This is a genomic window from Pseudarthrobacter enclensis (assembly GCF_030811655.1).
GTDB lineage: Bacteria > Actinomycetota > Actinomycetes > Actinomycetales > Micrococcaceae > Arthrobacter > Arthrobacter enclensis_A.
In genome coordinates this window covers 1-57296 of the sequence record NZ_JAUSRE010000015.1, presented here as the reverse complement: position 1 = coordinate 57296, position 57296 = coordinate 1, and the positions used below count along the sequence as shown (strand labels likewise).

The 57296-nt window shown below is 66.1% G+C and carries 48 protein-coding genes and 3 tRNA genes (1 of these 51 running past the window's edge); 29 read left to right on the top strand and 22 right to left on the bottom strand.

The window, feature by feature from the left end; genetic code table 11:
* The 3 genes in view from J2X98_RS14540 to J2X98_RS14530 are tightly spaced (at most 15 nt apart) and all read right to left on the bottom strand, a layout consistent with a single transcriptional unit that may run on beyond the window.
* Positions 1-247, bottom strand: the 5' portion of a protein-coding gene (locus J2X98_RS14540; RefSeq protein ID WP_141943731.1) for an RrF2 family transcriptional regulator. It extends 203 nt beyond the left edge of the window; 247 of the gene's 450 nt are visible here — the first part of the coding sequence; it begins with the start codon at positions 245-247; the stop codon falls past the left edge of the window.
* A gap of 15 nt (positions 248-262) precedes the next feature.
* Entirely contained in the window at positions 263-760 is a 498-nt protein-coding gene (locus J2X98_RS14535; RefSeq protein ID WP_307309427.1) for a hypothetical protein, read from the bottom strand.
* Between the two features lie 6 nt (positions 761-766).
* Entirely contained in the window at positions 767-2185 is a 1419-nt protein-coding gene (locus J2X98_RS14530; RefSeq protein ID WP_141943727.1) for a phosphomannomutase/phosphoglucomutase, read from the bottom strand.
* Positions 2186-2335: 150 nt separating this feature from the next.
* Between J2X98_RS14530 and J2X98_RS14525 the strand changes: the two genes are divergently transcribed.
* A complete protein-coding gene (locus tag J2X98_RS14525) occupies positions 2336-4537 on the top strand; it encodes a RecQ family ATP-dependent DNA helicase (RefSeq protein ID WP_307309424.1) in 2202 nt (733 codons plus the stop codon).
* Here the strand turns inward: J2X98_RS14525 and J2X98_RS14520 are convergent.
* The 3 genes from J2X98_RS14520 to J2X98_RS14510 form a co-directional block, all read right to left on the bottom strand.
* Entirely contained in the window at positions 4461-5987 is a 1527-nt protein-coding gene (locus J2X98_RS14520; RefSeq protein WP_307309421.1) for an MFS transporter, read from the bottom strand. The genes J2X98_RS14525 and J2X98_RS14520 overlap by 77 nt on opposite strands.
* 116 nt (positions 5988-6103) lie before the next feature.
* Positions 6104-6192, bottom strand: a tRNA-Ser gene (locus tag J2X98_RS14515).
* A gap of 115 nt (positions 6193-6307) precedes the next feature.
* Positions 6308-8575, bottom strand: a complete 2268-nt coding sequence (locus J2X98_RS14510; RefSeq protein WP_307309419.1) for a prolyl oligopeptidase family serine peptidase — start codon at positions 8573-8575, stop codon at positions 6308-6310.
* An 85-nt stretch (positions 8576-8660) separates the two neighbouring features.
* On the opposite strand from J2X98_RS14510, the gene J2X98_RS14505 reads away from it, so the two are divergent.
* On the top strand, positions 8661-10592 hold the full coding sequence (locus tag J2X98_RS14505; protein WP_307309417.1) for an FAD/NAD(P)-binding protein: 1932 nt from the start codon (positions 8661-8663) through the stop codon (positions 10590-10592).
* 125 nt (positions 10593-10717) lie between these two features.
* Here J2X98_RS14505 and J2X98_RS14500 read toward each other — a convergent pair.
* A tRNA-Ser gene (locus tag J2X98_RS14500) sits at positions 10718-10805 on the bottom strand.
* A 109-nt stretch (positions 10806-10914) separates the two neighbouring features.
* Here J2X98_RS14500 and J2X98_RS14495 point away from each other — a divergent pair.
* From J2X98_RS14495 to J2X98_RS14465, 7 genes are all read left to right on the top strand, one after another.
* Complete coding sequence (locus J2X98_RS14495) at positions 10915-11898, top strand: NAD(P)H-quinone oxidoreductase (RefSeq protein ID WP_307309412.1); 984 nt, start codon at positions 10915-10917, stop codon at positions 11896-11898.
* Between the two features lie 122 nt (positions 11899-12020).
* On the top strand, positions 12021-12626 hold the full coding sequence (locus J2X98_RS14490) for a PadR family transcriptional regulator (RefSeq protein ID WP_307309409.1): 606 nt from the start codon (positions 12021-12023) through the stop codon (positions 12624-12626).
* A 408-nt stretch (positions 12627-13034) separates the two neighbouring features.
* Positions 13035-15332 (top strand): carbon starvation CstA family protein, encoded by a 2298-nt coding sequence (locus J2X98_RS14485; RefSeq protein WP_307309406.1) that lies wholly within the window; start codon positions 13035-13037, stop codon positions 15330-15332.
* On the top strand, positions 15332-15535 hold the full coding sequence (locus J2X98_RS14480) for a YbdD/YjiX family protein (protein WP_307309404.1): 204 nt from the start codon (positions 15332-15334) through the stop codon (positions 15533-15535). The genes J2X98_RS14485 and J2X98_RS14480 overlap by 1 nt, the downstream gene beginning before the upstream one ends.
* A gap of 80 nt (positions 15536-15615) precedes the next feature.
* Positions 15616-16242, top strand: coding sequence for a bacterial proteasome activator family protein (locus J2X98_RS14475; RefSeq protein ID WP_141943708.1), 627 nt, complete (start codon positions 15616-15618; stop codon positions 16240-16242).
* A gap of 7 nt (positions 16243-16249) precedes the next feature.
* Positions 16250-16702 carry a hypothetical protein gene (locus J2X98_RS14470; RefSeq protein ID WP_141943706.1) on the top strand — a complete coding sequence of 151 codons (453 nt, stop codon included), beginning with the start codon at positions 16250-16252 and terminating at the stop codon, positions 16700-16702.
* Between the two features lie 107 nt (positions 16703-16809).
* The gene (locus J2X98_RS14465) at positions 16810-17655 is read left to right on the top strand and encodes an aldo/keto reductase (RefSeq protein WP_307309399.1); all 846 of its coding nucleotides are present in this window, start codon (positions 16810-16812) and stop codon (positions 17653-17655) included.
* A 138-nt stretch (positions 17656-17793) separates the two neighbouring features.
* On the opposite strand, the gene J2X98_RS14460 is transcribed toward J2X98_RS14465, so the two are convergent.
* The 3 genes from J2X98_RS14460 to J2X98_RS14450 all read right to left on the bottom strand — a co-directional run bounded on the left by J2X98_RS14460 (position 17794) and on the right by J2X98_RS14450 (position 20236).
* The gene (locus tag J2X98_RS14460) at positions 17794-17979 is read right to left on the bottom strand and encodes a hypothetical protein (RefSeq protein ID WP_141943703.1); all 186 of its coding nucleotides are present in this window, start codon (positions 17977-17979) and stop codon (positions 17794-17796) included.
* An 81-nt stretch (positions 17980-18060) separates the two neighbouring features.
* On the bottom strand, positions 18061-19155 hold the full coding sequence (locus J2X98_RS14455) for a hypothetical protein (protein ID WP_307309397.1): 1095 nt from the start codon (positions 19153-19155) through the stop codon (positions 18061-18063).
* A gap of 64 nt (positions 19156-19219) precedes the next feature.
* Positions 19220-20236, bottom strand: a complete 1017-nt coding sequence (locus tag J2X98_RS14450; protein WP_307309396.1) for a hypothetical protein — start codon at positions 20234-20236, stop codon at positions 19220-19222.
* 127 nt (positions 20237-20363) lie between these two features.
* Between J2X98_RS14450 and J2X98_RS14445 the strand changes: the two genes are divergently transcribed.
* The gene (locus J2X98_RS14445; RefSeq protein ID WP_307309394.1) at positions 20364-21605 is read left to right on the top strand and encodes an NAD(P)/FAD-dependent oxidoreductase; all 1242 of its coding nucleotides are present in this window, start codon (positions 20364-20366) and stop codon (positions 21603-21605) included.
* A gap of 52 nt (positions 21606-21657) precedes the next feature.
* Here J2X98_RS14445 and J2X98_RS14440 read toward each other — a convergent pair whose 3' ends face one another.
* Positions 21658-22296, bottom strand: a complete 639-nt coding sequence (locus tag J2X98_RS14440) for a hypothetical protein (protein ID WP_307309391.1) — start codon at positions 22294-22296, stop codon at positions 21658-21660.
* A gap of 122 nt (positions 22297-22418) precedes the next feature.
* Complete coding sequence (locus J2X98_RS14435) at positions 22419-23405, bottom strand: polysaccharide deacetylase family protein (protein ID WP_307309388.1); 987 nt, start codon at positions 23403-23405, stop codon at positions 22419-22421.
* Positions 23406-23845: 440 nt separating this feature from the next.
* Here J2X98_RS14435 and J2X98_RS14430 point away from each other — a divergent pair, with 440 nt between their 5' ends.
* Complete coding sequence (locus J2X98_RS14430) at positions 23846-24058, top strand: hypothetical protein (RefSeq protein WP_141943691.1); 213 nt, start codon at positions 23846-23848, stop codon at positions 24056-24058.
* A gap of 480 nt (positions 24059-24538) precedes the next feature.
* Positions 24539-25474, top strand: coding sequence for an FUSC family protein (locus tag J2X98_RS14425; protein ID WP_307309385.1), 936 nt, complete (start codon positions 24539-24541; stop codon positions 25472-25474).
* Positions 25475-25566: 92 nt separating this feature from the next.
* Here the strand turns inward: J2X98_RS14425 and J2X98_RS14420 are convergent, their stop codons facing one another.
* Positions 25567-25875 (bottom strand): hypothetical protein, encoded by a 309-nt coding sequence (locus tag J2X98_RS14420; protein WP_141943688.1) that lies wholly within the window; start codon positions 25873-25875, stop codon positions 25567-25569.
* Positions 25876-26010: 135 nt separating this feature from the next.
* Positions 26011-26184 carry a CsbD family protein gene (locus tag J2X98_RS14415; protein ID WP_141943686.1) on the bottom strand — a complete coding sequence of 58 codons (174 nt, stop codon included), beginning with the start codon at positions 26182-26184 and terminating at the stop codon, positions 26011-26013.
* A gap of 284 nt (positions 26185-26468) precedes the next feature.
* Here J2X98_RS14415 and J2X98_RS14410 point away from each other — a divergent pair, with 284 nt between their 5' ends.
* On the top strand, positions 26469-27695 hold the full coding sequence (locus J2X98_RS14410) for a transglycosylase (RefSeq protein ID WP_307309376.1): 1227 nt from the start codon (positions 26469-26471) through the stop codon (positions 27693-27695).
* 271 nt (positions 27696-27966) lie between these two features.
* Here J2X98_RS14410 and J2X98_RS14405 read toward each other — a convergent pair.
* The 4 genes from J2X98_RS14405 to tmk all read right to left on the bottom strand — a co-directional run bounded on the left by J2X98_RS14405 (position 27967) and on the right by tmk (position 31578).
* A tRNA-Thr gene (locus tag J2X98_RS14405) sits at positions 27967-28039 on the bottom strand.
* A gap of 106 nt (positions 28040-28145) precedes the next feature.
* Positions 28146-29714, bottom strand: a complete 1569-nt coding sequence (locus J2X98_RS14400) for an alpha/beta hydrolase (protein ID WP_307309374.1) — start codon at positions 29712-29714, stop codon at positions 28146-28148.
* Positions 29711-30874, bottom strand: a complete 1164-nt coding sequence (locus J2X98_RS14395) for a DNA polymerase III subunit delta' (protein WP_307309371.1) — start codon at positions 30872-30874, stop codon at positions 29711-29713. Before J2X98_RS14395 ends, J2X98_RS14400 begins: the two co-directional genes overlap by 4 nt.
* Positions 30871-31578 carry a dTMP kinase gene (tmk, locus tag J2X98_RS14390; protein ID WP_141943678.1) on the bottom strand — a complete coding sequence of 236 codons (708 nt, stop codon included), beginning with the start codon at positions 31576-31578 and terminating at the stop codon, positions 30871-30873. The genes J2X98_RS14395 and tmk overlap by 4 nt, the downstream gene beginning before the upstream one ends.
* 133 nt (positions 31579-31711) lie before the next feature.
* Between tmk and J2X98_RS14385 the strand changes: the two genes are divergently transcribed.
* Complete coding sequence (locus tag J2X98_RS14385; RefSeq protein ID WP_307309368.1) at positions 31712-32902, top strand: trans-sulfuration enzyme family protein; 1191 nt, start codon at positions 31712-31714, stop codon at positions 32900-32902.
* Between the two features lie 9 nt (positions 32903-32911).
* Positions 32912-33265 carry a DUF2516 family protein gene (locus J2X98_RS14380; RefSeq protein WP_307309365.1) on the top strand — a complete coding sequence of 118 codons (354 nt, stop codon included), beginning with the start codon at positions 32912-32914 and terminating at the stop codon, positions 33263-33265.
* 67 nt (positions 33266-33332) lie between these two features.
* Here J2X98_RS14380 and J2X98_RS14375 read toward each other — a convergent pair whose 3' ends face one another.
* Complete coding sequence (locus J2X98_RS14375; RefSeq protein WP_307309362.1) at positions 33333-34178, bottom strand: class I SAM-dependent methyltransferase; 846 nt, start codon at positions 34176-34178, stop codon at positions 33333-33335.
* Positions 34179-34289: 111 nt separating this feature from the next.
* On the opposite strand from J2X98_RS14375, the gene J2X98_RS14370 reads away from it, so the two are divergent.
* Positions 34290-35036 carry a phosphoglyceromutase gene (locus J2X98_RS14370; RefSeq protein WP_307309360.1) on the top strand — a complete coding sequence of 249 codons (747 nt, stop codon included), beginning with the start codon at positions 34290-34292 and terminating at the stop codon, positions 35034-35036.
* 146 nt (positions 35037-35182) lie between these two features.
* Here J2X98_RS14370 and phoU read toward each other — a convergent pair whose 3' ends face one another.
* Complete coding sequence (phoU, locus tag J2X98_RS14365; RefSeq protein WP_141943667.1) at positions 35183-35845, bottom strand: phosphate signaling complex protein PhoU; 663 nt, start codon at positions 35843-35845, stop codon at positions 35183-35185.
* Positions 35846-36050: 205 nt separating this feature from the next.
* Between phoU and J2X98_RS14360 the strand changes: the two genes are divergently transcribed.
* The gene (locus J2X98_RS14360; RefSeq protein WP_307309533.1) at positions 36051-37313 is read left to right on the top strand and encodes a sensor histidine kinase; all 1263 of its coding nucleotides are present in this window, start codon (positions 36051-36053) and stop codon (positions 37311-37313) included.
* Entirely contained in the window at positions 37310-37990 is a 681-nt protein-coding gene (locus tag J2X98_RS14355; protein ID WP_141943665.1) for a response regulator transcription factor, read from the top strand. Before J2X98_RS14360 ends, J2X98_RS14355 begins: the two co-directional genes overlap by 4 nt.
* Before the next feature lie 85 nt (positions 37991-38075).
* On the opposite strand, the gene J2X98_RS14350 is transcribed toward J2X98_RS14355, so the two are convergent.
* Positions 38076-38651, bottom strand: a complete 576-nt coding sequence (locus J2X98_RS14350; protein ID WP_307309530.1) for a hypothetical protein — start codon at positions 38649-38651, stop codon at positions 38076-38078.
* A 271-nt stretch (positions 38652-38922) separates the two neighbouring features.
* On the opposite strand from J2X98_RS14350, the gene J2X98_RS14345 reads away from it, so the two are divergent.
* The 8 genes from J2X98_RS14345 (at position 38923) to J2X98_RS14310 (ending at position 46423) form a co-directional block, all read left to right on the top strand.
* Positions 38923-39405, top strand: a complete 483-nt coding sequence (locus J2X98_RS14345) for a CarD family transcriptional regulator (RefSeq protein ID WP_011690592.1) — start codon at positions 38923-38925, stop codon at positions 39403-39405.
* A 120-nt stretch (positions 39406-39525) separates the two neighbouring features.
* The gene (gene ispD, locus J2X98_RS14340; RefSeq protein WP_141943663.1) at positions 39526-40308 is read left to right on the top strand and encodes a 2-C-methyl-D-erythritol 4-phosphate cytidylyltransferase; all 783 of its coding nucleotides are present in this window, start codon (positions 39526-39528) and stop codon (positions 40306-40308) included.
* 8 nt (positions 40309-40316) lie between these two features.
* Complete coding sequence (gene ispF / locus J2X98_RS14335; protein ID WP_373460895.1) at positions 40317-40805, top strand: 2-C-methyl-D-erythritol 2,4-cyclodiphosphate synthase; 489 nt, start codon at positions 40317-40319, stop codon at positions 40803-40805.
* Positions 40806-40826: 21 nt separating this feature from the next.
* Positions 40827-42293, top strand: a complete 1467-nt coding sequence (cysS, locus tag J2X98_RS14330) for a cysteine--tRNA ligase (RefSeq protein ID WP_307309354.1) — start codon at positions 40827-40829, stop codon at positions 42291-42293.
* Positions 42294-42383: 90 nt separating this feature from the next.
* Entirely contained in the window at positions 42384-43373 is a 990-nt protein-coding gene (rlmB, locus tag J2X98_RS14325) for a 23S rRNA (guanosine(2251)-2'-O)-methyltransferase RlmB (protein ID WP_141943657.1), read from the top strand.
* 93 nt (positions 43374-43466) lie between these two features.
* On the top strand, positions 43467-45572 hold the full coding sequence (gene glgX / locus J2X98_RS14320; RefSeq protein WP_307309349.1) for a glycogen debranching protein GlgX: 2106 nt from the start codon (positions 43467-43469) through the stop codon (positions 45570-45572).
* The gene (locus J2X98_RS14315; protein WP_141943653.1) at positions 45573-46061 is read left to right on the top strand and encodes a ribonuclease domain-containing protein; all 489 of its coding nucleotides are present in this window, start codon (positions 45573-45575) and stop codon (positions 46059-46061) included.
* A 5-nt stretch (positions 46062-46066) separates the two neighbouring features.
* Complete coding sequence (locus J2X98_RS14310; protein ID WP_307309345.1) at positions 46067-46423, top strand: barstar family protein; 357 nt, start codon at positions 46067-46069, stop codon at positions 46421-46423.
* 129 nt (positions 46424-46552) lie between these two features.
* Here J2X98_RS14310 and glgP read toward each other — a convergent pair whose 3' ends face one another.
* Positions 46553-49171 carry an alpha-glucan family phosphorylase gene (gene glgP, locus J2X98_RS14305; RefSeq protein WP_186338486.1) on the bottom strand — a complete coding sequence of 873 codons (2619 nt, stop codon included), beginning with the start codon at positions 49169-49171 and terminating at the stop codon, positions 46553-46555.
* A 191-nt stretch (positions 49172-49362) separates the two neighbouring features.
* On the opposite strand from glgP, the gene J2X98_RS14300 reads away from it, so the two are divergent.
* From J2X98_RS14300 to J2X98_RS14290, 3 genes are read left to right on the top strand one after another with little or no spacing between them, the layout of a single operon-like run.
* Positions 49363-51405, top strand: a complete 2043-nt coding sequence (locus J2X98_RS14300; RefSeq protein ID WP_307309527.1) for an alpha-1,4-glucan--maltose-1-phosphate maltosyltransferase — start codon at positions 49363-49365, stop codon at positions 51403-51405.
* Positions 51402-53195 (top strand): maltose alpha-D-glucosyltransferase, encoded by a 1794-nt coding sequence (treS, locus tag J2X98_RS14295; protein ID WP_307309342.1) that lies wholly within the window; start codon positions 51402-51404, stop codon positions 53193-53195. The genes J2X98_RS14300 and treS overlap by 4 nt, the downstream gene beginning before the upstream one ends.
* Position 53196: 1 nt before the next feature.
* Positions 53197-56925 carry a 1,4-alpha-glucan branching enzyme gene (locus J2X98_RS14290; RefSeq protein WP_307309339.1) on the top strand — a complete coding sequence of 1243 codons (3729 nt, stop codon included), beginning with the start codon at positions 53197-53199 and terminating at the stop codon, positions 56923-56925.
* Positions 56926-57296: the final 371 nt, after the last annotated feature.

Genomic DNA, 57296 nt, shown 5'->3' with positions numbered 1-57296 from the left:
GCTGGCGGAGGATCTGACCTACCGTTGCGATCCGTCCTGCATGGCTGAGCCGGGAGCCGCCGGAGCGGCCGCGGACCACCTCAATCAGGCCCATGCTCCGCAGCTTGGCCATGGCCTTGCTGACGTGGTTGTACGGTGTCCCCACGGAGTCTGCGATGCTCTGCGTGGTAAGCAGGGTGCCGTCCGGAACGGCTGCGAGCACCATGAGGGCGCGCAGGCTGACGTCGGCAAAGGCATTGATCTTCATGGCAGCAGGTCCGGTCTAGTCCACCCAGATGGCGGGCTCGCTGGCATCGGCCCCCAGCTCGCCGAATTCCCAGGACTGGGTGGTGGCGTTGGCCGAATAGGGGAGCACCGCGGCGAAGAGGGAACCGTCGCGGTGTTCCGCTGCCACATGGATGGCGTCCGAGTCATCCTCCACCAGCAGGATGTCGCACACTACGGCGGCTGCCCGGAAATCGTCCCGGTTCTGGCGGAGGAGGGCCTGCAGGTCGCTGATCATGGCGTCGGCGTCGAAGTCCCCGTCGCTGCCCTCGCCGGCATCCGCCGGGGAGACGGCAACCAGCCGCACCTCGCCGTCGTTCTGCACGGTCAGTGCGAAGGGCAGGAAGCCGCCGTTGCGCTGGAGCTGCTCCTGGGCCGCGCTGACGCCCGTGCCCAGGAGGTTTTCCAGGTCAGTTGCCGTGGCTTCGGAGACGGAATCGCGCCAGCTGTCCTGCCCGCCGATTCCGTCCGCTGCCTGACCGGTATGTCCAGCCATCCGGTGCTAGGCCCGCACCAGGGACAGGACGCGGTCGCGGACGCGTTCCATCGTTGCCCGGTCCGTGGCCTCGGCGTTGAGCCGCAGGAACGGCTCGGTGTTGGACGGGCGAAGGTTGAACCAGTAGCTGCCGTCGTTGGCCGTGAACGTGCTGCCGTCCAGGGTGTCGATGGTGAGGTCCTCGTCCGCGAAGGCCTGGCGGACGCGCTCGACCGCTGCCGGCTTGTCCTCCACCTCGGAGTTGATTTCACCGGAGCTGACGTACGGCTCGTATTCGCGGGCCAGTTCGGAGAGGGGGCCTTCCTGTTCGCCCAGCGCTGCCAGGACATGCATGGCCGCCAGCATGCCGGTGTCCGCGTTCCAGAAGTCGCGGAAGTAGAAGTGCGCGGAGTGCTCGCCGCCGAACACCGCGCCTTCCTTGGCCATGACTGCCTTGATGAAGGAGTGGCCGACACGCGTGCGGACGGCGCGTCCGCCGTCGTGCTCCACCAACTCCGCCACGGCGCGGGAGGTGAGCAGGTTGTGGATGATCGTTGGCGTCTCTTCACCCTGGGCCTTGGCCCGGGCGATTTCGCGGCGGGCCACCATTCCGGTGATGGCCGACGGCGATACGGGCTCGCCCTTTTCATCGATCACGAAGCAGCGGTCGGCGTCGCCGTCGAAGGCAAGGCCGATGTCCGCGCCGTGTTCGATGACGGCTGCCTGCAGGTCTCGCAGGTTTTCCGGCTCCAGCGGGTTGGCGGGGTGGTTGGGGAAGGACCCGTCCAGTTCGAAGTACAGCGGAACGATGTCGAAGGGCAGCTTGGGCAGCAGGGTGTCACCCAGTACTGCCGGGGTGGTCAGGCCTGCCATGCCGTTCCCTGCGTCCACCACCACCTTCAGCGGGCGGGAGGCGGAAAGGTCAACAAGCTTGCGAAGGTACTCGGAGTAGTCCTTGAGCACGTCCCGGACGCTGATCAGGCCCCGGGTGCCGGCCGCGGGGATGGAACCGGCGTTAAGGTACTGCTCCGCGAGGGCCTGGATCTCCTTGAGCCCGGTTTCGGAGGAGATGGGGACGGCGCCTGCCTTCGCCATCTTGATGCCGTTGTACTCGGCCGGGTTGTGGCTGGCGGTGAAGGTGGCTCCGGCGCGGTTGAGGAATCCGCAGGCAAAGTACAGCTCGTCGGTGGAGATCAGGTCCAGCAGCTCCACACTTGCCCCCCGTGCTGCCGCCCCGTTGGCGAACGCTTTGGAGAACTCGGGGGAGGAGGGACGCATGTCGCCGCCCACCACGATGGTCTGGCCTTCGAGCTGCAGGACATCCACGAACGCGGCCCCCACGGCTTCGACGATTTCGGCGGTGATCGACTCGCCCACAATCCCACGGACGTCGTAGGCCTTGAAGGATGCCGAGAGATCAAATGTCGTTGTCTGTTCGCTAGTCACGGGCTTTATCTTACGTGTGCGGCGCATGTGGCCAAGGGGGCTTTATGGGAACTTGCGCAACAGCGCGGCTTTGTGTCCCTTGTTGGGGCTGTTTCCACATAGCAGCCCCGCCCTGTCCGGGCTGTCGGAGGGTGCTGGGATACTGAATCAATGGCCAATAACCAGTACGCTTCCACAGTTTCCACCGCAGATGCAGGCGCCGGAGGTCCGGATACGCCGGGCACCGCCACCCACGCCGAGGCCCTGGACGTCCTGCGCGGCCTGGTGGGGAACCCAGGCGCCGTGTTCCATGATGGGCAGTTTGAAGCCATCGAGGCGCTGGTCGACGGCGGCCGGCGGGCTTTGGTGGTCCAGCGAACCGGCTGGGGCAAGTCTGCCGTGTACTTCGTGGCTTCCCTGCTGCTGCGGCGCCGGGGAGCGGGCCCCACGCTGATCGTTTCGCCCCTCCTTGCTTTGATGCGGGACCAGGTGGGCGCCGCCGCGCGCGCAGGGGTACGCGCGGTCGCCATCAACTCAGCCAACCAGCTGGAATGGGACACGGTCCGTGAGCAGTTGGCAACCGATGAGGTTGACGTCCTCCTGGTCTCCCCGGAGCGGTTGACCAATCCGGCGTTCCGGGAAACCCAGCTGCCCGAACTCCTGCGGCGTACCGGGCTGCTGGTCATTGACGAGGCCCACTGTATCTCGGACTGGGGCCATGACTTCCGTCCCGATTACCGCCGCATCGCAGACCTCATCACCCGTTTGCCGGACTCGGTACCGGTTCTGGCCACCACCGCCACCGCCAACTCGCGGGTAGTGCACGATATCGAGGAACAGCTCGGCGCCGGGGTCCTGACCATCCGTGGTTCCCTTGGCCGTGACTCGCTGCGGCTGGGAGTCCTGTCGCTGCCCGATTCCAAGGCGCGCCTGGGCTGGCTGCTGACGCACCTGGCAGATCTCCCCGGCAGCGGCATCATTTACACCCTGACCGTTTCCGCGGCGGAGGACACCGCCAGGCTGCTGTCCGAAGCGGGACACAATGTGCTTGCCTACACGGGGCGGACCGACCCGGCGGACCGGGAGCGGGCAGAGCAGCTGTTGAAGGACAACCAGGTCAAGGCGCTGGTGGCCACGTCGGCGCTCGGCATGGGCTTCGACAAGCCCGATCTTGGCTTCGTGGTCCACCTGGGGGCACCGTCCTCCCCGGTGGCGTACTACCAGCAGGTGGGCCGTGCCGGCCGTGGCGCTGCGAACGCGGACGTCCTGCTGCTGCCCGGGTCCGAAGACCGCTACATCTGGCAGTATTTCGCCACCGCGTCCATGCCTTCAGAGGAGAAGGCAGCGGCCGTGCTGACGGCATTGGCCGACGCCGGAACGGCGTTGTCCACGGTGGCGCTGGAAGCGAGGGTTGATCTTCGCCGCACGCCGCTCGAGCTGCTGTTGAAGGTTTTGTCAGTGGACGGCGCCGTGGAACGGGTTGGCGGCGGATGGCGGTCCACCGGCCAGCCGTGGGTGTACGACGCGGAGCGCTACAGCCGTATCGCCGAAGCCCGGGTGGATGAACAGGACTCGATGGTGATCTACCAGGACACGGCAGGCTGCCGGATGGAGTACATCACCTCGGTGCTGGATGATGAGACAGCCCGTCCCTGCGGGCGGTGCGACAACTGTGCGGGACGATGGTTCCCGGTGGACGTGGCAGCCGGCGCCACGGAAGCGGCCGGGCAGACGCTGAGCCGGGCGGGCGGCGTCCTGGAACCGCGGCTTCAGTGGCCCAGCGGCATGGACCGCCTGGGGGTGCCGGTGAAAGGGAAACTCAAGCCGGGCGAAGGCGTCTCGGAGGGCCGTGTCCTCGCCCGCCTCACGGACCTTGGCTGGGGCGGAGCCCTGCGGGAGCTGTTTGCCGCCGGTGCGGAGGACCGGCCGGTGGACCCTGGAATGCTGCAGGCCTGTGTGCAGGTCCTGCGTGAATGGGGCTCCGGAGACAACCGGAATCCGGGGTGGAGCGGGGCGGGCAGGCCGGCCGCCATTGTGAACATCCCCTCCCGCAGCAAGCCTCTGCTGGTCGGGTCACTCGCCAGGGGGATTTCCGAGATCGGACGCATCCCCTACCTCGGCGAGCTGCAGTTGGCCCACGGCGGCCCCACAGGAAGCCGCGGCGGTAACAGCGCGTACCGGCTGGCCGGCGTCTGGGACCGGCTGCTGGTGGGCCCGGAGCTCGAAGCCGCGCTCCAGCCGGTTCAGGGCCAGAGCGTGATGCTGATCGATGACCTGACGGACAGCAGGTGGACGGTTACCGTCGCGGGGCGGGCCCTTCGGCAGGGCGGGGCGGGTGCGGTGCTTCCCCTGGTTCTGGCTCAGGCGGGCTGACGCCGGGCTTGGCTGGTTGATCCTGCCTGTGACCGCGCTGGCTCACTGCCGCCCCCGCGTGCCGGGGGAGCAGCAGGCTGTCTGCCGTGCTGGCGAGCATCAGGACAGCCATTGCCAGGAAGGCGCCGCGGAAGGGCCGGGCCGGGTCGTGGATCACCACGTCCTGCGCGCCGAAGATCCGGATCAGCAATGCTGCGATGGCGATGCCCGAGCCCGTGCCGAGCTGCACCATCGTGGCGGAAACAGTGTTGGCGGACGTGAGCTGCGCCGGTGGGATGTCCGAGTACTGAACCGAGGCGTAGGCCGAAAAGCCGATGGAGCGGAACGCGCCGCTGCACACCAGCAGCACGAACATCAGGGCTTCCGGGGTCTCCGGCGTCAGGAGCGCGAACAGGGCGAAGGTGCTGGCTGACGCCAGCGAGGCGAACACCAGCACCGCCTTGAAGCCGAACTTCCTGATCAAGGGGGTGGTGGCCGGCTTGATACCGATGTTGCCTACGAACACCGCCGCCACCATGGCGCCGGCCTGCAGGGGGGACCACCCGAATCCCGTCTGGAACATCAGCGGCAGCAGGAACGGCACCGAACTGATGGTTACCCGGTACACGAATCCGCCGGTGGCCATGGCCCGGAACGTCCGTGTGCGGAAGACCTGCAGGTTGAACAGGGGATGGGGAGCGCGGCGCATCCAGGCCACCGCACCTATCAGGGCCGCAACCCCTGCCACGGCACTGATTCCGGCCCAGGGCAGCTCCGGGTGGCTGCTGGCCAGTTCCAGCCCTGCTACGAGCGCGCCCACCCCGACGGTGGTCAGCACCATCCCGGGCCAATCAAGGCGCCGCCGGGGATCGCCGGCCGCAACCGGAACCAGGCGCAGGGCGGCAGTGAACGCGGCTGCGCCGAGGGGAATGTTGACCAGGAAGATCCAGTGCCATGACAGGTAGGTGGTGAGCGCCCCGCCCACCAGCGGCGCAAGGACAGGCGCCAGGAGTCCGGGCCACACCAGGAAAGCGGTGGCCCGCAACAGTTCGGACTTCGGAGTGCCGCGCAGGACCACCAGGGTTCCCACCGGAACCATCATGGCCCCGCCGGCGCCCTGGGCGATCCGGCTCAGGGTAAGGGCGGCCAGATCCTGGCTGAGGGCACAGGCAAGGGAGGCCAGGGTGAATACTGCGATCGCTGAGCAGAAGATGCGCCGGGCACCGAACCGTTCCGCCAGCCAGCCACTGATGGGAATTCCCACGGCCACCGTCAGCAGGTAGGCCGTCATTGTGATGTTGACGTCGGCGGCAGGGATGGCGAAGTCGGCCGCAATGCTGGGAATGGCCGTGGTCAGGACCGTACCGTCCAGGAACTCCATGAAGAAGGTGGCCGCCACCAGCAGCGCCAGCCGCGGGTTCCAGCCCGAACGGGTGCTGTCCGGTTGGTCTGGGTGGGTGCGTGCCGCCATGCGCTAATCCTGCCACTGCGGCACCGGTGGCGCCCGCCGCGTCCGTTGGTCGGACAGCGCGTTCCACAAGTCTCCGGGAACGCAAAAGGCCCCGGTCCGAGGACCGGGGCCAAACGCGGAGACGGGGGGATTTGAACCCCCGGTCGAGTTTAACCCCGACCCTTCATTAGCAGTGAAGTCCATTCGGCCGCTCTGGCACGTCTCCAATTGCTATTCCTAGCCCACCAAGGATACGCAGATCCGGCCACGCAGTGCAAAACCGTCCCCGCCAAGGGCTTCAGGCCCAACGACATAGAGCCGCGGAGGGGTTTCCAAAGGGTTCAGCCCGCAAGTGCCTTCCACAGGAAGTGCTGGCTCCGGGCCTGCAGCGCGGCCGCCTGCCGGTTGTCGGAGGCGCCGGCGTGCCCGCCCTCCAGGGCCTCGTGGAACCAGACATTGGGAATCCCCATGGCCAGCATCCGGGCTGCCATCTTGCGGGCCTGGACGGGTCCCACCCGGTCGTCCGAGGTTGCGGTCCAGATAAACGTTTCGGGATACTCCACGGCGTCCTTGAGCAGATGGTAGGGCGAGAACGTCCGGATGTAATCCCACTGTTCGGGAACATCCGGGTCCCCGTATTCGGCAATCCAGGAATGCCCGGCAGAGAGCCTGGTGTAGCGGCGCATGTCCAGCAGGGGCACCCCACAGGAGACTGCCCTGAACAGTTCCGGATACCGGGTGAGCATGTTCCCCACCAGGAGGCCGCCGTTGGAGCCGCCCACGCAGCCCAGCCGCCGCGGCGAGGTAACGCCGCGTGAGATCAGGTCGCGGGCCACGGCTGCAAAGTCCTCGTAGGCACGGTGCCGGTTTTCCTTCAGTGCCGCCCGGTGCCAGGCCGGTCCGTATTCGCCGCCGCCGCGGATGTTGGCCACCACGTATACGCCGCCCCGGGAGTGCGGAGCCTTGCCGTCGCTTCCGTCGGAGAGCGTGGTCCGCCGCTCCAGCCATGCCCGGCCCACCGTGCCGCTGTAGGCCGGGGTCCGGGACACTTCGAACCCGCCGTAGCCGGAGAGCTGGGTGGGGTTTTGCCCGTCCAGCGGCAGGCTGCGCGGAGCTATTTGGAAGTACGGGACCCGGGTGCCGTCGTCGGACACGGCGAAGTGCTGCTCCACCTCGTAGTCGCCGTCGTCAAAGAACGACGGCGAGGCCTTGACTGCCGCGTGCCGGCTCACCACGCCGGACGTCCCGGCACCCTCCGGCTTGGCGCGTTCCAGCGTGCCGCGCATCAGGGTGGTGGGGGTGGTGAAGCCGGTCGCGATGAGCCAGAAGTCGTCCCCGGCGCCGCCATCGGCAGGTTCTTCGTCCTCGTCGTCCACCGCGTACGCGTTCACGTCATGCAGCGGCGGGCAGGCATCCAGGACCGTTGCCGCCCAGCCGCCGTCACCGTTGCCGGTGGGACGGGACGGGTCCAGCACCCGGATTTCGGATGACACGTCCTTGAGCAGGTTGAGCAGCAGGAAGTTCCGCGTCCAGCTCCAGGACTGCAGGGAGGTGCGGGCGTCAGGAGTGAACAGGACGGTTGGCTGCCGGCCCCCGGCCAGATAGCCCTCAAAATTGGCTGCCAGCAGGGAGCCGGACGGGTAGGTGGTGCCGTCCAGCACCCAGTCCTGCTGCGGGCGGAAGAGCAGCCATTCCCGGTGGGCGCTGACGTTGACGTCCGTGGGTACGTCGATCCGGACCCAGTCGCCGTCCCGCAGCACGAAGTTGGTGCGGTTGAAGAAGTCGATGTAGTCCACGGCGAAGGTACGCTCAAAGCCGGGTGTGGCGTCGTGCGCGGCCACGGCCATCATGTGGTCTTCGGGCACCTCGAAGAGCCTTGGGGCCGAGTCCAGGGCCTGGCCGCGCGTGAGGGTCACCGCGGTGCGCGCATAGGAGGAGGCCGTTTTCGGCAGGCCGTCCGCTGTGGAAGCCACCAGGAGCGTGTCCGCATCCAGCCAGGACACGTTGCCCTTCGCCGTCGGCAGGTCGAACCCGCCCTGGGCGGGATCGACAAAGCCGCGTGCCTCGACGTCGAACTCCCGGTAGCGGTTGGCGTCGCCGCCGTCGGGGGAAAGCGCGAGCAGCGCCAGCCGGTAGGGCTCGCCGGCTGCCGGGCGCAGGAACGTTGCACCGTGGAACACCCATTCTTCGCCTTCGGTGCGGGACAGCCGGTCCACATCCAGCAGGACGTCCCATTCCGGGGAATCGGTGCAGTAGCTCTCCCAGGTGGTTCGCCGCCACAGGCCTTTAGGGTTCTGCTGGTCGCGCCAGAAGTTGTAGTACCAGTCCCCACGCTTGCCCACCATGGCGATCCGGTCCGTGGAGTCAAGGACTTCCAGGATGCTGGCCTCCAGCCCGGCGTAGTCTGCGTCTTCCAAAAGGTCCTCGGTACGGGAGTTCTGCTCCCTCACCCAGGCCAGCTGTTCCTCGCCGTAAATGTCCTCCAGCCACACATTTTCGTCGACGGGTTCCGGCGCCTTGTCCAGTAAGGCCGTCTCCAGGGAGGCGGTGCCGGAGGTGTGCCGGCCGGAACCGGGAACGGACTCTTGATCAGCTGCTGTGGTGGTCATGCGCCCCATCCAAACAACTGGGCCACATGCTGGCAAGTCAAGCGTTCCGGAGCGCAACCCTGTTTCAGCCCGTACGCTGGATGCCGTGGAAAAATCGCAGAGCATCCGGGCTGTCATCATCGGCGGCGGCCCCCGCGGCACCAGCGTGCTGGAGCGGCTGCTCGCCCACGCTGCTGCCGCGGGACGCTCCGTACGGCTCCACATCGACGTCGTGGACCCCTTTCCTGCAGGTCCCGGACACGTATGGCAGCCGGACCAGTCCCGGTTGTTCCTCATGAACACCCAGTCCTTCTATCCCACGCTGATTCCCCAGGACCCGTCACTTCCCGCGCCGGTTGCCGGCACCACCTTCGACCAGTGGCGCCTGAAGCAGCGTCGGGACCCGCTGCCCGCGCTCAGCGCCGGGGAACTGGCGGAACTGGCGGTCCTGGAGGCCACTGACTTCCCCAGCCGCGCCCTCTACGGACGCTACCTGCGCAGCACCCTTGACGAACTGCTGGGCAAGGCGCCCGGCGGTATCACGGTCGACTTCCACGAAACGTCGGCGCTGTCCGTGCGCCCTGCGGGGGACGGAAGGTTCGACGTCGGCCTTGCCACCGGAGCAGCCATCCACGCCAACTCCGTGGTGCTGGCTCTGGGACACATTCCGTCCAGGCTCAACCCCGAGCAGCGCGGACTCCAGGCCTCAGCCGCCCAGCTGGGGCTGCAGTACCTTCCCCCTGCCGTGCCAGCGGACGTCGACTGGTCCCGCATCCCGGCCGGCGAACCGGTCCTGGTCCGCGGGATGGGACTCAACTTCTTCGACACCATGGGACAGCTCACCGAAGGCCGCGGGGGTAAATTCGTGTCCAACGGCAGCCGGCTCGACTACGAACCGTCCGGCCAGGAACCGCTGATCATCGCCGCATCCCGGCGCGGAACGCCTTACCGGGCAAAGGCGGCACTCAACGGCTACTACGCCTCGTCCATCACCCTGCGCTACCTCACCGAGGGAGCCATCGAGCGGCTGGCCAAAACAGGAATCCGTCCGTCCTTCGACCATGATCTCTGGCCGCTGCTGCACCGGGACGCCCTGTGGGCCTACTACTCCACACTGGTGCGCTCGCAGCCCGGCGCCGTGCCCGACGCTGCGGCATTCCTTGCAGCGCTGGAGGAGGCCCTCCAGCCGCACGCGCACAGCGCCGTTAATTGGGAAGACAGCGTGGAAAGCGTGCTGGCCGTCCACGTTGGCCCCCGCCACCGGCTTGACCTGCCGGGACTGGCGGCTCCACTGGCGGGCCGATCCTTCGCCTCCCGCCGCGAGCACGACGCCGCCGTGGTGGAGTTCCTGCTTGACGATGCACGCCGCTCCGCGCTGGGTGAGGACGATCCCGTCAAGATGGCCATTGGGGCGCTGCATCACGGACGTGCGGTCCTTAAAACAGCAGTGGCCGACGGCGGCATCACCGATGAGTCATGGGTCGCCGGGCTGCGTGGCTGGTTTGAGTCCTTTGTGGAGGGCCTGGCCAGCGGGCCGCCGGCGCTGCGTGCCGAACAGCTCGCCGCGCTGGCCAGGGCCGGGGTGGTGAGTTTCGTGGGGCCGGACCCGAAGTTTGGGGTGGACCGTAAAGCGGGGGTATTTACCGCTGCTTCGCCGTGGGTTTCCGGTCCGCCCGCCATGGCGCGGACCATGGTGGAGGCCCTGGCTCCCGGGAACCGGGTCTCGGCCAACGATTCGCCCGTGCTGGCGCAGTTGCTGTCTGAGGGTTTGGTGCGGCCCAGGCTCATGATGACCCCCGAAGGCGCCCCCATCGAGTCCACCGGCCTGGATGTGGAGCCGCACCCGTACCGTCCGGTGGCCGCCAACGGCTCCGTGACCGAAGGTCTCTTCGTGCTGGGGCTGCAGTTGTCTTCCGCCCAGTGGGGAACTGCGATCGCTGCTGAGGCGGTCCAGGACGGCAGCCCCGCTTACCGCAGCGGCCAGCGCACCTTGCGCGATGCCGACGAGATCGCCGCCGCCATCCTCAGCAGGTTCTAACAAAAGGGCTCCACGGGCAGTGCAGGCGGGCGCGGAAGCCGCTATACCTGTTGGCCACTGGCGGCCCTGGGTGCTCGAAGCAAAAAACCCCTGGCGGCCGATGCCGGCTGCCAGGGGTTCCCTTGCGGAAGGTAAGAGATTCGAACTCTTGGTACGGGGTTACCGCACACTGGTTTTCAAGACCAGCTCCTTCGGCCGCTCGGACAACCTTCCTCAGCTAGTAGTGTTTCATAGGCACTTGCCTGCAACAAAACAGGACCAGGGACGGTGCCCGGTGCACACTGGTTGCAGCCAGGATTTGAATCAGGAACGGGAGAAGTCCATGAAAGCCGTCTACATATCGGAACCGGGCGGCCCGGAAGTGCTGGAGGTCCGGGAGGTGGATGCCCCGGTGCCCGGCCAGGGCGAAGTGCTGATCGATGTGGTGGCGGCCGGCCTGAACCGGGCCGATGTCCAGCAGCGCCGCGGCTTCTATCCGCCGCCGCCCGGCGCATCGGAGGTCCCCGGGCTGGAAGTGTCGGGCCGGATAGCGGGCTTCGGCCCGGGCGTCAGCAAGCCTTTCTCCCTGGGGGACAAGGTAGTCGCCCTGCTGGCCGGCGGGGGGTATGCCACGCAGGTGGCGGTTCCTGCCGAGCAGGTACTGAGGGTGCCTGAAGGAGTGGACCTTGTCACCGCGGCGTCCCTCCCCGAGGTTGCCGCCACCGTGTACTCGAACCTGATCATGACGGCGCAGCTTCAGCCGGGCGAGACGGTCCTGGTCCATGGGGCCACCGGAGGCATTGGCACCATGGCCATCCAGCTTGCCAAGGCGTTCGGCGCCAAGGTGGCAACGACTGCCGGTACGGAAGAGAAGGTCAGCACCGCCAAGGCCTTCCTCGGCGCGGACATCGCCATCAATTACAAGGAGGAGGACTTCCCGGAGAGCCTCCGGCGGCAGAACGGCGGGAAGGGGGCGGACGTGATCCTGGACGTGGTCGGTGCCAAGTATCTTGCCCAGAACATCGATGCCCTGGCTGATTACGGACGCCTCGTGGTGATTGGACTGCAGGGCGGCGCCAAGGGGGAGCTGGACCTGGGGCTGCTGCTGAAGAAACGCGCTGCCGTGGTGGCCACTGCCCTGCGGCCCCGGCCCGTGGCGGAAAAGGGTGCCATCATGACCGCTGTCCGGGACGCGGTCTGGCCGCTGGTCGCCGATGGCAGGATCCGGCCGCTGGTGGCCAAGACCTTCCCGCTGGACCACGTGGCGGCAGCCCACCGCTACTTCGACTCCGGCGACCACGTGGGTAAGGTCCTCCTGGTCATGTAAGCAGCCTGGGGTGCATACCCGGTATTGCCTTCACTGGTCTTGCGCGCTAGGCTCGATATACGCGGTATGCACGGGTCTTGGGGGCCTGTGCATGCCGGTCGTGACTAGCCCGGGGGAGCAACATGTCCATTCGCCACAGCCTCCTTGCCCTGCTGCAGGACCAGCCGCGTTACGGCTACCAGTTGCGGGTCGAGTTCGAGAACCGTACGGGAGCCACCTGGCCCCTGAATATCGGGCAGGTGTACACCACGCTGGACCGCCTTGAGCGCGATGCCTTGGTGGCCAAGGAAGGCGATGACGGTGAAGGCCACGTGGTGTACAGCCTTACCTCCGCCGGCAAGGCCGAGGTAAGGAACTGGTTCGCCGCCCCGGTGCAGCGGAACAACCCGCCACGCAACGAACTCGCCATCAAGCTCGCGCTCGCCGTCACCCTGCCTGGAGTGGACGTGCCGGCCATCATCCAGGCCCAGCGCGTGGAATCCATCCGCGTACTGCAGGACTACACCAAGGCCCGCCGTGACACGGCAGCGAACCAAAGGGCCGCGGATACGGCGTGGTTGCTGGTGCTCGACTCGCTGATCTTCCAGACAGAGGCGGAAGTCCGCTGGCTGGACCTTTGCGAAGCCAGAATGGTCCAGCAGGCGCAGGCCGACGCCGCCGGCGCAGCCCGGAAGTCGTCCAACGGGGCAACGGAAGACGCCCCGTTCAACGCGGACGGCCGCCGGTGAGCGTGCAAGGGCCGCAACAGGTCCCAAAACCCGCCAAAGTGGGCAGGACATATGGGGAAGGCCCGACGGCGGTGGCTGCCCTCCGCGACGGGCGGTGCTGGGCCGTGATCCCTCCGGGGAGGCGTTGGGTAGGCTGGATGCCGACGGGATAGTGGTGACCACCCCCTGTTCCTCAGCGCAGCAGGCATCACCACCGGCCTGTCCCTGGCCGACGCCCGTGCCGGCCATGCAACGCCTGCCGCTGTCCAGACGGGACCGGCTAGCGGGAAGGCTCCGCCCGTCGTTCGTCGCCGGGTCGCTGCCGCTCACCGCACGGCCCGGCGCTGCGCCGCCGTCGGCCCTCTAAGGCGGAACCCGCGTTGGTAGGGTGCCCAGTAGCAAAAGTGGGATAACTCTCAAGGAGGAGACATGGCCGGAGTGCCTGACCAACGGAACAACGGATCCCGGGCGGAGGACGGGCTGGCTACGGATCCGAATCTTCCGCCACCCGCCGTGGACGAGGCCAGGCTCGAGGCCGAAGACCGGAAATGGACCCCGGCAAAGATCGCACTCTGGGCCGCCATCGCCTTGCTGGGCGGCGTCGCCTGGTTCATGCTGGCCATTGTCCGCGGTGAAACCGTCAACGCCATCTGGTTTGTCTTCGCTTCAGTATGCACTTACCTGATCGGCTACCGCTTCTACTCCAAGGTGATCGAGCGCTACATCACCAAGCCGGACGACCGCCGCGCTACCCCGGCCGAGTACAAGGCCGACGGCAAGGACTACGTCCGCACCGACCGCAACGTACTATTCGGCCACCACTTCGCCGCAATCGCCGGGGCCGGGCCGCTGGTGGGCCCGGTCATCGCCGCACAGATGGGCTACCTCCCCGGCACCATCTGGATCATTGTCGGCGTAGTCCTCGCCGGCGCCGTCCAGGACTACCTGGTCATGTTCTTCTCCATGCGCCGCGGCGGCCGCTCGCTCGGCCAGATGGCCCGCGAGGAACTCGGCGTCATCGGCGGCACGGCCGCCCTCATCGCCACCCTGCTCATCATGGTGATCATCGTGGCCATCCTGGCGCTCGTCGTCGTCAATGCCCTGGGCGAAAGCCCCTGGGGTGTGTTCTCCGTGGGCATGACCATACCCATTGCCCTGTTCATGGGCGTTTACCTCCGCTACCTGCGCCCCGGCAAGGTCATGGAAGTCTCCGTCATCGGCTTCGTCCTGCTGATGGCCGCCATCATCGGCGGTGGCGCGGTGGCCGGCACTGAATGGGGAGCCGCGTTCTTCCACCTTGACAAGGTGACCATCGCCTGGGGCCTGCTCATCTACGGCTTCGTCGCGGCGATCCTGCCCGTGTGGCTCCTCCTGGCCCCGCGTGACTACCTCTCCACCTTCATGAAGATCGGCGTGATCGTGATGCTCGCGCTGGCCATCATCGTGGTCCGGCCCGAAGTCAGCGTCCCGGCCTTCAGTGAGTTCGCCTCCCGTGAGAACGGACCGGTGCTGTCCGGTGCGCTGTTCCCCTTCCTCTTCGTCACCATCGCCTGCGGTGCCCTGTCCGGTTTCCACGCCCTGATCTCGTCCGGAACCACCCCCAAGCTGGTGGAGAAGGAACGTCAGACCCGGTACATCGGCTACGGCGGCATGCTGATGGAGTCCTTCGTGGCCATCATGGCCCTGGTGGCCGCGATCTCGATTGACCGCGGCCTGTACTTCGCCATGAACGCCCCCGCAGCGCTCACCGGCGGAACCGCGGAGGCGGCAGCCACGTGGGTCAACAGCCTGGGCCTCAGCGGCGTGAACATCACCCCCGGCCTGCTCCGCGAAACGGCCGCGAACGTGGGGGAGCAGAGCATTGTGTCCCGGACAGGCGGTGCACCCACCCTGGCCGTGGGCCTGGCGCACATCATGCACCAGTTCGTGGGCGGGACGGCCATGATGGGCTTCTGGTACCACTTCGCCATCATGTTCGAGGCGCTCTTCATCCTCACGGCAGTGGACGCCGGAACACGCGTTGCCCGGTTCATGCTGCAGGACTCGATCGGCAACTTCGTCCCCAAGTTCAAGGAGGCCTCCTGGCGTCCCGGTGCCTGGCTCTGCACCGCCATCATGGTGGCCGCTTGGGGCGCCGTGCTGCTCATGGGCGTCACCGATCCGCTGGGCGGAATCAACACCCTGTTCCCGCTGTTCGGCATCGCCAACCAGCTGCTCGCCGCCATCGCGCTGGCTGTGGTCCTGGCCATCGTCGCCAAACGAGGAACCTTCAAGTACCTGTGGATTGTCGCCCTGCCGCTGGCCTTCGCCGCCGTGGTGACCATCACCGCGAGCTACCAGAAGATCTTCTCGCCCGTCCCGGCCGTGGGGTACTTCGCCAACAACGCAGCCTTCAGCAAGGCCCTGGCGGACGGCAAGACCGAGTTCGGAACCGCCAAGACCGTGGCGGCCATGGAGGCAGTGGTCCGCAACACCGCCATCCAGGGCTGGCTGTCCGTGATCTTCGTGGTGCTGAGCATCATCGTGATTGTGACGGCCGTGCTCGCCACCCTAAAAGCGTTCCGGGACAGGGCGGCAGGGACAGCCACCACGGACAACGAGGACCCATTTGTTCCGTCACGGGTGTTTGCCCCGGCCGGGCTGGTGCCCACCACTGCTGAGCGCGAGCTGGCCGCCGAATGGGAGAAAGTTCCGGCGGACGCCCGCCTTGAGCGGGCAGGGCACTGATGAGCAGCGGCATCGCCCTGGTGGCCAACGGGTTCCGCGGCTTCGCCCGGTACCTTGGCGGCGTCATGGGCGCGGACGCGTACGCCAAGTACCTGGAACACCACAGTGCGGCGGGGCACCAGGAGGCGCCGCTCAGCGAGCGGGAGTTCTGGCGGGACCGCACGGACCGCCAGGACAGCAACCCGCAGGGCAGGTGCTGCTGATTGAGCCCGCAGCGGACAGGGCGTCCGGAGGGCGTTCATGGAGTGGCCCGGGGCCCGATGGCGCATGAGAGTATGAACGCATGAGCGATCCCAATGACACTCAGGCAGCTGAGGACCTCCCGGTAGAAGGCACCCCCGTTGACGACGACCCGTCGCCGCTCCAGGCATCGCGGGGAACGGACGGAAGGCCGCAGCGCAGCAGCTTGCACGACCTTGTTGACGAACCGGCCAAGGTGATGCGGATCGGCACCATGATCAGGCAGTTGCTGGAAGAGGTAAAGTCCGCACCCCTGGACGAGGCCGCGAGGGGGCGGCTGGCAGCCATCCACAAGCGTTCCATCAAGGAGCTGGAGGACGGCCTTGCCCCCGAGCTGGTGGCTGAACTGGACAGGATCAACCTGCCGTTCTCCGACAATGCCACCCCCTCGGATGCTGAACTCCGCATCGCCCAGGCCCAGCTGGTGGGCTGGCTGGAAGGCCTGTTCCATGGCATCCAGACGGCCATCGCGGCGCAGAACGCCGCCCGGGAACACGCTGCGGCACAGCTGCAGCTTCGCCAACTGCCGCCGGGCACCATGATTGCGCCCGGCGTCGTCATCGGTGAAAACGGTGAGCCGCAGCGTGCGCCGGCCGGGGCACGGCCGCCCGCGCAGGGCGCGCCCAACCAGCGCGACGAGTCGGACCACGGTCCGGGGCAGTACCTGTAGGTTCCGCTTGGGCTTTTTCAGTGCTGCCAGGCAGGGGCGCAGGGACGACGCGGAACTGGGCAAGGGGCTGTGGCGCCGCGCCCATGACCGCTTCCACCGGGGACTTGACCGCTTCCACCAGGTGCTTGAGGGCGTGGAGGATGACCAGCTGTACGCCGAGCTGGTGGAGATCGCCAATGAACTCGCTGCCCTGCTGCAGCGGGTCAGAGCGGTGTGCATGGAGGCCCAGCGGCGCGCGCCCAGTGACGGCCTGGACATTCCGGCATCCCTCGCGGACGTGCATAGGTCCCTGTCCAAGGCGGGCAATTCACTTGCCACGACGGCCGAAGCAGCAGCCATGCTTCGGCTGGCCGTTGGTCCCGTACCCGTAGGGGCGGCGTCGGTCCGGCGCCGTGCGGAGGCCGTCTTCCAGCAGGTGGACGACGCCGAGCGGCAGCTGCGCGGGGGCAAGTTGCCTTAGCCGCAGCGGATTATTCCCAATTCGGAAGCATACTTTCCGGTTAAGCGTCTGGCTGACAGCGCCGAAAATGGCAGCGCCGGGTCCGGCGGCTTTGGCAGGATGAAGTCATGACTCTTTCACCTACCTTGACTTTCAACGACGGAAACACGATTCCCCAGCTCGGCTACGGTGTGTGGCAGGTTGAGGACGACGTGGCTGAAAAGGTTGTCCGCCAGGCATTCGAAGCCGGCTTCCGCCACATCGACACGGCAAAGATCTATGGCAACGAGGCCGGCGTGGGCCGCGCCATCGCCGGCTCGGGCCTGTCGCCGGAGCAGATCTTCATCACCACCAAGCTGTGGAACGCGGACCAGGGATACGAGTCGACCCTCGCCGCCTTCGAGGAATCCATGGACCGGCTGGGCCTGGAAACGCTGGACCTCTACCTGATCCACTGGATGCAGCCCAAGCAGGACAAGTACGTTGACACCTGGAAGGCGCTGATCGAGCTCCAGAAGCGCGGCCGCGTCAAGTCAATTGGCGTCTCCAACTTCACCGTCGAGGGCCTGCAGCGCATCATCGACGAAACGGGCGTAGTGCCGGCCATCCACCAGATCGAGCTGCACCCCTACTTCAACCAGGGCGAACTGCGTGAGTTCGCAGCGTCGAAGGGCATCCTGACCCAGGCCTGGTCCCCGCTGGGGCAGGGCGGCGAGCTGCTGAAGGACCCCACCATCGCGTCCATCGCTGAGAAGCACCAGGCCACCCCGGCCCAGGTAGTCATCGCCTGGCACCTGGCGATTGGCAACGTGGTCATTCCCAAGTCCGTGACCGAGTCACGCATCAAGGAGAACTTCGCAGCCCTCGAGGTGTCCTTGGACGCCGAGGATGTCGAAGCCATCAACAACCTGGACCGGACCGCCGGCGGCGAAGGCCGCATCGGTGCCGATCCTGCGGTCTCCGACTTCGCCTAGACCGCGATGGCGGCACCGGCCCGACCGGCCGGCAACCGCCGCCGAACCAACGTCAGCCCGTGCTGCCGGCCATCGCCGGGCAGCACGGGCTGACGCCGTTAAGGGTCCTGGACCCGCGGAGGGCGTTCCGGGGAGAACTCAGGCAGCCGCCTGGATGTGCTCCACGGTAATGGCGTCCACCACGGCCCAGCTGTCTTCGCCGTGGCAGTGGCGGCAGGCGAAGCGTTCCGCCTCTTCCAGCGTCTCAAAGACTTCGGCCCGGGCCCGGCCGCAATCGGCGTCAAAGTACGTTACGTGAAATTCCTGTACTGCCTGGTTTTCCATGAATCCAGTCTGCAACCGGGGTCTGACATTCTGTGGAACCAGGGCCGCGTGTTGTCACGACGGGAGCAATCAAAGCCTGGATCACCGGCCCTCTTCAAGCACTGGGCCGGAACTTGCCGTTCCCCGTACCTTCAGTGTGAGCGCAGCCAATGCGAGCATCCCAAGCCCCGTCCACACGAGTGTTCCGCTCCAGATTTCAGGCGGGAAGCTGAGCGCGCCGTCATGGATAGCCACCCCTGCGAAATAGGGCCCCCAGAACACGATGGGGCACACGCCTGCCGCGGCCATGATCCTTCCCGGGCGGTCGGGAACCGGACGTACCAGCGCCCACACCAGGCCCACCAGGAGGGCACCGGCGAGGGCTGCCGGGATAAGCCAGGCGTCCCGCAGCGCCACCATGGTCTGCAGGGCCGCGGAGGGGAGCAGCACCATGGCCGCAGGAACCGCGGCGTGCAGGCGCCACCGCAAGGACATCAGCAGGACAGGAACGAAGAGCGCCACCGTGGAGACGAGGAAGGTTGCCAGCGAGATCATGATGCTTGACGACGTCGGGCCCGTCACCGTGGGCGGGGCCCCGCCTGCGGTGACGTACGTCTGGACGAGCCCGTGGCGGGCGAAGACGGCGAACTCCTGCAGGATGAACGCTGCAACCATTCCTGCGAGCATGGCGCTCACCGCGGCGGGGATGAGTTGCTGCCATGACCGCCTGGGAGCATTCCAGGCTGCGGAGAACGGAGCGCCGAGAATGAGGAAGCCGCCGGTCGCGAGCCCCAGATGGGACGGGCTGAAGAGGGCACTGATGTTTTGTTCAATACCGAATGCCGAATGCCAGGCGAAGTCGCCCAGTCCGGATGCCAGGAAGAGGACCACGCCGGCAACCGCGGCCCCGTATCCGGCAGGAATTGCTTCCGTCCATGGGGTGCCCGGGGCGTGCCGGCGCCAGGTGAGGGCCGCGATCCACACGGCACAGGCTGCAAAGCCCGAATAGAGGATCGCGTGCCACGGGGTGAAGAAGGTCTCGAGCCCGCGGAGGTTGTTGTGGGCCCAGCCGTCGACATAGGTCCCGGCCAGGAGCCAGACACCGGCCGCGAGGGTGACGACGTCTTCAGCGGCCGTTGTGGGGCGGTGGACCGAAACAGGTGGTACTGCGAAAGCACGGGTTGCTGCGGCATCCATAGGTCAACAGTAAGTCCGGGCGCCGTCCAGGGCGAGAGGGATTCCGGACCGGAGCCATGGGACTCTAGTGGTTGTCCAGGCGCAGCACCCTCTCCTGCGCAAGCATGGCTGTGCGGCTGGCTTTTTCTGCCGCCCGCTTCGCCTGTTTCGCTTCGGCGGAAGTGCCCGCAACCTGCTTGCGGGCGCGCTCCAGGCTTTCTTCCGCGGACTTGAGCCGGGCGCGCAGCTCCGCTGTCTCCTGCTGCAGTTCCACAATCCTGCTGCGGGTTTGCTCTTCCTGCTCCTGCAGTTCAGCGGCCAGCCGGGACGCCTCCCCTTCTGCGGCCTGCGCCTCCGCCAGGGCCGCCCTGGCGCGTTCGAGCGCCGGCGGTGAGGCCGCTCGCGGAGTCTGCCGGACGGCCTCAAGCCGGGGCTTGTCTGGTTTCGGTTCCGATCCAAGGGCCGCCGTCGTCCGCGTTTTTGCTGACGGCTCCCTTGCCGACTGCCCCCTGGACGTAGTTGTCTTTGGCGCTGTTGTCTCCGGCGCCCGGCGGGCAGCGCCCGCGTCTTCCGTGGACCGCGCCGGAAGCAGCCCGGGGAGGGCTACCGCCCCTTCAAGGTCGACGTCATTGACGCCGTCCGCAGAGAGGACTTTCAACAGGCGCCCGCTGCCGACGGCGCTGGCCGCGCCTTGGTCTGCCGTCAGGGCCCGGAGGGTTTCCTCGACATCGGAAGCCATCGTGTCGCTGATGGACCGGCCCTGTTCCCGGGCGACGGACCGGGCGGTGTCCACGGCGTCGGCGAGCATGGTGCGGCGTTCACGGCCCAGCTCGCGCAGGGCGGGAGCATCAAGCGAGTCCTGGGCTGACCGCATCCGCTCCCCAAGTTCGCCCAGCTCCGCCAGAACGTCCGGCCGGTGCCGTGCAAGCATGTTCACTGCCCACGCAGCGACGGACGGCTTTGGCAGGCCGCGGACCGCCGCCGCCAAATCCTCATCCCGGTGCGCCACCTCCTTGGCCGCGGCGGCACGGGCGGACACGAAGTTGTCCAGCGCCCCGGCATACAGGCGGTCCGCAATGTCCGCCAGGGCTTCGTCTTCCATGCCGCCATCTTAGGTGCCTGCCGGCGGGCTCCCGCAGGCATCGGCGCCTGCAGCCCGGTGAACGTCCCGGTGACGCAGCGCCCCGGGGACCCTGTTACTCACCGGCTGGGAGGGGTATGTTGCTCGAATGGACGATTCATACCAGGTCATTGTGGTTGGCGGCGGTTTCGCAGGAAAGGCGGCGGCTGAGGAGTTGGGCCGCAAGGGCGTCCGGGTGCTGCTGCTCGACGCGAACAACTACCAGCAGTTCCAGCCGCTCCTTTACCAAGTGGCTGCATCCCAGATTGGTGTTTCCGCAGTCACCCGGCCACTCCGGTCGGAGTTCCGCAGGATCAATAACGTCCGCGTCCTGACTGCGGAAGTGACCGCGATTGACGCGGCCAACCGGACGGTCACCACCGCGGACGGGTCCAGTTACCGCGCGCGGATCCTGGTCATCGCCACGGGGGCGGTGCCGAACTTCTTCAACACCCCCGGCGCTGATGAGCACGCCTATCCTTTGTACTCGGTGGCCGACGCAACGCGGCTCAGCGCTGCCATTACCGCAGCCCTGGACGAGGCCGACCGCGAGCCGTCCGCTGAAGCTGACGTGATCGTGGTGGGAGGAGGCCCCACCGGCGTGGAGACTGCCGGGGCGCTCGCGGAGAACGTCAAGTACCTCGTGCCAAAGTACTTCTCACCGGGGCTGGCAGCCCGATGCCATGTCCACCTGGTGGACATGGTTCCCAATGTGCTGGCTGCCTTTTCGGAGAAGTCGCAGGCCTACGCACGGGACCGGCTGACAAAACTTGGAGTCCAGCTGCATATGGGCCAGCCAGTGGGTGAAGTGCGCACCGACGGAGTGACCCTTAAGGACGGGACCCTCATCCCCGCACGGATCGTTGTGTGGGCGGGCGGGCTGCAGGCCGGACGGATCATCACTGAGTCGGGCCTGAAGCAGGGCAGGGGCGGCCGGGTGGACGTGCAGCCTGACCTGACCGCACCTGACCTCGAGGGCGTGTACGTTCTGGGCGACTCCGCCAACATCACCGATGCGGACGGCAACAAACTTCCCCAGCTGGGGTCGGTGGCCCAGCAGTCGGGAAAGTGGGCTGCACGTAACATCTATGCGGACCTGACCGGCGGCAGGCGGGAGCCCTTCCGGTACTGGGACAAAGGGTACATGGCCATGGTGGGGCGCGGAGCAGCGGTGGCGGAATTGGGCCGCCGGCGCCTGCAGCTGCAGGGTCCGCTGGCATTCGTATCGTGGCTGGCGGTCCACCTTGCCCTGCTCCCGGGCTTCCAGCAGAAAGTCCGGGCACTGTTCTCCTGGGCAAACGGCTACGTCACCCATAGCCCGTCGCAGGTAGTGGTGGGCAGGCCCTACTAGTTCCTGCCATGACGCTCGGGCGGCCCGGGCCACGGAGGCCGTGCCGCCGTCGTCATATCTTTTCGAAACTCACCAGCCGGGCCGCCGCCGTCCATCCCGACGCCTCGTAGGACGCAGCGGCCTCTTGTCCGACCACCATGTGCAGGTACTCTGCGCCGTGGATGAAGGCCTCTTCGGCCATGGCCGCGAAGAGTGCCCGTTCCAGCGTCTCCTTTTCCGGCCCCTCGGGCAGCTCCCTGATGGCCACCGCCGCGAAATCGTCCCGGACCTGGATGCGCCCCCGTGCCACGGGGCGGTCAAAGAGGGTGATTTCGACGGCGTCGAACGTCTCCATGGGTGCCAGCGCCACCTGCGCATTCTCAGGCAGTTCCACACCCGCACTCAGCTCCGCGGTCGGGGCCATGAGCAGCACCCGCTCGGACACCGGGGTGAGGCCCCCGGGGGCCGGACCGTCCGCAGCGCCGGATTCGGCGGTAACCAGGGTGAGGCGGATCCCTTCGGCCGCTGCCTTGGCTGCAAGCTCCTCCGTGCCCGGGCCCGGCCAGCCCGTTATGTACTCCCGGCTTTCGGACGACTGCTCCGCGCCGGTCCCGACGGCGAACCCGTGGCTGGCGGCCTCGGCCGGACGTTCCTGGAGGTCGGCCCAGGCAAGAACCCAGCCGGTCGTTGGGATGTCGTGCTGTTCCGGCATGGGGAATTCCTAACGTGTGGCAGCAGCAGGACCGTGAGCTGGCATCCACCGCTGATGGGCAGGGCTTCCCTTTCAACGTATCGGATCAGCCCGTGGCCCGCCACCGGAGCTGCAGGACGTTCTCAGGCCAGATGGGTGAAGGACATTCCTGCCGCCAGCAGCTTGTCTACGGCCTGTTTCACGCCCTCGGCTGTTCCGCCGCTGGGATGGTTGCCGTGGCATATCACCACGTCCCCGGGCCGGGCCTTTCCCACTTCCCTGGCGACGACGGGGGCCGGGTAGGTTGCGCCGCCGTCGCCGTTGACGCTGAAGCCCACTGGCTTCACATCCAACGCCTTCAGGATGTCTACAGCGACGTCATCCATGAACGCCGTGCCTGGCCGGAAGTATCGCGGACGCGTGCCGGTGATGCCTGCCAGCACGCCGTCATTGGGCATGACCTCGTCATAGACTTCCCCGGCATTCCTGGTGCCCGGGATGCCGTAGGCCGTGTTGCCGGTGGTGGACAGCGGCTTATGGGAGGTGCCGTGGTTCGCGATTTCAAAGAGCGGATCGGCTGCCAGTTGCCGGGCCGCGGCGGGGTTGGCGGTGATCCACCGCGAATTCAGGAAGAGCGTTGCGGGAATGTGGCGCTGGCGCAGAGTGTCCAGCAGTGCCTGGTCGAGGCTGCTGCCGCCAGGACCGCCGCAAAAGTCGAAGGTGAGGGCGATTCCCTGGGGCGCGGCTGATAGCCGTGTGAGGACGCCGGGGGCTTCCAGGCCCCAGTAGCGGGCCGGACGCTTGCCAAAGATGTCCACGATCTGCGCCCGCGATGCCGCAGGGGGCGCGGAACGGGCCGGTGCAGGCGAATCGCCGTCGGGGCCCGTATCCAGGACCGGCGAAGAGACAGCAGTGTTGTCATTTTCCCCCGCCCCTCCCTGTGCTTCCGGCCCGTGCTCTGGGTGCGGCTGAAGGTCCGGGACGGCTGACGTTAATGTCAGCACGGCGGCCAGGAGGACTGCCCTGCGGCCGGGTCCTTTGCCGTCCTGGCCAAGGTGCCTGGGTGCGTTGCCCGGTGCAGGCGGTTCTGCGTCTGGGCGCCGAACAGCAGCCTGAAAGCGGGGGGTCATGAGGGGAGGATACCCCGGCTGCCTTGCCGTTTGCTGAACCTTGGCCTGAAGCGGCGGCGTCGTGTGTAACAAAGGCTTTTCGCCACCGTTTGGGGATTCCTTGCCCGACGTGGATGCGGGCCGCCGCAGCGCATCCGGTTCGTTTTGCCGGATGACCTCTTGGACCACAGGGGGAGGGTTCCTCCTGTGCGAGGAACAGGGAGCGCGGTACCGGAGGGGAACCGGCGCAGCGACCGGTTATCTTGACGCTTTCCCAACGACAAAGATCACCGTGGCACGCTGAGCGGAAGGTGCAGGACCACTGGATTTCGTGGATACCGGGACTTTTGCCCCTGTGCGGCTAATTGCCGGCCGGGTTTAGTTGTGCGTTGGAATGGGCAGAGCGCCCGCTCCCGGGGCCGTGGACCCCGGGAGGAAAGCAAAGGAGACAGTGCCAGGCAATGAATCTCAAAGATCGTTGGGGACACCTCGACCCTGCCACCCGGAAGTGGTTCATGGACAACCCGGGCTGCCAGATACTCCCGCGGACAATCACCGCTGTCATCTCGAAAGAGACAGGGGAAAACCTTCCCACCGGCCTCCACGGAGAGGCGCCGATCTCACGAGAGGACCAGGACTTCATCCGTTCAAAGGTCAATGAGCGCAACGGCTGAACACGCGCGACGAGGCCGGTTATTTCATCTGCCCACTGAACCTTTCCCGGGAGCGGGACTGGGATAGCCGGTTAAGACTTCCGGAGACCAGTTCAGGCTGCTCCCTGAGTTTCCCCGGGCCTGGTTTCTTTCCCGGTTAGACGGGCGTGTTCGTCAATGCGCCGATCCCCTCGATTTCGATACGGACGCCATCGCCGCGCCCAGCCGCTTTTGCTCATTCATCCGGCCGGAGAAACGGCAGGGCCGGTCGGTCAGGGGGAGAGCTTGGTTACATTTGCGGTGGAACGGTCTGGCCGGGAGCGCGCCCGGGTACGTTGGAGCTGACGGAGTGGCTGCCCGCGCGGGGCCGGTCATCCGCGAACAGCGAGGAGTTGCAGAAGTATGGCGCGGCGCGCGGCGAGGTTTCCTGGCGAATACTTTGCACTCAGTCCGGCGACGAACGATCATCTTTCGGCGCTCCGGGTCGGGGTCAGCGTCGCGGTGCCTTTGTTAGTTCTGCTGGCCATGGGCCGGCCGGACCTTTCCATCTACGCAGTCTTCGGCGCTTTCACTGGAATGTACGGAAGGGATGAACGCCACCAGCTGCGTTTGTTCCACCAGTTGACGGCCGCGGTCCTGCTCGTCTCAGGGGTCGCGGTCGGTGCCGTGCTTGCAGCAACGCATGCCGGCCCGCTGGGCCTCCTGGCTATCGAGCCGCTGGCCGCCGGGGTCGCGTCCTTGGCGGCAGACCGGGCAAACCTGAAACCCGTCGGCCCGTTCTTTTGCATCTTCGCCCTCGGTGCCTGCGCGTCCGTTCCGCCGATAGCCCCGGTGCTGGACGTTGTCGCGGTGGCAGCAGTAGCTGCTGCGTTCTCGGTTGCGGTCGGTTTCGCCGGCTGGGCGCGTCGACGACCGTCCTGGGAGGCCGGGGTCCGGCGGGTTGTGCCGGTGCTTAGGGGGGCCAGGCTCCGCGTAGCCTTGCTTCACGCCCTCGCCTACGTCCTGGCGGTCGGTGCGGCCGGCGCTGCTGGACAACTCACCGGGAACGGCCATGGGTACTGGGCTATGGCAGCCGCTGCTGTACCCCTTGCCGGCGCAGATTTTGCCGGTCGTATCCGGCGTGGACTCAATCGGATCCTGGGAACGTTCCTGGGCCTGGGCGTAACGGCGCTGATCCTGTACCAACACCCTGCCGCAGTGCTTCTGGTGGTATGCATTGCCGCGTTGCAGTTCCCCTCCGAGCTGTTCATGACTCGGCACTACGGCCTGGCGCTGGTATTCTTTACACCCCTGATTTTGATCATGACGTTCCTGGCGCACCCGATGGATCCGGGCACCCTGATTAGGGACCGCGGACTTGAAACATTGATCGGCGCCATCATCGGCATGGTTGTCGCCGTCCTCCTCCTTGGCCGTGGCAGGCTGCGGTCGAGCTGACCGGAGAGGCAACGGAGGCGGGAATGCCCTGCCGGTCCGTCTGCACCACGCGGGGTTCGTGGCCGGGCGCCTGATCTGCGTCGTGGCAGCCGTCAGTCCTGGGGCTTGTTCTTCGGCGGCGCGGTCCGCCTGAGTTCGGCGATGCGCAGCCGCAGGAACATGATGAGCAGGACCAGGGCGTACGCCGCCAGGACACCCAGCGCGACGGTGAGGATCGCGAAGACGGCGCTCATGAGGCCGAAGACGGGGAGAGGACTGACCGGTGCTGCTGGCGGGCTCGCCTGGATGGAAGAGGCTGTCGTGCAGCCCGACAGCGTTGCCGAAGCCAGCAGGGCTGCGCCGCCCAGTCCCACTGCCCGCCTCCCGTGCCCGATGCGCCCAAAGCCGGTCGAGCGTTTCACTCTTGTTCCCCCAAACAGTTCAACCCGGACCGATTCCCGGGTTGAGGGGATCCTAGCCCAGCCATCTGTCTGTCAGAAGCGGGGCACGGAAAAGGCGCGCCCCGTTCGCTGAGCGCGCCCTTCCCGGTATGCCTGTCAGTCCTTGAAGGCGTCCTTGACCTTTTCGCCAGCCTGCTTCACGTCGCCCTTGGCCTGGTCAGCCTGGCCTTCGGCCTTCAGGCTTTCATCGCCTGTGGCGCTGCCGGCCGCTTCCTTGCCCTTGCCGCCGGCCTTCTCGGCGGCGTTCTCAATCTTGTCGCCCAATCCCATGGTGTTTCCTCCTCTGGTTGGTAGCCGTTCGCATTCGGCTATACCCATACTAAGCATGCTTAGGAATTGGAACGCAAGTCCCTGGGGTGATTTGGTCGCCGGCAGCACAATTCGCTGCTGCTTTTCATATGTCGTCCCAAGTACCCCTGCCGGTGCCCAGGATGGGTGCAGGCAGCGATAATGCCGATCATCGGGAGGGCCTCCCGGGGTGCGACACCCCGGCCGGTCCCAGCTGTGATTGGGTAACCCAGTAGGCTCAAAGGGATATGCCCAGATTCACACTCATGCGCAAAGTATCCGCCAGCAAAATCTGTGCGGCATTGACGACCGCCGCTCTGCTGGCGGTCACTGCCGTGCCGACGGCCAGCGCAGACGATGCGCCGCCCTCCGGCTACCCGTCGTGGGCCGACGTCCAGGCCGCCCGGGCCAATGCCGACGCCAAGAGTGCCGAGATCCAAAAAATCAACGATCTTCTGAACGGACTGGAGCAACAGGCTTCCGCGCTCGGGGCCGCGGCGGTCAAAGCGGGTCAGGCCTACGCCCTGGCGCGCAACGAGCTTGACGCCTCCACCGCGAAGCTGAGCGCCCTCAAGGACAAGACCGACACGGCGCATGCAATCGCAGCAAAGCTGAAGCGGCAAGCAGGAGCCCTCGCGGCCCAGGACTACATGACAGGCGGAAACGACCTGGGACCCCTGACGGTGATGAATACTTTACAGAGCCCGGACGGGCTGCAGAAGCTGGACGTCCTGCAGATCGTTACCCAGCGGACCACCGATCTCTACGCTAGTTCGCGCGCCGCGGAGGCGGTTGCCTCGTCCCTCGATGCGCAGCAGGCAGTGGTGCAGGCTGAGAACCAGCGGCTTGCCGACGATGCCCAATCAAAACTTGTTGCCGCGCAGGACGCGCAACGGGACGCGCAGCAGAAGGTGGCCGAGGAAACGGCGCATAGTGACACCCTCAACGCACAGCTGGCGACATTGAAGGACACCAGCGCCGCCATCGAAGAGAACTACCGTGCCGGGGTAGAGGCCGAGGCCGCCTATGAGGCGCAGCAGGCCGCCCGCCAGCGTGCAGCAGAAGCAGCGGCGGCGGCAGCCGCAGCGGCGGCCGAGGCCGCCAAGGCCGCGGCCCCGACTGCCCCGTCCCCGGTCCACCCCCAGGAAGACGTGCTGCTGCCGAACATTCCCGGCGGGGCGGTCAATGATCCCGCTGGTGCACAGGCTTACGCTTCCAGCCAGTTAGGTGCGCACGGATGGGGCGGGGACCAGATGACCTGCCTGCTCAAGCTGTGGAATCAGGAATCGAGCTGGATGACTAACGCAACAAACCCCTCCAGCGGAGCTTACGGTGTCGCGCAGGCCCTTCCACCGGAGAAGTATTCCTCCACCGGGGCTGATTGGCTGACCAGCTACCGTACCCAGATCAACTGGGGGCTTGGATACATCGCGGCGCGGTACGGCTCCCCCTGCGGAGCCTGGGATCACGAAATGTCCAACAACTGGTACTGAGCTGAGCTTTTCCGTGCCCGCGGCCTAAGTAGCGCCCGGGCCACGGTATCGAAAGCAGGATTCTCCCGCGGCCTGGATCCATCCATGGGCGTGGCATTCGGGACGATGCGTTCTGTTGAGGAAGTCCCGCGCACCTCGCAATGGGAACGGCAAGCGAAAAGAGGCGAAACGGTGCCGAAAGTGTGCCCAGCCCCGCACTTGAAGGCCACCCGTTAACCAGCGAAAAACCCCGGAAACCCCTAAAACAAGGGGCTGTCCGGGGTTTATCCCGAGCTTCCTATCAGAATCGAACTGATGACCTTTTCATTACGAGTGAAACGCTCTACCGACTGAGCTAAGGAAGCACCGCGTGAAATTTCCCGGCGGAGCCGGTCCCTTCATGCAAGAGTCAACTGTAATAGAGTCTCCTCGCCCCGGTCAAAATGGGGCCTGCCCAAGGCGTTGGAGTGGTCAGCAGACCGTGTTGTCGGCCGGAAGCTTGCCGCCGACCAGGTAGTTGTCCACCGCGTCATCCAGGCAGCTGTTGGCGCGGCCGTAAGCGGTATGCCCTTCGCCGCGCCAGGTCAGCAGCGAAGCATTCCCCAACTGCTTGCGCAGCGACGCCGCCCAGTCGACAGGGGTGGCTGGATCACCCGTAGTGCCGACGACCACGATGGGGGAACCTCCGCTGTATTCCACAGGAGCGGGCGTACGCACGTTCTTGTAGGGCCAGTCAGCGCAGGTGGTCCCGCCGTAGGCGAAGTAGTAGCCGAGGGTGGGGGAGTCCTGTTCCAACCGCTTTTCTTCGGCGCGCATGCCTGCGGTGTCGGAGACCATGGGGTAGTCGAGGCAGTTGATCGCGTTGAACGCGAACGTCGAATTGGACGTGTACTTTCCGTCGGGCCCGCGGTCTGCCCCAAGATCGGCAAGCCTGAGCATGAGGCTGACGTCTCCGGACATCGCAGCCTCAAGTGCCTGGGTAAGGGCGGGCCAGCTCTGGTCGTTGTAAAGCGGGGTGATGAGCCCGCTGACGAACATGGTGGCATTTACCAGGCGCCCGTCTTTCGCGGTGCGGGGTGTCTGCTCGACGGCGGCGATGAGGTCCCGGATCTGCTGTACTCCGGAATCCACGTCCCCGCTCAGGGGACATTTGCCCTGCTTCTGGCAGTTGGCCACGTAGCTGTGGAGCGCTTTCTCGAACGCGCGGGCCTGCCCGCTGGTCAGGTCCTCATTGCTGATGGATGGGTCGAGGGCTCCGTCGAGGACCATCCGGCCCACGTTGTCCGGGAAGAGCGAAGCGTAGGTGGAACCCAGGAACGTGCCATAGGAGTAGCCCAAGTAGTTCAGCTTGGCGTCGTTTACCACGGCGCGGAGAACATCCAGGTCCTTGGCTGCGCTCACGGTGTCGATGTGCCCCAGAACGGGGCCCGTTTGTGCAGCGCACTGGGCGGCAATTGCCTTGTTGTCAGCCAGGGCCGCCGCCAGTCCGGAATCGGTCTGGAGGGCATAGATCTTCGCCCGGGCTGCGTCACGTTCCGCGTCTGTCATGCATGTGACAGGAGCGGACCGTTTCACGCCGCGCGGATCGAATCCCACAAGGTCGTAGGCGTTGCGGACGGCAGCGGAAAAATGGGTTGACGCCGCGTCCTTGACAAAGTCGTACCCGGATGCGCCCGGACCGCCGGGATTAACCAGGAGGCTGCCGGTCTTCTTGCCCGTGCTGGGTGCCCGCAGCGCGGCAAGCTGGATGGTGTCACCGCCGGGGTTGGCGTAGTCCATGGGGACGGTCACCTTGGCGCACTGGAATTCCCCCTCACAGGGCTGCCACACGACCTCCTGCGAGTAGAACTTTTCCAGTCCGGCAGGCGCGGACGCGACGATGGAGGGATCGGCCTTGGCGGTGGCCGCCTGCGGCGGGTTCTTGTCGCCGCTGTTGAGCAGGCTGCATGAGGCCAGGACCATAGCCAGGACCATGGCACCGAGGGCGCGGACTGTGACTGCAAGGGACCTGGGTGGCGCGGGCAGGGGGCGGGCAGTCATCGGGTCTCCTTGGAAGGCTGGATCAGGCTGGCCGCCATGGACTCAATGGTCAGCAGCGGGGCTACGTTGGTGGTGGTGATACGTTCACGGGCCTTGTTGATGGCGTCCATGCGGGCCAGCGTTGTCTCGGCAGTGCTGCGGGCGGCGAATTCCTCCAGCTCGCTCCTCAGTTCAAGGTTGACCAATTCCACCGCGTTCCCGAGCTGGATGATCAGTACGTCCCGGTAGAAGGACAGCAGGTCCGTGAGCGTGCGGTCCAACGAGTCCGTGATGGACCTCTTGGCCCGCCGCTTCTGGTCGTCCTCGAGCTGCTTCACCTGGCTGCGCATGGCCGGCGGCAGCGTCCCGGACTCGGGTGCCCCAAGGGTGGCCAACAGCGCGGCCTTCTCTGCGGCGTCCCGTTCCTCATTGGAGCTGTTGGCCTCCGCGGTGGCGATCTTGACCAGCTTGTCCGCCATCATGACCGCAGCCGTGACACCGCGCAGCCCGAGCGGAAAGCGGACTGTCTCCAGCCGCCGTTCCCGTGCTGCGGGATCCCGTGCCAGCCGGCGGGCGATGCCCACGTGGCTTTGCGCTGCCCGGGCAGCCTGTTCGGCGAGGGCCGGGTCAACGCCGTCGCGCCGGACCAGCAGGGCTGCAACATCGGCCGCAGGCGGCAGCCGCAGGGCGACGCTGCGGCAGCGGGACCGGATGGTGACCAGGACATCGGCCGGGGAGGGCGCACACAGCATCCACACCGTCCGGGGCGTGGGTTCCTCGATGGCCTTGAGCAGTACATTGGTGGTGCGTTCGGCCATGCGGTCCGCGTCCTCCACCACGATGATCCGCCAGCGCCCCGACGACGGCCGGTTTCCGGCTGCAGCCACCAGTTCCCTGGCCTCGTCGATGGTGATGGTGACTTTTTCGGTACGCACGAAAGTCACGTCGGAGTGGGTTTCGCCCAGGATCGTGTGGCAGGCGTGGCACTGTCCGCACCCGCGCAGGCTCACGTCCTCCTGGTCGCAGTTCAGCGCCGCTGCGAAGGCTTTGGCGGCGTTCGAGCGCCCGGAGCCGGGCGGCCCGGTAAACAGCCAGGCATGGGTGAGGCTGTCGCTGCCGGCGGCCTGGCGCAGCTGCTCGACGACGGCCGGCTGGCCCTGAAGGTCATCCCAGACGGTCATGGCCTGCTGCCCTTTACACCGGCTTCCGGGACTGCCGGTGCAGTTTCCTTCCCTTCTGCCGGGACAGGAGTACCGAGCAGGACATCAACCCGGGCGAGGATTCGCCCCGCCAGTTCATCGACCGGCAACTGGGCAGGGAGAACCAGGTATGCGGCTGGGCGGTCCGCTGCGAGGCTGAGGAAAGCGTCGCGGATGCGGATGTGGAACTCGTCCGCCTCCGACTCGAGGCGGTCTTCGGCCGACTGGCCGGCGGTGCGGCGCCGCCGCCCCAGCTGCGGATCAACGTCGAGGAGGACAGTAAGGTGTGGCTGGAGGCCCGAGGTGGCCCACTCATTGAGCGACTGCACTGCGTCCTGGCCGAGGCCGCGGCCCGCGCCCTGATACGCCACGGACGAGTCGATGTACCGGTCTGTCAGGACGATGTCGCCGCGGGCAAGTGCCGGGCGGATGACCTGCGTGGCGTGGGCCGCGCGGGAAGCGGCAAAGATGAGGGCTTCGGTGTGGGCATCGATCTCGCCGTTGCCGTGGTCCAGCACCAGCGAGCGCAGTTTTTCGCCAACAGGGGTTCCGCCGGGCTCCCGGGTGCGGAGCACGGTGTAGCCACGGGACTCCAGTGATCCCGCGAGCCGGGCCGCCTGGGTGGACTTGCCGGCGCCATCGCCACCTTCGAATGCGATGAATACCCCGGCCTTCTGTTTGTTCACTTCTCAAGCCTACCGAGGCATAGCGACATTTTTGGCCTTGGTACATACCCTGTGCAGGACGGGTGGATGTACCGGCGTCCACAAAGCGACACTGCTTTCCGGCCTAATCGGCAGGAACAGTAATCTTTTGAGCATGAGTCTTTCCGAGCACCAGGCCGCGTCCCTTTCACCCGAGACTGTGGTGGTGGCGGCTGGGCGTCCGCCGCGGGAAAGGGACCAGCCGGTCAATCCGCCCATTACCCTTTCCTCCACCTACTTCGGGACGGGTCCGCTCGGCGACGGCGACCGGGGTTACGGCCGCTACTCCAACCCCACCTGGGATCCCTTCGAAGAGGCGCTGGGCCAGCTGGAAGGTTCCGCGCTGCCCGGCCTGCTTTACGCCTCTGGTCTGGCGGCGGTCAATTCGGCGCTGTCCCTGGTTCCTGCCGGCGGCGTGCTGGTCATGCCCAACCACAGCTACTCCGGTTCCCTGGTGATGGCCTCGGAACTCGCCCAAAAGGGCTTCATCGAGCTCCGGACCGTTGACATTGCCGATACCGACGCCGTCAAGGAAGCACTCACTCCGGGCGGCCCGTCGGGCAAAGCCGCGTCCATGCTCTGGCTGGAGAGCCCCACCAACCCCATGCTGGGCATTGCAGACATGACGGCCGTGGCAGCGGCCGCACACGCGGCAGGCGCGGTTGTTGTCACAGACAACACCTTCTCCACACCCTTGGTGCAGCAACCCCTGTTGCTCGGATCCGACGTCGTCCTCCATTCGGTGACCAAGTATCTGGCCGGCCACTCCGACGTCGTCCTCGGTGCGCTGGTCACCTCCAACCCGGAGATCCGGGCCGCCCTGCTCCACCACCGCATCATCCATGGCGCCATCGCCGGTCCCTTCGAAGCGTGGCTGGCGCTGCGCGGGCTGCGGACCCTCGCGCTGAGGGTGGAACGGTCCCAGGAGTCATCCATGGTCCTGGCCGAACGCCTTGCCACGCACCCCGCCATCGAATCCATCCGGTTCCCCGGCCTCAGCACCGATCCCGGGCACATCCGCGCCAAGGAGCAGATGAAGGGGTTCGGCTCCATAATCTGCATCCAGGTGGCCCCTGCGGCAGGCCTGAGCGGGGCCGACGCCGCCGACAAACTGGTGCAGGCGCTTGGCCTCTGGCTGCCCGCCACCTCCCTTGGCGGCGTCGAGTCCCTGATCGAACGCCGGCGCCGGCACTCGGCCGAACCCGCCAGCGTGCCGGAGAACCTGGTGCGCCTGAGCGTTGGGGTGGAAAACGTTGAGGACCTTTGGGCCGACCTGAAGCAGGCGCTGGACACGCTGGACGGCTAGGCTGGGCTTGTGGACGGTCGAATAATCATTGCGTACGTAGAACAGGCAGTGTTCTTCATCCTCGGCCTCGTGGCCCTGGGGCTTGAGTTGTGGGCGTTTGTCGACTGTGCCCGGCACAAACCGAACGCCTTCGAAGCGACCGGCAAGCGGACCAAGACGTTCTGGCTCGCCCTCACCGGCGCTTCGGCATTGGTTGGCGTCATTTCGCTGTTCGGGGCCGGCGGAGGCCTCTTCAGCACCCTCGGCCTGTTCGGACTGGCGGCAGTGGTTGCCGCCTCCGTCTACCTTGCCGATGTCCGGCCGGCCGTAAAGGACGCAGGCCGCGGCGGCAGCCGCAACATGGGTCCCTACGGCCCCTGGTGATCCCCACCGGCTCCCTCCGCTAAGCAAGGTCGCGCAGGGATCCCTGCCAGCGTGGGCACAGGAACGCCTAATCCAGGGGCGCCACAGACTCCCAATCCACCGTCAGCTCACCCAGCCGCCAACGGGCCGGACCGTCCTGGACGGGCCACCCGGCATCGCGCAGGCTCCGGCACATGCCCACCCAGCGTTGTCTGTTGCCAAAGGATGCAAGCGGCGCACTCTCAAGCCACGCACGGTCCATTGCCTGCAGGAAGGCATGAATCCGTTCACCGGGGACGTTTCGGTGGATCAGTGCCTTGGGAAGCCGTTCGGCCACGACTGAAGGCAGGTCGAAGCTTCCGAACCGGACCGCTATGCCCAGGGACAACGGCCGGTCCTGGTCGAGTGCAACCCAGGTCACGCGCCGTCCGATCTCGTCGCACGTACCGTCGACGAACAGCCCATCAGGGGCCAGCCGGTCCTGCACCAGCCGCCAGATACCGGGAACATCGTCCTCCTCATACTGACGGAGGACATTGAATGCCCGGACCAGTACAGGGCGCCCCGGGACGGGCAGTTCAAAGCCGCCCACGTGGAAGGTCAGCCCGGGCCGCTGCAGCGGAAGTGCCGCACGGACCCGGTCCGGCTCAATTTCGATTCCGCAGACCTTGACGTCCGGGCGGATCACGGCGAGCCTTTCATGAAGTTCGACGGCGGTGGCCGGCGTTGCGCCGTAGCCCAGGTCCACGACCAGAGGGTCTGATGCGCGCCGCAGCCGCCAGGCCTGGGGCCCGGTCAGCCAGCGGTCCACCCGGCGCATGCGGTTGGGATTGGTGGTGCCGCGGGTTACGTTGCCCACCGGGCGCCCTTGCCTGGCATCGGATGTCCTGCCGGAAAGTTGCGGGGCGTTGACCCGTTCAGCCTTTTGAACCACCGCCCCACCCTATCGCCAGGGCGGGGGAGGGGCCGCAATCGCAGGGGTCCCGGATCGCCCGGCCTTGTAACGCTGGGCGGCCCGCAACGCTGCTCGGCTAGGATGAAAATCATGACTTACAAGCTGATTCTGCTGCGCCACGGCCACAGCGAATGGAACGCAAAGAACCTGTTCACCGGCTGGGTGGACGTCGACCTGAACGACCAGGGGCGCGCGGAAGCAGCGCGTGGCGGTGAACTGCTGGTGGAAAACAACATCCTGCCGGACATTCTCTACACCTCCCTGCTGAAGCGGGCCATCAACACCGCCAACATTGCCCTGGACAAAGCCGACCGCGGCTGGATCCCGGTCAAGCGTGACTGGCGCCTTAACGAACGCCACTACGGGGCCCTGCAGGGCAAGGACAAGGCGCAGACCCTGGCCGAGTTCGGTGAAGAGCAGTTCATGGAATGGCGCCGCTCCTATGACACCCCGCCGCCGCCCCTGTCCGATGACTCCGAGTTCTCGCAGGCCCATGACCCCCGTTATGCGGACCTGGGGGACGCCCTCCCGCGCACCGAGTGCCTGAAGGATGTCCTGGTGCGCCTCCTCCCGTACTGGGAATCGGACATCAAGGAAGACCTCAAGGCCGGCAAGACCGTCCTGGTCACGGCCCACGGCAACTCGCTCCGTGCGCTGGTGAAGCACCTTGACGGCATCAGTGACGAGGCGATCGCCGGCCTCAACATCCCCACCGGCATCCCGCTGGTCTACGAACTGGATGAGGACTTCCAGCCGGTCAAGCCCGGCGGCACCTACCTCGATCCCGAGGCCGCCGAGCAGGCCATTCTTGCGGTGGCCAACCAGGGCAAGAAGTAAGACTTCGCGGTTCTTCGCCGGGTGCTCGGTCGTTCCTCCCTTAGACGCACTCCGGCCGAAGAACGCGCTGCGTCAAATGTGAAACGACGACGGCGGGCTGGTCACCTTGGTGACCAGCCCGCCGTCGGTTTTTACCCGAAGTGGGATCAGCTGTGCTCAGTGGCGTTCGGCTGCCACGCACCGGTGACCAGATAGGTCACCTTCTGGGCAACGGAAACGCCATGGTCCGCGAACCGCTCGAAGTAGCGGCTTGCGAGGGCCACGTCCACGGTGGTGGCGGGGGACTCGGACCATTCGGGAGCAGCGATGGCCTTGAAGACGCTCAGGTGCAGATCGTTGATGGCCGTATTGGCCTTCAGGATGTCCCGGGCCACCTCCAGGTCGCGGCTCTCCAGCAGGACCGTCAGCTTGTCGGCGATCTCCTGGTCCAGTTCGGCCATCTTGTTGAAGGTCTCCGTCATGGACGCCGGAATCACGGTGGAGGGGTAGCGGAGGCGGGCGAGCTGGGCGATGTGGCGAGCCAGGTCGCCCATCCGCTCCAGGGACGCGCTCATCCGGAGGGAACCCACGATCATGCGCAGGTCGCTGGCGACGGGACCCTGCAGCGCCAGGATGTCGATGGCCCGCTCATCAAGGCTGTTCTGCAGGAAGTCAATGCGCGCATCGGCTGCGATGACATCCTGGGCGAGGTCCACGTCCGCCACCTGGAATGAGGTGGTGGCCTTGTCCATCGCTTCGCTGACGAGCCGGGAAATCTCCACCAGCTGGTCACCGACCTGGGTGAGTTCTTCCTGAAAAACCTTACGCACGTAGGCGTCCTTTCCTTGGAACTCCCGCCGGCCGCTCCAGGGCAGCAGGAATCGTGTCGCCGATGGGCGCTCTAACCACACACTTTGTCATCGCCCGGTAAACGATTATGCCCACACAGATGAACGTTAGTTGAACCGTTTGCCCGAAGCACCCCCAGGCGGCGGGGCGCGGCAGCCATGAGCATAAAGTGGAGCTGTGGATCCTATGCTCATTGGTCTGGTTGCCGGCCTTATCGGCCTGGCGCTTGGCACCTTCGGCGTGCTTGCCTACAGGGTCAGCGAGAAGCAGCGCGAGTTGCTGGACGTCGACGCGGGAGAACCCGCCCTGCCGGCGGGCGCTGCGGAGGTGCTGGCCGTCGTCGGACGCGCCTTTGTGGTGCTGGACGACGTCGACGGCGTGGTCCGTGCCAGCCCCGCAGCGTATGCGTACGGCCTGGTCCGCGGGCACACCGTGGTGCACAAGGAACTCCTGGACATGACGGCCGGTGTCCGGCGCGACGGCGTCATCCTGGAAAAGCAGCTGGAGCTTCCCCGGGGTCCGCTTGGGCAGGGGACCATCATCGTCCAGGTCCGGGCGGCCATGCTGGGTGAGGAATACATCCTCCTCCTGGCCGATGACCGTACCGAGATTACGCGGACCGAAGAGATCCGCAACGACTTCGTCGCCAACGTATCGCACGAATTGAAGACTCCGGTGGGTGCCATCTCCCTGCTGGCCGAGGCGCTTGAATCCTCGGCGGACGACGCGGAAGCCGTACGCCGCTTCGCCAAGCGCATGCATAAGGAGTCGGCCAGGCTTGCCGCCCTGGTCCAGGACATCATCGAACTTTCCCGCCTGCAGGGTGCCAGCGTCACCCAGCAAGGCGGTCCCGTGGACATTAATGCCGTCATCGCGGAGGCCGTGGACCGGTCCCAGCTTCCCGCGGAGAGCAAGAACATCAGCATCGTGGTGGGTGGGCGCACCGACGGCAAGGTGTTCGGCGACCAGGACCTGCTGGTGACCGCGCTGCGGAACCTGATCGACAACGCGATCCGCTATTCACCGGCCAACACCCGGGTGGGAATCGGGGTACGGTCCCGGGAAGGCCTGGTCTCCATCTCTGTGACGGACCAGGGGGAGGGGCTTAGCCCCGAGGACCAGGAGCGCGTCTTCGAACGTTTCTACCGGGTGGATGCCGCCCGGTCGCGCCACACCGGCGGCACCGGACTGGGGCTGAGCATCGTCAAGCATGTGGCCTCCAACCACGGCGGCGAGGTGACGCTGTGGTCCCAGCCCGGGCAGGGGTCCACCTTCACCCTCCGGCTGCCCGAGATGGAAGGGCAGGACAACGACGCCGGCACCCAGGCTTCGGAAGCGGCGGCGCTGGTGGTCGCGCGGGAGACACCCGACCCGCCAACTCTTACCCAGGTACCCCGCGCCGCCGGCGCAACAGAACCGGGCGCTACAGAACAAGGAGCTAACGCTTGAGCAGGATCTTGATTGTGGAGGACGAGGAATCGTTCAGCGACCCCTTGTCGTATTTGCTGGGCAAGGAAGGGTTCGAGGTTGAGGTGGTGGATAACGGCCTTGACGCCATCACCGAGTTCGACCGCAACGGTGCCGACCTGGTGTTGCTCGACCTGCAGCTCCCCGGCCTGTCCGGCACGGAGGTATGCCGCCAGCTGCGCCAGCGATCGAGCGTTCCCGTGATCATGCTGACCGCCAAGGACTCCGAGATCGACAAAGTCGTGGGCCTGGAGCTCGGCGCCGATGACTACGTGACCAAGCCGTACTCCTCCCGTGAGCTGGTGGCCAGGGTCCGGGCTGTGCTGCGGCGCCAGGGCGAGCCGGAGGAGCTGGTCTCTTCAACGGTCCAGGCGGGCCCGGTCCGCATGGACATTGAGCGCCACGTGGTGAGTGTGGACGGCGAGCAGGTCCTGCTTCCTTTGAAGGAGTTTGAGCTCCTGGAGATGCTGCTCCGGAACTCGGGCCGCGTACTCACCCGCGGCCAGCTGATCGACCGGGTGTGGGGTTCCGATTACGTGGGCGACACCAAGACCCTGGACGTCCACGTAAAGCGCCTGCGGGGCAAGATTGAACCGGATCCATCCGCTCCCCGCTACCTGGTTACCGTCCGCGGCCTGGGGTACAAGTTCGAGCCGTAAACCGGCAGCGGAGAGCGGACACAGCAAAAAGGGAGGAGCCGCCGGCTCCTCCCTTTTTGCTGTGTCCCTACGGACCGTGCTGGCTTTAGCGGCCTGTTGCGGTAGCCGAGGCCGTTGCGCTGGCGCTCGAGGTTGCGCCTGCGCTTGCAGAAGCGGACGACGACGGCGTGGCCGTTGCCGAGGCGCTGGGGGTAGGCACGTAGTCCTTGTACTCCTTCAAGGTGGCGTCCAGGACGGGAACCTTGACCGTGTTGCTGACGTTTGTACCGTTCTCGCTGATCTTGACGTCCACCATGGAGCCTGGCTTGCCGCCGGTGGTGCTCAGAATGGCGGCGTCGGACTTGTCATTGAGCAGCGTGTAGGAGTTGGCTTTCACCGGGACCTGGGTCTGCGAGCCCTTTGCGCCATTGACCGTAAGCGTGACGTCCTTCGAGGAGGAGTTGTAAACGGCACCGATCAGGCGGCCTGGCTCGTCTTCGCCGTTGGAGACGATGAGGATGTTCCGCAACTGCAGGGGACCGAGGTCCGTCCGGATGCCGTCCGAGGCGGAGTACTGGTGGCTGGTCTGCTGGGGCGTGATGTAACCGCAGCCCGCTGTCAGCAGGCTGGCGCCAAGGGCAGCCGCCGTCAGTGCCAGTTTGCCGCGCTGGGCCCGGTTCATCGCAGTGGAACGCACGTCACGTACTCCTCAAGAAATTTGAAGTCTTTTTCAGCCATAGCCTATCCGTAAAGAGCGCCAAACGAGGATTCGGTGCCGTCACAACCCCCGTGGGAACGCTCACCCGATGCACTAATCCGTGCATCCGTCAAGGGGGTGGAGGGGGTGGATTGGGCCATTTTTCCGCGTATTTTCGCGGTTGAGGGGCCGTTCTCCGGCCGGTCATATGCCTGAATCGTGATAAACTGGTCTGCGGGAAAGGGGAAATGTCCACATGGTATTTGAGGTCGGCGAGACAGTAGTTTACCCTCACCACGGTGCTGCGAAGATTGAAGAAATCAAGATGCGCACCATCAAGGGCGAAGAGAAAATGTATCTCAAGCTCAAGGTGGCCCAGGGTGATCTGACCATTGAAGTTCCAGCAGAGAACGTTGACCTTGTTGGGGTCCGGGACGTAGTGGGCAAGGAAGGCCTGGAGCACGTGTTTGATGTGCTTCGTGCCGAGTTCACCGAGGAACCCACCAACTGGTCGCGCAGGTACAAGGCAAACCTGGAGAAGCTTGCTTCCGGTGACGTCATCAAGGTTGCAGAGGTTGTTCGCGACCTGTGGCGCCGGGATCACGATCGGGGCCTTTCCGCAGGCGAGAAGCGTATGCTGGCCAAGGCCCGCCAGATTCTGATTTCAGAACTGGCGCTGGCTGAGAAGACCGACGAGGAGAAGGCTGCAAGCGTTCTCGACGAGGTCCTGGCTTCCTAAGAATTGAGCCCCGGCGGCACGCAAGTGCTGCCGGGGCTTCTTTTTGCCCGGATTCGCTGCCTGCAACCGTGCAGTGTCGCGGGCACTCAACCTGGGCGCCGGCGTCGTAGGCTTGTCCGCATGAGTGATACACCTCCACGCCTGGCCGCGGCCGTTATCCTCGTGGCTGCCGGTTCAGGGCAACGCCTTGGCTATGGCATGCCCAAGGCTGCTGTGCCGCTCGGGGGCGAGCCGATCCTGATGCATGCCCTGCGGGGAATTGTCGCGTCAGGCATCGCCAGCCAGGTGTGCGTGGCGCTGCCCGCCGGCGACCAGGGACTGCGTCGCTTATGTGATGACTTCCGCGAGGAACTTGCCGACGGCGGTCCCCTCCTGACCCTTGTCGACGGCGGATCCACCCGGGCCGATTCAGTCCGTGCAGGCATTGCCGGGCTCATGGAGGGCATCGAAGCCGTGCTGGTCCACGACGCCGCGCGCGCGTTGACCCCCGAATCCGTCTTCCACCGGGTATCTGACGCACTGGCGGCCGGCGCCGATGCCGTCATCCCCGTGCTTCCCGTGGTGGACACCATCAAGACGGTGTCCACCACGGCGGGGGACAGCACCGCAGTTGCGCCCGAAGTTGTCACCGGCACTGCCCGCCGTGAAGAACTGCGCGCGGTGCAGACGCCGCAAGGGTTCACGATCAATACTCTTCTGCAGGCGCACCAGGCCGCGCAGGCCATGGACCAGGAGCAGGCGGCCGCCGTCACGGATGACGCCATGCTCGTCGAAGTGCTTGGCACGCCGGTCTATGCGGTCCGGGGATCAACGCAATCTTTGAAGATCACCACGCCCCTGGACCTGATCTTCGCCGAAGGGCTCCTGGAAGGCCCCCTCGGCGCCAGGTGGGTGGAGGGGTGAGCCCGGAGGTGACCCTTCCGCGCACGGGAGTGGGAATCGATGTCCATGCCTTGGCCCCGGAGGATGCTCCGCGCCCGCTCTGGCTCGGCGGCCTCCTGTGGCCCGGAGAACGGGGCCTGGCCGGCCATTCGGACGGCGACGCCGTGGCGCACGCTGCGGCAGATGCCCTGTTTTCGGCAGCCGGCATTGGTGACCTCGGCACCCACTTTGGTACCGACCGCCCGGAATTCGCCGGCGCTTCCGGCACCACCCTCCTCGCCGAAGCGGCAAGGATCGTCCGGGCCGCCGGTTTCGAGATCGGCAACGTAGCGGTCCAGTTCGTGGCCAACCGCCCCAAGTTCGGTCCACGGCGGGAAGAATCGCAGGAGGTTCTTTCGGACGCTGCAGGCGCACCGGTAAGCGTCACCGCCACTACCAGCGACGGCCTCGGATTCACCGGACGCGGTGAGGGCATTTCAGCGGTGGCCACCGCCCTGGTGTACCCGCGCCAGTCCTAAGGCATCAGTTAGTCTGGAGCGGTGACCCTGCGCTTCTATGACACCGCCTCCGCCGAAGTCCGGAACTTCATTCCCATCGACGAGGGCAAGGTCAGCCTGTATTACTGCGGTGCCACCGTGCAGGGCATGCCGCACGTGGGCCACATCCGTTCCGCAATCGCCTTCGACCAGCTCACCCGCTGGCTGCAATTCCGGGGCCTGCGCGTCACGGTAGTCCGGAACGTGACGGACATTGACGACAAGATCCTGGCCAAGTCCGAGGCCTCCTTCGCACCGGACTTCACCCCGGAATCCGGCGAGGTGCCCCGCGAAGAGTGGTGGGCGCTGGCGTACCGCTACGAGCGCGAGTTCCTCAAGGCCTACGACACCCTGGGTGTTTCCCGCCCCACCTACGAACCCAGGGCGACCGGCCACATCCCGGAGATGCACGCCCTGATCCAGCAGCTCATCGACCGCGGCCACGCCTACCCGGCACTGGACGGTTCCGGTGACGTCTATTTCGATGTCCGCTCCTGGGACAAGTACGGTGCCCTCACCCGGCAGAACATCGACGACATGCAGGCGGCGCCCGACGCCGATCCCCGCGGCAAGAAGGACCCCCGCGACTTCGCGCTGTGGAAGGGTTCCAAGGAAGGCGAGCCTGCCACCGCCAGCTGGACCTCCCCCTGGGGCGCGGGCCGGCCCGGCTGGCACCTGGAGTGCTCCGCCATGGTCACCAAATACCTCGGTACCGCTTTCGACATCCACGGTGGCGGCCTGGACCTGCGCTTCCCGCACCACGAAAACGAGATGGCCCAGTCCCAGGCGGCAGGCCACCCCTTCGCCAACTTCTGGATGCACAACGGCATGGTGACCTACCAGGGCGAGAAAATGTCCAAGTCCATCGGCAACACCATCAGCCCGGCGGAAATGCTGGAACTGGCGGCGCCCCGAGTGGTCCGCTACTACCTGGGCCAGGCCCACTACCGCTCCGTGCTGGACTACCGGCCCACCTCCCTGCAGGAGGCGGCGGCCGCCGTCGAACGCATTGACGGCTTCCTGGCCAAGGCCGCGGCCCGTTTTGGCGGCGACGGCGGACCGTCGGCCGGCAACAACGGCTCCTCGTCCCCGGGCATCGAAGCGTTCTGCGAAGCCATGGACGACGACCTCAACGTCCCGCGTGCCCTGGCAGCCCTGCACGAGACTGTCCGGGCAGGCAACACAGCCCTCGCTGAGGGCGATGACGACGCCGCACGGGATGCCATGCACGCCGTGGTCCTCATGACCGACGTGTTGGGATTGAACGCCGTCGCAGGCTCCGATGCGGTGAGCACCCGGGAGGCCGAAGCGCTGGGCGTACTCGTGGAGGCACAGCTTGCAGAGAGGGCAGCCGCCCGCGCTGACAAGGACTGGGCAAGGTCCGATGCCATCCGGGACACGCTCAACCAGGCCGGCGTGGTGGTGGAGGACGGGCCCGACGGGGCCACCTGGAGCCTCAAACGGGACTGAGCCCGGCCTGAACGGGCGGCTGCCCCCGATTTTTTTCGGGTCAGTAGACTGGTATGCAGACTCAGTCAGCACAATCAAGGGTGGAACATCATGGCCAACAATGGTCGCCGATCGGTTAAAGCGAAGAAGGGCCCGACCGTCGGAACCGGTGGCCATGGCCGCAAGGCCCTCGAAGGCAAGGGGCCCACGCCCAAGGCGGAGGACCGCGTCTACCACAAGGCGCACAAGGCCAGGCAGCTTGCTGAACGCTCTGCCGCCAAGCGCGGCACCGGTGCCCGCAGTGCCGGCGCCGCAAAGTCCGGCCCCAAGGGCCGTGCCACCGAGGAAGTGGTCACCGGACGCAACTCGGTAGTGGAAGCGCTCCGCGCCGGCATCCCCGCCAAGGCCCTGCACGTGGCCATCCGGATCGAGATGGATGACCGCGTCAAGGAATCCCTCAAGCTTGCCGCAGAGCGCGGCATCCCGCTGCTGGAAACGGGCAAGCCGGAGCTGGACCGGATGACGGATGACGCTGTGCACCAGGGCTTGGTGCTGCAGATTCCGCCCTACGAGTACCAGGACGCCTACGAACTTGCCGAGGAAACCGTAGAGAAGTGGAAGAAGGGCCACATCGCCAACGCCCCGCTCTTCGTCGCCCTGGACGGCATCACCGACCCCCGCAACCTCGGCGCCATCATCCGCTCAGTCTCCGCCTTCAGCGGCCACGGCGTCATCGTGCCCGAACGCCGCTCCGTGGGCGTCACCGCGGCGGCCTGGAAGACCAGCGCCGGCGCGGCGGTCCGCGTGCCCGTGGCCCGCGCCTCCAACCTGAACAACGCCCTGAAGCAGTTCAAGAACATGGGCATCTTCGTGCTGGGTCTCGACGGCGACGGTGACGTTTCGCTGCCTGACCTCACCCTGGCCACCGAACCGGTATGCATCGTGGTGGGCTCCGAAGGCAAGGGCCTGAGCCGCCTGGTCCGGGAAAACTGCGACCAGATCGTTTCCATCCCCATCGATTCCGCCATGGAGTCGCTGAACGCCTCCATGGCCGTTGGCATCTCGCTGTATGAGGTCTCCCGCCAGAGGGCGACGCGCTAACCAACTCCCTGCCCGCGTCTTCCGGTGGGTAGGTTTGCCGTGCCCCGGTGTAGACGGGCAGGTCAAGTGCCGCAGGCCGCTACTATTTAGGTGATGGTCATGCCGCTCTTCGACACCGCTTCCACCATGGACGCCTCATCGGCTGTTCCCCTCGGTGTCAGTGCCGCGCGCGTTGATTCCGGCGGGACCCGGCACCACGCGGGCGGCCGGGCCAACGTTGCCGTCCTCGCTCCCGCCGTATCCAGCCTGGACATCGTTTACTGCCCTCCCGGCGGTGAGTGGCGGGCGCAGACCCTGGCCAACATCACAAAGGGTGTGCACCACGGGATCGTGGAGGACCTGCCCTACGGATCCCGTTACGGCTTCCGCCCGTCGTCGGACAACCAGCCGTTGCCGCCTCGTATCCAGGCGGGCAACGGCAGCGGCTCCGGCGTCCAGCCTCTTTTGCTGGACCCCTATGGCAGGGGAGTGGACCAACGCGGCGGTGTCCTCACCAGCGTGCGGACGGCCAACGACTTCGATTGGGAAACGGATGAGCTGCTGCGCCTGCCCTGGCGCAACACCATCGTTTACGAAGCCCATGTCCGCGGCCAAAGCATGCTCCACCCCGACGTGCCGGAGGAGCTGAGGGGCACCTACGCGGGTCTGGCCCATCCCGCAGTTGTGGAGCACCTCACCAGCCTGGGCATTACGTCCGTCCAGCTGCTGCCCGTCCACTTCCACATCGACGAGCCGCACCTGCAGGACCTGGGGCTCAACAACTACTGGGGCTACAACACCGCAGCCTTCTTTGCCCCGCACCCCGGGTACGCCACGCGCGCTGCCCGGGAAGCCGGCGCGCAGGCGGTGCAGGATGAGTTCAAGGCCATGGTGAAGGCCCTGCACACGGCCGGGCTGGAGGTCATCCTCGACGTGGTCTACAACCACACGGCCGAGGGTGGAGCGGACGGGCCAGTCCTGAACTTCAAGGGACTGGGGAAGGACACGTTCTACCGGGTGGACAGCCACGGCAAGTTCATCGACACCACAGGCTGCGGCAATTCCCTTAACTTCGCCGACCATCGCGTGGTCCAGTTGGTCACAGATTCGCTGCGGTACTGGGTGGACGAGTTCCATATAGACGGCTTCCGGTTCGACCTGGCCGTTACGCTCTGCCGGAACGCAGCGAACCAATTCGACCCCAAGCACCCTTTCCTCACGGCCGTCGCCGCGGACCCCGTGCTCTCCGAGGTCAAGCTGATCGCCGAGCCTTGGGACATCGGTTATGACGGTTGGCAGACCGGCCGTTTCCCGCCCGGATGGGTGGACTGGAACGACCACTTCCGCGATGCGGTACGCACCTTCTGGCTGGCAGACAGGGCGGCGATCGAGTCGGGCGGACACGGGGGCACCATGGCCAAACTCGCAGACGCCCTGTCCGGCTCCGCAGGCCTCTTCCAGTCCTCCGGCCGATCACGCCTCGCGTCGGTCAACTTTGTCACCGCCCACGATGGCTTCACCATGAATGACCTCGTCTCCTTCGACCGGAAGCACAACGAGGACAACGGGGAAGAGAACAGGGACGGGCACGGTGACAACCGCAGCTACAACCACGGCGTGGAGGGGCCCACCGAGAACGGACTGATCCTGGCGAAGCGTGCGCAGTCCCGCCGCAACCTCATGGCGTCGCTGATGGTCTCGCTCGGAGTCCCCATGATTACGGCCGGCGACGAGCTGGCCAGGACGCAGCAGGGAAACAACAATGCCTACTGCCAGGACAACGCCATGACGTGGCTGGACTGGACGCTGACTCCCGAAGCGCACGAAATGCTGCGCAGCACCAAGCGTTACATCAGGCTGCGCAAGGAATTCCTGGCCGCCCAGCCCCACGACTTCCCCGTCCGTGATGAGCAGTCCTACCTCTACTGGTTCGACCAGTACGGCCAGCCCATGTCCGCGGAGCGCTGGAACGATCCCCAGCACCGCGTCATGCAGCTCCTGCTCGGCGACGACGGCGGTGACCTTGCCGGCCTGGTGGTGGTGAACGGCGGCGCCTCGGACGTGCAGTTCACGCTTCCGGATGCCGGCAGGCAGGCTCCCAGCCTGTTCGAGCTTCGGCTCACCACGTCCCCGCATCACAAACAGCGGCAGGGCATCCAGGTGGCCTCGGGTGAAACGGACCTTGCCGAGGCCAACTCCATCAGTATCTACCGGACGTAAATGCGCAACCGTTCCATCCTGCCCTTGCTCCTCACCACCCTGGTGGTACTGGCCATGGTGGCGTTCGGCGGCGCCGGGTTGCTGGGCGGGCAGACGGAAAGTACGACGCCGGGAACTGCTTCCAGCGCCACCACCGCCCCGGGCCGGACGCCGGCGTCCGCACCGGCGAAGCAGTCAGCGCCCCACCGCGGGGCCAACCCGTCCAGCCTGCCGGAGATCCGGGAATCGGCGCTTCCTGTCGAGGGCCGCAGGGTGCTGGCGCTGGTCCGCGCCGGCGGCCCGTACCAGTACAGCCAGGATGACCAGGTGTTCGGCAACTTCGAACGTGTCCTGCCCGTTCGCGACCGGGGCTACTACCGCGAGTACACGGTGCCCACGCCGGGTGAGGCGGACCGCGGTGCGCGGCGCATTATTGCGGGCAACGGCGGGGAAAAATATTACACCGCAGACCACTACACAACGTTCAAGTACATAGCGGAAGGCAGCTAGCCCCCATGAGAATCTATTCCGGCGACACCTGGACCCTGGAAGAACTGCAGGAACAGGTGGCCGACTCCGGACGCCGCAGCGTTGTGGTCCCACCGGCGGACAGCAAGCGCGCAGTCCTGGAAACTTTCGGTGAGGTCCTCAGCTTCCCGGAGCACTACGGGGTGAACCTCGACGCCCTGAACGACTCGCTCCACGACTTCGCAGACACCATCACGGAGAACGGCCACCCGCCCGTCACGGTCCTGTGGCAGGTGGCCGCCCCGTTCCGGACCGACAGGTCCTTTGGCATCATCTGTGAAATCCTGCAGGATGCCGAACGGTACGCGGGCAAGGACCTTGCCGTGACCGCGGTCCTGCTCTAAGGCAACAGACCGCCTCAAGCGGTGAGGCGCTCCACGATGACGTAGGACGCCGTTCGTTCGGTCATTGCGCCCTCCCGGGTTTCGGTTCCGGCGTTGCGTGCCAGGAGCCTTACCCATCGGGCGCGCGGGCTAAGCGTTGACGATCAGTCCCAGCTCCGCTTTTGAGGCAAGGGCTTCATGCCGTGGCAGGACGCGGACCGTGTAGCCAAACGGCCCGGAGCGGTCGATCACCAGGGAACCGCTGAAGAGGTGCCTTCCATTGCCCAGGTCCTCCTTCACCTGCAGTTCCATCATGGTGATGTCCGCCAGTGCGTCGTTCTCTTCGGCCCGGCCGTAGGCCACCTCGACGCAGACGTCCTCAGGGGTAAGGGCGTTCAGCGCCACATAGGCGTTGACCTGCAGTGTGTCGCCAATCTGCGGATCCTCGGACACGCCCACCGAATCCACGTGCTCCACGTGCACCTGGGGCCAGGCGCCACGGACCTTCGCCGACCAGGAGGCCAGGGCCCGTGCCTGCGCGTACGAGTTGGCGGTGGCATTGCGGCCCGCTTCCGCAGCGGGGCGGTACAGGATGTTGACGTAGTCGCGAAGCATGCGTTCCGCGGAGACGGCCGGCCCAAGGTGGGAGAGGGTGTGCTTGATCATGGACACCCAGTGCGTCGGAACCGTCTCATTCCTGCTGGTGGACGGTCCCGCAGAGCCGGCGCCTTCGGACACCGTGCTTCCGTAAAAGCGGGGCGCCACCTGCGTTTCGAGCAGCTCATACAGCGCCGCCGCCTCGATGTCGTCGCGTTCCTCGGGCGAGGCGTCGTTGTTGGCGGTGGGAATCGCCCAGCCGTTCTCGCCGTCGTACATCTCATCCCACCAGCCGTCCAGGACGGACAGGTTAAGCGACCCGTTGAGCGCCGCCTTCATGCCTGAGGTTCCGCAGGCTTCCAAAGGCCGCAACGGGTTGTTAAGCCAGACGTCGCAGCCCGGGAACAGGGTCCGTGCCATGGCGATGTCGTAATTCGGCAGGAATGCGATGCGGTGCCTGATCTCCGGATCATCCGAGAAACGCACCAGGTCCTGGATCATCTTCTTGCCGGCGTCGTCGGCAGGGTGGGACTTGCCGGCGATGACCAGCTGGATGGGGTGGTCCTTGTGCAGGAGCAGTGCCTTGAGCCGGGCAGGCTCGCGCAGCATCAGGGTGAGGCGCTTGTAGGTGGGGACGCGGCGGGCGAACCCGATGGTCAGCACATCCGGGTCAAGGACATTGTCCGTCCAGCCAAGCTCAGCATCCGCGGCACCGCGCTTCTTCCATGCCGCGCGCAGCCTGCGCCGGACGTCCTCCACCAGGGCTGCCCGCATTTCCCGGCGCAGCGCCCACACGTCGGCGTCGCTGACGTTGTATGCGAGGTCCCACTTGCCCAGTGCTTCCGCCTCGCTGCCGAACTGGTCGCGGGCCAGCTTTGAGATGCGGCTGTCCACCCAGGTGGGCACGTGCACGCCGTTGGTCACCGACGTGATGGGGACCTCCGAGTGGTCGAACCCCGGCCAGAGCGCCGAGAACATTCCGCGGGACACTTCCCCGTGGAGTTTGGCCACGCCATTGGCCCGCTGCGCCAGCCGCAGGCCCATGACCGCCATGTTGAACACGGACGGGTTGCCGTCCGCGTAGTTCTCCCTGCCCAGCTCCAGGATCCGGTCCAGCGGCACGTCCGGCGCCAGTCCGGCCTGGAAGAAGTGGTTGATCTGGTTGATCTCGAACCTGTCGATGCCTGCGGGAACCGGGGTGTGGGTGGTGAACACCGTGGAGGAGCGCCCGGCGGCCAGGGCTTCATCGAACGTCAGGGCCTGCTCCCCGGACATCAGTTCCTGGATGCGCTCGATCCCAAGGAAGCCGGCGTGCCCTTCATTGGTGTGGAACACCTCCGGCGCTGCGCAGCCCGTCAGTTTCTGGAATGCACGCAGGGCCTTTACTCCGCCCATGCCCAGCAGCAGTTCCTGCTGCAGCCGGTGGTCGCCGCCGCCGCCGTACAGGCGGTCTGTAATGCTGCGGGCGGCGTCATCGTTGCCTGGCACGTTGGAGTCAAGGAGCAGCAGGGGAACACGTCCGACGTCGGCACGCCAGATGTGTGCCAGCAGGCGCCTGCCGTTGGGCAGCGGGAGGGAGATCTGCAGGGCGTTGCCGGTGCCGTCGGGGGACGGCTCGCGGAGCAGGGTGAGCGGCAGGCCGTCCGGGTCCAGGACGGGATAGGTCTCCTGCTGCCACGCATCCCTGGAGAGAGACTGCTTGAAGTATCCGGCCTGGTACAGCAGACCCACACCGATCAGGGGAACGCCCAGGTCCGAGGCTGCCTTGAGGTGGTCGCCGGCCAGGATGCCCAGGCCACCGGAGTACTGGGGGAGGACCTCGGTGATACCGAATTCGGGCGAGAAATATGCGATGGAGGCGGGGGCATCCGCGCCCAGGCCCTGGTACCACCGCGGCTCCTCGAGGTACCGGTCAAGATCGTCTTCGGCGGCGCGCACCCGGTTCACCACCGTCTGGTCAGCGGCCAGCTGCTGGAACTCTTCACGGCTGACCATGCCAAGGAAACCGATGGGGTCCTGCCCGCTTTCCTCCCAGAGCCGGGGGTTCAGTGCGGCGAAGAGCTCCCGGGTGGGGCGGTGCCAGGACCACCGCAAGTTGCTTGCCAGCCTGGCCAGGGGCCGGATGGGCTCAGGGAGGACTGTACGGACCGTAAACCTGCGGATTGCCTTCACCTGCGTCACACTAATCGACAACATGCGCGGCTGGAACCAGCTTTCGGTTTCTTTTGGGTAAATGACAGGGGCATGAAGAAATTCGGCGGCGGCACGCCGAATTTACTGAGCAGGCTTAGCAATCCTGGTCATTTCTCGCTAACGTCGAGCCTGTGACGACTAACTCAGGAACCAGTGCCGCATCCACCAAAATGCCCCAGCGCCGTATCACCGAGGGCCTGCAGTTCGGGCGTTTCCCCATCACTGCCGTGCAGCCCGTCGTCGAGGGCGGCAAGTTTCCGGCCAAGGCGGTGCCCGGCGAGGGCATCGTGGTGGGCGCCACGGCCTTCCGCGAGGGGCACGACCAACTCGGCGTCAGCGCCGTGCTGCTGGACCCCTCCGGCGCCGAGCGCCAGCGCGTGCGGCTCGCGCCACCCCGCGGGGAACGCGGCATGGGGACGGACCGCTGGGAAGGCGTGCTCACGCCGTCGGAAACCGGCAACTGGTCCTTTGCCATCGAAGCCTGGCATGACCGCTATGGCACCTGGCACCACAACGCGGAGGTGAAGATCGACGCCGGGATCGACGTCGAACTGATGCTCGCCGAAGGCGCCAAGCTGCTCGGCGAAGCGTCCGCTGACGACTCTCGTGACGAGGTGGACCGGGCAGCCCTCCGGCACGCGGCGGAGGTACTGGGTGACCAGTCCCGCGGCACCGAGGAACGGCTCGGGGCTGGCTTCAGCCAGGAGATCGCGGACATCGTCGCGCGCCAGCCGATCCGTGAACTGGTGACCGTGTCCCAGAAGTTCCCCCTGCTGGTGGAGCGGGACCGCGCAGGCCGGGGTGCCTGGTACGAGTTCTTCCCCCGCTCGGAGGGAGCCGTGAAGGACCACAACACCGGCGCCTGGACGTCGGGAAACTTCCGGACGGCGGCAAAGCGGCTCGACGCCGTGGCCGCCATGGGCTTCGATGTGCTGTACATGCCGCCCATCCATCCCATCGGCATCCAGCACCGCAAGGGACCCAACAACACGCTGGTGGCTGGCCCCAACGACCCTGGTTCACCCTGGGCCATTGGCGCCAAGGAAGGCGGCCACGACGCCATCCACCCCGACCTCGGCACCTTCGAGGACTTTGACGCCTTCGTGGCCCGGGCCAATGAGCTGGGCCTGGAAGTCGCCCTGGACCTGGCACTGCAGGCAGCCCCGGACCATCCCTGGGTGCAGTCGCACCCGGAATGGTTCACCACCCGGGTGGACGGCAGCATTGCCTACGCGGAAAACCCGCCAAAGAAGTACCAGGACATTTATCCGCTCAATTTCGATAACGACCCGGAAGGCCTTTCCCAGGAAATTCTGCGGATTGTGCTGCTGTGGGTCAGCCACGGCGTAAAGATTTTCCGCGTGGATAACCCACACACCAAGCCCGTCTGGTTCTGGGAATGGCTTATCGCGGAAGTGAATAAAGCGGTCCCCGGCGTGGTGTTCCTCGCCGAAGCCTTCACCCGGCCCGCCATGATGCACGCGCTAGGCCGCGCGGGCTTCCAGCAGTCCTACACATACTTCACCTGGCGCAATACCAAGAAGGAGATCGAGGCGTACTTCGACGAAGTCAGCCACGAATCCCCGGCGTTCTTCCGCCCCAATTTCTTCGTCAACACGCCGGACATCCTCACCGAGTACCTGCAGTACGGGGGACCTGCTGCGTTCCGGATCCGCGCCGTGCTGGCCTCCACCGGAAGCCCGCTCTGGGGGGTGTACGCCGGCTACGAACTCTATGAGCACGTTGCCCGGCCAGGAGCCGAGGAGTACATCGACAACGAAAAGTTCGAATACAAGCACCGTGACTGGGATGCCGCCGCTGAATCAGGGCGATCGCTGGCCCCGTACATCACCCGGCTCAACCACATCCGCCGCGACCATCCTGCCCTGCTGGATCTGCAAAACCTCACGGTCCACCAGAGCACCGATGCCTCCACCGTGGTCTACTCCAAGCACAAGACGCTTCCCGACGGGTCCAAGGACACCATCATCGTGGTAGTCAACGTTGACCCGCACGTCACCAAGGAATGCAGCGTGGCGCTGGACTTGGCAGCCGTGGAACTGGATCCGCAGGACCTCACCCCCGGCGGCGGCTTCTACGTGGATGACCTGATCTCCGGCCAAAGCTGGGAGTGGGGCGAGTACAACTACGTGCGGCTCGATCCGCATGTGGAGCCCGCCCACATCCTGAGCGTGAGGAGAATGCATCAGTGACTTTCAATCCGCAAAGTTCCGGCCACTTCACCCCCAAGAGCACGTTCGAGCTAAATGCGCCCGGCCTTCAGCATGACCCCCTGTGGTACCGCAAGGCAGTGTTCTACGAAGTACTGGTAAGGGCCTTTGCGGATGCCAACGGCGATGGGTCCGGTGACTTCTCCGGACTCATCGACCGGCTGGACTACCTGCAGTGGCTGGGGGTGGACTGCCTCTGGCTGCCCCCGTTCTTCCAGTCGCCGCTGCGGGACGGCGGCTACGACATCTCCGACTACAACTCTGTCCTTGACGAGTTCGGCACCATCAGTGATTTCAAGCGCCTGGTGGCGGAAGCCCACGCCCGCGGCGTCCGCGTGATCATCGACCTGCCGCTGAACCACACCTCGGACCAGCACCCATGGTTCCAGGAGTCGCGCAAGGATCCGGACGGCCCGTTCGGCGACTTCTACGTCTGGAGCGACACCGACGAGAAGTACCAGGACGCGCGCATCATTTTCGTGGACACGGAGGAATCGAACTGGACTTTCGATCCCATCCGCCGCCAGTTCTTCTGGCACCGGTTCTTCAGCCACCAGCCGGACCTGAACTTCGAAAACCCTGCGGTCATTGATGCTGTCTTCGATGTGGTTCGGTTCTGGCTGGACCAGGGGATCGACGGGTTCCGGGCCGACGCCATCCCCTACCTCTACGAGGAGGAGGGCACCAACTGCGAGAACCTCCCGGCAACCCACGAGTTCCTCCGCCGGCTGCGCACCATGGTGGACGAAAACTACCCCGGCCGGGTGATCATCGCCGAAGCCAACCAGCCGCCCAACGAGGTGGTGGAGTACTTCGGCACCGCCGAGGAGCCCGAATGCCACATGGCATTCCACTTCCCCATCATGCCCCGGCTGTACTATGCGCTGCGGGACCAGAAGGCCGCCCCCATCATCGAGACCATGCGTGACACCCCGGACATCCCCGAAGGTGCGCAGTGGGGAACATTCCTCCGCAACCACGATGAACTCACCCTGGAAATGGTCACCGCTGACGAGCGCGCGGCGATGTTTGGCTGGTACGCCCCGGACCCCAGGATGCGGGCCAACATCGGCATCCGCCGCCGGCTGGCACCCCTGCTGGACAATTCCCGCGCCGAGATCGAACTGATCAACGCACTCCTGCTCTCGCTTCCGGGCAGCCCGTTCCTGTACTACGGGGACGAGATCGGCATGGGGGACAACATCTGGCTGGAGGACCGTGACGCGGTCCGCACGCCCATGCAGTGGAACCCGGACCGGAACGCGGGCTTCTCCCACGCGGACCCCGGCAAACTCTACCTGCCGCCCATCCAGTCGCTGGTGTACAACTACAGCATGGCCAACGTGGAAGCAGAGGCTGCGCACTCCGGTTCCCTGCTGCGCTGGACCCGCCAGATCCTCAGCGTCCGCAAGAACCACCCCGCGTTTGGCCTGGGTGGGTTCAAACACGTTGAGGCAGACCACGATGCAGTACTGGCGTACCTGCGCGTCCTGCCGGACAGCAACCCCGCCGGGGCCGACGCCGAGACCATCCTGTGCGCGTTCAACCTCTCCCAGCATCCGGTCGCTGCCACGCTGCGGATACCCGAGTACGCCGGCCGGGGGCTCCGCGACGTCTTTGGCGGACAGATCTTCCCCGGCATCGGCGATGACGGCAGCCTCACCCTGACCATCGGCAGCCACGATTTCTTCTGGCTCCGCATGCGGTCGGCGGGGTCCAACCCGTCGTCGCCCTACACCCAGGCCATGCCCATCCTGTCGATAGAGAACTGAGATGAACCAGCCAATCCTCACTCCCGCCCTGACCGCGCTGCTCAAGGAATGGCTGCCGCAGCAGCGCTGGTTCCCTGTCAAGACCCCCAATTTCAGCGTTTCCCAGGCCGGCAGCCTGGGCCTCACGGACCCCAGCGGCCACGCCGCCCTTGCCGTGTTCCTCCTCAACGTCACCACTGAGGGACCCGACGGCGGCCGCCGCACCGCAGTGGTCCAGGTTCCCTTGAGCTTCCGGCCGGCACCGGCCGGCGGCATGGAACGGGCGCTGGTGGGCCAAGCGGCAGGTATGGACCCCACCCGACCCTGGGTCTACGACGCCGTACACGACCCCGACTTCGTGGGCGCCTGGCTGGAGCTCATCCGGCAGGAAGGGAAAGCCGACAGTGGCACCGCGACGGGTTACCGCGTGGAAGGGCCGTACCGCCTGCCGACGGCCAAGGGTGTCGTTAAAGTACTATCCGGCGAGCAGTCCAACAGTTCCGTCCTCGTTGACGACGGCGAATCGGCCGCCATGGTGAAGTTCTTCCGGGTCCTTTCCGAAGGGACCAACCCGGAGATCGAAGTGGGAGCTGCCCTCACTAAAGCGGGTACGTCGGAGGTTCCTGCCACCCTTGGCTGGGTCAGGGGGGAGTGGCTCGGCCACGGCAACCACAGCTCCGCTGGCTCGGCTGGCTCCGGGCAGGGCAGCCGCTACGTCCAGGGGGAGCTTGCCGTGGCCCACGAATTCCTCGCCGGCGGCCGTGACGCCTGGCGACTGGCCGTGGATGCCGCGCGCACGGGAAGGGATTTCACGTCCGAAGCCCGCGCCCTTGGCGCGGCCACGGCCACGGTGCACAAGCGCCTGGCAGAGGCCCTGGGGCAATCAGCCGAGACGAAACCCGGCAACGGGGCAGGACGTGCTGTTGCCCAGCGTGTCCGCGCCGCCTGGGCTGAAGCCCGTGCCGCCGTCGGGCCCTACGACGACGCCCTGGACGCCCTCCTGGCCGACCTCAACAGGGCACCGGCCGGAACCCTGCAACGCATCCACGGAGACCTCCACCTGGGCCAGATCCTCCTGGTCACCGGGCAGTCAGGCGACGAGTCCCGCTGGGCAATCCTGGACTTCGAAGGCGAGCCTTTGCGGCCCATCGCTGAACGGAACATCCCGGACGTGCCCCTGCGCGACGTCGTCGGAATGCTACGGTCCTTCGACTACGCGGCGGGGGCAGCGCAGCGCGAACAGGAGGGTGCACACGTCCCTGACACCTGGGTTGACGACTGCGCCGATGCCTTCCTGGCAGGGTATGCGGGGGTTATTTCCGGCACGGTGGACCGGACCTCACCCCTGTTTGTGGCATTGTGGCTGGACAAGGCGCTGTACGAAGTTGTTTATGAAATGCGTAACAGGCCCGACTGGCTGGCGATTCCCGTAAACGCCGCCAGGCGGCTCCTGGGCAGTAACGGCGCCGGCGATCACGCCGGTGCAGCATCGGAAGGTAACGAAATGACAGGCTCAGCACGAACTGACCGCCCGGGGGTGCCCCTGCACGTGGACGAAGGCACCTTGGGCAGGATTGCGAACGGCGAACACCACGCCCCACACTCCGTCCTGGGCGCGCACCTGGACGACTATGGGCACGTCACCATCCGCACCGTAAAGCACCTCGCCGAGGCAGTCAGCGTGATCACCCAGGCCGGCGAAGTTCCCATGACCCACGAGGCCCACGGCGTGTGGGTTGCCGTCCTTGAGCCCACGGAGCAGGGCCACGTTCCCGACTACCGGCTCGCCGTGACCTACCCCGGCAAGGACCCGGTGACCATTGACGAGCCTTACCGCTACCTTCCCACCGTGGGCGAAGTAGACCTGCACCTCATCGGGGAGGGCCGGCACGAGAAACTCTGGCAGGTGCTTGGCGCGCACGTCCGGCACTACAAGTCATCGCTGGGGGACGTCAACGGTGTCTCCTTCGCCGTGTGGGCACCCAACGCCCAGGCAGTCCGCGTCAAGGGTGACTTCAACGCCTGGGACGGCCGGGAAAACTCCATGCGCTCCCTGGGTTCCTCCGGCGTATGGGAAGTCTTTATTCCCGGCGTCGCCGCAGGGGCCTGCTACAAGTACGAAATCCTCACACGGGGCGGCTACTGGGTGGAAAAGGCCGATCCGCTGGCATTCGGCACCGAGGTTCCCCCCTTGACCGCCTCCCGTGTGGTGGAGCCCTCCTACGCCTTCAAGGACGATGAATGGATGGAGGCGCGGGCCAAGCGCGACCCCCACAACTCGGCCATGAGCGTCTACGAAGTGCACCTGGGGTCCTGGCGCCTGGGCCTTGGCTACCGCGAACTCGCCAAGGAACTGGTGGAGTACGTCAAGTGGCTCGGGTTCACGCACGTCGAATTCATGCCCGTAGCTGAGCACCCCTTCGGCGGTTCCTGGGGCTACCAGGTCACGTCCTACTACGCGCCCACATCCCGGTTTGGCCACCCCGACGAGTTCCGCTACCTGGTTGACGCACTCCACCAGGCGGGTATTGGCGTGCTGCTCGACTGGGTGCCGGCACACTTTCCGAAGGATTCCTGGGCCCTGGCCCGGTTCGACGGCGAGCCGCTCTACGAGCACTCGGACCCGGCACTGGGGGAACACCCTGACTGGGGCACCCTGATCTTCGATTTTGGCCGCACGGAGGTCCGGAACTTCCTGGTGGCAAACGCCCTCTACTGGCTGGAGGAGTTCCACATCGACGGCCTGCGCGTGGACGCGGTGGCTTCCATGCTCTACCTCGACTACTCGCGCCAGGAAGGCCAGTGGCGGCCCAACCGTTTCGGCGGCAGGGAGAACCTGGAAGCCATCTCCTTCCTGCAGGAAGTCAACGCCACCGTCTACAAGACCCACCCCGGTGCCGTCATGATCGCCGAAGAATCCACGGCATTCCCCGGCGTCACGGCTCCCACCAGCCACGGCGGCCTGGGATTTGGCCTGAAATGGAACATGGGGTGGATGCACGACTCCCTCAAGTACATTTCCGAGGACCCGTACAACCGCAGGTGGCACCACGGCACGGTGACGTTCTCCCTGGTCTACGCCTTCACCGAAAACTTCCTGCTCCCCATCAGCCACGACGAGGTTGTGCACGGCAAAGGCTCGATGCTCCGCAAGATGCCGGGTGACCGCTGGCAGCAGCTGGCCAACCTCCGCGCTTTCTTCGCGTACCAGTGGGCGCACCCGGGTAAGCAGCTCATCTTCATGGGGACCGAGTTTGGCCAGGAGGCCGAGTGGTCGGAGCAGCACGGCCTGGACTGGTGGCTGGCCGACATCCCCTCGCACCGGGGACTGCAGTTGCTGACCAAGGACCTGAACGAGCTGTACGCAGCTACGCCGGCCCTGTACGCGCAGGACAACGTTCCCGCAGGATTCCAATGGATCAACGGGGGAGACGCGGACCGTAACGTGCTGTCCTTCATCAGGTGGGATACCGAAGGCAACCCGATCGTCTGCGCCATCAACTTCTCGGGGGGCCCGCACGTGGGGTACACCCTCGGAGTTCCCTCTGCCGGAGCCTGGATCGAGGTCCTGAACACGGACCACACCACCTACGGCGGATCCGGCGTGCTGAACGAGGGCGAGCTGGAGGCAACCGACGAAGGACAGGACGGCCAGCCGGCGACGCTGACCGTGACGCTGCCCCCGCTCGGCGCTTCCTACTTCAAGCCTGGCGGGACCGCCTCCAAACCCGGATCCGCTTCGGCTGTCTGAGCCGGCTGGTCCGGTAAGGAACGTAAGGCCCGGAATCCGCGTGATTCCGGGCCTTACAGCTGCATCGAGGACGGCTGCCCGGGGTGGACTGGCGATCCGGAACGAGTGGTGGTACAGTTTATTTCCGCGCTGCTCCACGGAGTCAGACGGAAAACCGATCCCCCAAGCTTATGCTGAGGATGGTCGCGGACGCCGGTTTGACACGCAGGAAGCCAGCGGGTAAGTTTGGAAAGTTGCTCCGGAGCGATCCTGAACGTTGGTTTGGGGGGTGCCGGGTGTGTCTGTTGTTTGAGAACTCAATAGTGTGCCAAGTTTGTTGATACCGATTATGTATGTAATTGGTTGAATTTGCCGAATCGTGCCGCCCCTGT

Bases quoted from the DNA above. Each gene is read 5' to 3' on its own strand.
- J2X98_RS14535 (WP_307309427.1), bottom strand. From the start codon at position 760: ATGGCTGGACATACCGGTCAGGCAGCGGACGGAATCGGCGGGCAGGAC.
- J2X98_RS14525 (WP_307309424.1), top strand. From the start codon at position 2,336: ATGGCCAATAACCAGTACGCTTCCACAGTTTCCACCGCAGATGCAGGC.
- J2X98_RS14520 (WP_307309421.1), bottom strand. From the start codon at position 5,987: ATGGCGGCACGCACCCACCCAGACCAACCGGACAGCACCCGTTCGGGC.
- J2X98_RS14510 (WP_307309419.1), bottom strand. From the start codon at position 8,575: ATGACCACCACAGCAGCTGATCAAGAGTCCGTTCCCGGTTCCGGCCGG.
- J2X98_RS14495 (WP_307309412.1), top strand. From the start codon at position 10,915: ATGAAAGCCGTCTACATATCGGAACCGGGCGGCCCGGAAGTGCTGGAG.
- J2X98_RS14490 (WP_307309409.1), top strand. From the start codon at position 12,021: ATGTCCATTCGCCACAGCCTCCTTGCCCTGCTGCAGGACCAGCCGCGT.
- J2X98_RS14485 (WP_307309406.1), top strand. From the start codon at position 13,035: ATGGCCGGAGTGCCTGACCAACGGAACAACGGATCCCGGGCGGAGGAC.
- J2X98_RS14480 (WP_307309404.1), top strand. From the start codon at position 15,332: ATGAGCAGCGGCATCGCCCTGGTGGCCAACGGGTTCCGCGGCTTCGCC.
- J2X98_RS14475 (WP_141943708.1), top strand. From the start codon at position 15,616: ATGAGCGATCCCAATGACACTCAGGCAGCTGAGGACCTCCCGGTAGAA.
- J2X98_RS14465 (WP_307309399.1), top strand. From the start codon at position 16,810: ATGACTCTTTCACCTACCTTGACTTTCAACGACGGAAACACGATTCCC.
- J2X98_RS14460 (WP_141943703.1), bottom strand. From the start codon at position 17,979: ATGGAAAACCAGGCAGTACAGGAATTTCACGTAACGTACTTTGACGCC.
- J2X98_RS14455 (WP_307309397.1), bottom strand. From the start codon at position 19,155: ATGGATGCCGCAGCAACCCGTGCTTTCGCAGTACCACCTGTTTCGGTC.
- J2X98_RS14450 (WP_307309396.1), bottom strand. From the start codon at position 20,236: ATGGAAGACGAAGCCCTGGCGGACATTGCGGACCGCCTGTATGCCGGG.
- J2X98_RS14445 (WP_307309394.1), top strand. From the start codon at position 20,364: ATGGACGATTCATACCAGGTCATTGTGGTTGGCGGCGGTTTCGCAGGA.
- J2X98_RS14440 (WP_307309391.1), bottom strand. From the start codon at position 22,296: ATGCCGGAACAGCACGACATCCCAACGACCGGCTGGGTTCTTGCCTGG.
- J2X98_RS14435 (WP_307309388.1), bottom strand. From the start codon at position 23,405: ATGACCCCCCGCTTTCAGGCTGCTGTTCGGCGCCCAGACGCAGAACCG.
- J2X98_RS14430 (WP_141943691.1), top strand. From the start codon at position 23,846: ATGAATCTCAAAGATCGTTGGGGACACCTCGACCCTGCCACCCGGAAG.
- J2X98_RS14415 (WP_141943686.1), bottom strand. From the start codon at position 26,184: ATGGGATTGGGCGACAAGATTGAGAACGCCGCCGAGAAGGCCGGCGGC.
- J2X98_RS14410 (WP_307309376.1), top strand. From the start codon at position 26,469: ATGCGCAAAGTATCCGCCAGCAAAATCTGTGCGGCATTGACGACCGCC.
- J2X98_RS14400 (WP_307309374.1), bottom strand. From the start codon at position 29,714: ATGACTGCCCGCCCCCTGCCCGCGCCACCCAGGTCCCTTGCAGTCACA.
- J2X98_RS14395 (WP_307309371.1), bottom strand. From the start codon at position 30,874: ATGACCGTCTGGGATGACCTTCAGGGCCAGCCGGCCGTCGTCGAGCAG.
- J2X98_RS14385 (WP_307309368.1), top strand. From the start codon at position 31,712: ATGAGTCTTTCCGAGCACCAGGCCGCGTCCCTTTCACCCGAGACTGTG.
- J2X98_RS14370 (WP_307309360.1), top strand. From the start codon at position 34,290: ATGACTTACAAGCTGATTCTGCTGCGCCACGGCCACAGCGAATGGAAC.
- J2X98_RS14360 (WP_307309533.1), top strand. From the start codon at position 36,051: ATGCTCATTGGTCTGGTTGCCGGCCTTATCGGCCTGGCGCTTGGCACC.
- J2X98_RS14350 (WP_307309530.1), bottom strand. From the start codon at position 38,651: ATGAACCGGGCCCAGCGCGGCAAACTGGCACTGACGGCGGCTGCCCTT.
- J2X98_RS14345 (WP_011690592.1), top strand. From the start codon at position 38,923: ATGGTATTTGAGGTCGGCGAGACAGTAGTTTACCCTCACCACGGTGCT.
- ispD (WP_141943663.1), top strand. From the start codon at position 39,526: ATGAGTGATACACCTCCACGCCTGGCCGCGGCCGTTATCCTCGTGGCT.
- rlmB (WP_141943657.1), top strand. From the start codon at position 42,384: ATGGCCAACAATGGTCGCCGATCGGTTAAAGCGAAGAAGGGCCCGACC.
- glgX (WP_307309349.1), top strand. From the start codon at position 43,467: ATGGTCATGCCGCTCTTCGACACCGCTTCCACCATGGACGCCTCATCG.
- J2X98_RS14315 (WP_141943653.1), top strand. From the start codon at position 45,573: ATGCGCAACCGTTCCATCCTGCCCTTGCTCCTCACCACCCTGGTGGTA.
- J2X98_RS14310 (WP_307309345.1), top strand. From the start codon at position 46,067: ATGAGAATCTATTCCGGCGACACCTGGACCCTGGAAGAACTGCAGGAA.
- J2X98_RS14300 (WP_307309527.1), top strand. From the start codon at position 49,363: ATGCCCCAGCGCCGTATCACCGAGGGCCTGCAGTTCGGGCGTTTCCCC.
- J2X98_RS14290 (WP_307309339.1), top strand. From the start codon at position 53,197: ATGAACCAGCCAATCCTCACTCCCGCCCTGACCGCGCTGCTCAAGGAA.